At 63.9% G+C, this 42,094-nt stretch carries 50 protein-coding genes and 1 tRNA gene; 29 read left to right on the top strand and 22 right to left on the bottom strand.

Annotated elements, in window-relative coordinates; translation table 11 throughout:
• Both J0L98_RS11375 and J0L98_RS11370 read right to left on the bottom strand, forming a co-directional pair.
• The coding region (locus J0L98_RS11375; RefSeq protein ID WP_296411909.1) for a DEAD/DEAH box helicase at positions 1 to 432 on the bottom strand (432 nt) is incomplete at its 3' end.
• Positions 433 to 913: 481 nt separating this feature from the next.
• Entirely contained in the window at positions 914 to 1,342 is a 429-nt protein-coding gene (locus J0L98_RS11370) for a TOBE domain-containing protein (protein ID WP_296411908.1), read from the bottom strand.
• A 148-nt stretch (positions 1,343 to 1,490) separates the two neighbouring features.
• On the opposite strand from J0L98_RS11370, the gene J0L98_RS11365 reads away from it, so the two are divergent.
• Genes J0L98_RS11365 through modC form a run of 4 tightly spaced genes read left to right on the top strand, consistent with a single transcriptional unit; the run spans position 1,491 to position 4,870 of the window.
• Positions 1,491 to 2,318, top strand: coding sequence for a TOBE domain-containing protein (locus J0L98_RS11365; protein ID WP_296411907.1), 828 nt, complete (start codon positions 1,491 to 1,493; stop codon positions 2,316 to 2,318).
• A gap of 30 nt (positions 2,319 to 2,348) precedes the next feature.
• Positions 2,349 to 3,104: a molybdate ABC transporter substrate-binding protein gene (modA, locus tag J0L98_RS11360; protein ID WP_296411906.1), complete on the top strand. Its 756-nt coding sequence runs from the start codon at positions 2,349 to 2,351 to the stop codon at positions 3,102 to 3,104.
• A gap of 3 nt (positions 3,105 to 3,107) precedes the next feature.
• The gene (gene modB / locus J0L98_RS11355) at positions 3,108 to 3,797 is read left to right on the top strand and encodes a molybdate ABC transporter permease subunit (protein ID WP_296411905.1); all 690 of its coding nucleotides are present in this window, start codon (positions 3,108 to 3,110) and stop codon (positions 3,795 to 3,797) included.
• On the top strand, positions 3,794 to 4,870 hold the full coding sequence (gene modC / locus J0L98_RS11350; RefSeq protein WP_296411904.1) for a molybdenum ABC transporter ATP-binding protein: 1,077 nt from the start codon (positions 3,794 to 3,796) through the stop codon (positions 4,868 to 4,870). The genes modB and modC overlap by 4 nt, the downstream gene beginning before the upstream one ends.
• Positions 4,871 to 4,920: 50 nt before the next feature.
• On the opposite strand, the gene J0L98_RS11345 is transcribed toward modC, so the two are convergent.
• The gene (locus J0L98_RS11345) at positions 4,921 to 5,799 is read right to left on the bottom strand and encodes a transporter (RefSeq protein ID WP_296411903.1); all 879 of its coding nucleotides are present in this window, start codon (positions 5,797 to 5,799) and stop codon (positions 4,921 to 4,923) included.
• 113 nt (positions 5,800 to 5,912) lie between these two features.
• Complete coding sequence (locus J0L98_RS11340) at positions 5,913 to 8,072, bottom strand: PQQ-dependent dehydrogenase, methanol/ethanol family (RefSeq protein ID WP_296411902.1); 2,160 nt, start codon at positions 8,070 to 8,072, stop codon at positions 5,913 to 5,915.
• Positions 8,073 to 8,341: 269 nt separating this feature from the next.
• Between J0L98_RS11340 and J0L98_RS11335 the strand changes: the two genes are divergently transcribed.
• A complete protein-coding gene (locus J0L98_RS11335; protein ID WP_296411901.1) occupies positions 8,342 to 10,291 on the top strand; it encodes a sigma-54-dependent Fis family transcriptional regulator in 1,950 nt (649 codons plus the stop codon).
• Positions 10,292 to 10,369: 78 nt separating this feature from the next.
• Here J0L98_RS11335 and J0L98_RS11330 read toward each other — a convergent pair whose 3' ends face one another.
• The 3 genes from J0L98_RS11330 to J0L98_RS11320 all read right to left on the bottom strand — a co-directional run bounded on the left by J0L98_RS11330 (position 10,370) and on the right by J0L98_RS11320 (position 14,645).
• Positions 10,370 to 12,382, bottom strand: coding sequence for a TonB-dependent copper receptor (locus J0L98_RS11330; protein ID WP_296411900.1), 2,013 nt, complete (start codon positions 12,380 to 12,382; stop codon positions 10,370 to 10,372).
• Between the two features lie 126 nt (positions 12,383 to 12,508).
• Positions 12,509 to 14,116 carry a methyl-accepting chemotaxis protein gene (locus J0L98_RS11325; protein ID WP_296411899.1) on the bottom strand — a complete coding sequence of 536 codons (1,608 nt, stop codon included), beginning with the start codon at positions 14,114 to 14,116 and terminating at the stop codon, positions 12,509 to 12,511.
• Between the two features lie 214 nt (positions 14,117 to 14,330).
• The gene (locus J0L98_RS11320; RefSeq protein WP_296411898.1) at positions 14,331 to 14,645 is read right to left on the bottom strand and encodes a DUF5710 domain-containing protein; all 315 of its coding nucleotides are present in this window, start codon (positions 14,643 to 14,645) and stop codon (positions 14,331 to 14,333) included.
• A gap of 159 nt (positions 14,646 to 14,804) precedes the next feature.
• Here J0L98_RS11320 and J0L98_RS11315 point away from each other — a divergent pair, with 159 nt between their 5' ends.
• The 22 genes from J0L98_RS11315 to J0L98_RS21600 all read left to right on the top strand — a co-directional run bounded on the left by J0L98_RS11315 (position 14,805) and on the right by J0L98_RS21600 (position 28,911).
• The gene (locus J0L98_RS11315) at positions 14,805 to 15,206 is read left to right on the top strand and encodes a DUF3015 family protein (RefSeq protein ID WP_296411897.1); all 402 of its coding nucleotides are present in this window, start codon (positions 14,805 to 14,807) and stop codon (positions 15,204 to 15,206) included.
• 37 nt (positions 15,207 to 15,243) lie between these two features.
• A complete protein-coding gene (locus tag J0L98_RS11310; protein WP_296411896.1) occupies positions 15,244 to 17,124 on the top strand; it encodes a DUF4105 domain-containing protein in 1,881 nt (626 codons plus the stop codon).
• A gap of 307 nt (positions 17,125 to 17,431) precedes the next feature.
• Positions 17,432 to 18,769 carry a site-specific integrase gene (locus J0L98_RS11305; RefSeq protein ID WP_296411895.1) on the top strand — a complete coding sequence of 446 codons (1,338 nt, stop codon included), beginning with the start codon at positions 17,432 to 17,434 and terminating at the stop codon, positions 18,767 to 18,769.
• Between the two features lie 59 nt (positions 18,770 to 18,828).
• The gene (locus J0L98_RS11300) at positions 18,829 to 19,152 is read left to right on the top strand and encodes a DUF4258 domain-containing protein (RefSeq protein ID WP_296411894.1); all 324 of its coding nucleotides are present in this window, start codon (positions 18,829 to 18,831) and stop codon (positions 19,150 to 19,152) included.
• On the top strand, positions 19,152 to 19,586 hold the full coding sequence (locus J0L98_RS11295; protein ID WP_296411893.1) for a hypothetical protein: 435 nt from the start codon (positions 19,152 to 19,154) through the stop codon (positions 19,584 to 19,586). The genes J0L98_RS11300 and J0L98_RS11295 overlap by 1 nt, the downstream gene beginning before the upstream one ends.
• 97 nt (positions 19,587 to 19,683) lie before the next feature.
• Complete coding sequence (locus J0L98_RS11290; RefSeq protein WP_296411892.1) at positions 19,684 to 19,971, top strand: helix-turn-helix domain-containing protein; 288 nt, start codon at positions 19,684 to 19,686, stop codon at positions 19,969 to 19,971.
• 100 nt (positions 19,972 to 20,071) lie between these two features.
• Entirely contained in the window at positions 20,072 to 20,872 is an 801-nt protein-coding gene (locus tag J0L98_RS11285; RefSeq protein ID WP_296411891.1) for a hypothetical protein, read from the top strand.
• 86 nt (positions 20,873 to 20,958) lie between these two features.
• The gene (locus J0L98_RS11280) at positions 20,959 to 21,144 is read left to right on the top strand and encodes a DNA-binding protein (RefSeq protein WP_296411890.1); all 186 of its coding nucleotides are present in this window, start codon (positions 20,959 to 20,961) and stop codon (positions 21,142 to 21,144) included.
• A gap of 11 nt (positions 21,145 to 21,155) precedes the next feature.
• Complete coding sequence (locus tag J0L98_RS11275) at positions 21,156 to 21,506, top strand: helix-turn-helix domain-containing protein (RefSeq protein WP_296411889.1); 351 nt, start codon at positions 21,156 to 21,158, stop codon at positions 21,504 to 21,506.
• A gap of 153 nt (positions 21,507 to 21,659) precedes the next feature.
• Entirely contained in the window at positions 21,660 to 22,487 is an 828-nt protein-coding gene (locus J0L98_RS11270) for a helix-turn-helix domain-containing protein (RefSeq protein ID WP_296411888.1), read from the top strand.
• Positions 22,487 to 23,866: a replicative DNA helicase gene (dnaB, locus tag J0L98_RS11265; RefSeq protein WP_296411887.1), complete on the top strand. Its 1,380-nt coding sequence runs from the start codon at positions 22,487 to 22,489 to the stop codon at positions 23,864 to 23,866. The genes J0L98_RS11270 and dnaB overlap by 1 nt, the downstream gene beginning before the upstream one ends.
• 53 nt (positions 23,867 to 23,919) lie before the next feature.
• The gene (locus J0L98_RS11260; protein ID WP_296411886.1) at positions 23,920 to 24,348 is read left to right on the top strand and encodes a DUF5681 domain-containing protein; all 429 of its coding nucleotides are present in this window, start codon (positions 23,920 to 23,922) and stop codon (positions 24,346 to 24,348) included.
• Positions 24,345 to 24,548, top strand: coding sequence for a hypothetical protein (locus J0L98_RS11255; RefSeq protein WP_296411885.1), 204 nt, complete (start codon positions 24,345 to 24,347; stop codon positions 24,546 to 24,548). Before J0L98_RS11260 ends, J0L98_RS11255 begins: the two co-directional genes overlap by 4 nt.
• A gap of 390 nt (positions 24,549 to 24,938) precedes the next feature.
• Entirely contained in the window at positions 24,939 to 25,961 is a 1,023-nt protein-coding gene (locus J0L98_RS11250) for a helix-turn-helix domain-containing protein (protein WP_296411884.1), read from the top strand.
• Complete coding sequence (locus J0L98_RS11245; protein ID WP_296411883.1) at positions 25,958 to 26,380, top strand: hypothetical protein; 423 nt, start codon at positions 25,958 to 25,960, stop codon at positions 26,378 to 26,380. The genes J0L98_RS11250 and J0L98_RS11245 overlap by 4 nt, the downstream gene beginning before the upstream one ends.
• Positions 26,381 to 26,683, top strand: coding sequence for a hypothetical protein (locus tag J0L98_RS11240; protein WP_296411882.1), 303 nt, complete (start codon positions 26,381 to 26,383; stop codon positions 26,681 to 26,683).
• Positions 26,680 to 26,904, top strand: coding sequence for a hypothetical protein (locus J0L98_RS11235; protein ID WP_296411881.1), 225 nt, complete (start codon positions 26,680 to 26,682; stop codon positions 26,902 to 26,904). The genes J0L98_RS11240 and J0L98_RS11235 overlap by 4 nt, the downstream gene beginning before the upstream one ends.
• Positions 26,905 to 26,958: 54 nt before the next feature.
• On the top strand, positions 26,959 to 27,345 hold the full coding sequence (locus J0L98_RS11230) for a Bbp16 family capsid cement protein (protein ID WP_365954644.1): 387 nt from the start codon (positions 26,959 to 26,961) through the stop codon (positions 27,343 to 27,345).
• A 22-nt stretch (positions 27,346 to 27,367) separates the two neighbouring features.
• A complete protein-coding gene (locus J0L98_RS11225) occupies positions 27,368 to 27,631 on the top strand; it encodes a hypothetical protein (protein WP_296411879.1) in 264 nt (87 codons plus the stop codon).
• A 124-nt stretch (positions 27,632 to 27,755) separates the two neighbouring features.
• Complete coding sequence (locus tag J0L98_RS11220; protein WP_296411878.1) at positions 27,756 to 28,478, top strand: hypothetical protein; 723 nt, start codon at positions 27,756 to 27,758, stop codon at positions 28,476 to 28,478.
• A 38-nt stretch (positions 28,479 to 28,516) separates the two neighbouring features.
• Complete coding sequence (locus J0L98_RS11215; RefSeq protein WP_296411877.1) at positions 28,517 to 28,843, top strand: hypothetical protein; 327 nt, start codon at positions 28,517 to 28,519, stop codon at positions 28,841 to 28,843.
• Positions 28,840 to 28,911 (top strand): DUF4113 domain-containing protein, encoded by a 72-nt coding sequence (locus J0L98_RS21600; protein ID WP_365954655.1) that lies wholly within the window; start codon positions 28,840 to 28,842, stop codon positions 28,909 to 28,911. The genes J0L98_RS11215 and J0L98_RS21600 overlap by 4 nt, the downstream gene beginning before the upstream one ends.
• A 5-nt stretch (positions 28,912 to 28,916) precedes the next feature.
• Here the strand turns inward: J0L98_RS21600 and J0L98_RS11210 are convergent, their stop codons facing one another.
• The 6 genes from J0L98_RS11210 to rpsU all read right to left on the bottom strand — a co-directional run bounded on the left by J0L98_RS11210 (position 28,917) and on the right by rpsU (position 34,289).
• Positions 28,917 to 29,141 carry a hypothetical protein gene (locus tag J0L98_RS11210; RefSeq protein WP_296411876.1) on the bottom strand — a complete coding sequence of 75 codons (225 nt, stop codon included), beginning with the start codon at positions 29,139 to 29,141 and terminating at the stop codon, positions 28,917 to 28,919.
• Positions 29,142 to 29,406: 265 nt separating this feature from the next.
• Positions 29,407 to 29,483: transfer RNA gene (locus J0L98_RS11205), tRNA-Ile, on the bottom strand.
• A 50-nt stretch (positions 29,484 to 29,533) separates the two neighbouring features.
• Positions 29,534 to 31,492, bottom strand: a complete 1,959-nt coding sequence (gene rpoD, locus J0L98_RS11200) for an RNA polymerase sigma factor RpoD (RefSeq protein ID WP_296411875.1) — start codon at positions 31,490 to 31,492, stop codon at positions 29,534 to 29,536.
• Between the two features lie 125 nt (positions 31,493 to 31,617).
• A complete protein-coding gene (gene dnaG / locus J0L98_RS11195; RefSeq protein WP_296411874.1) occupies positions 31,618 to 33,456 on the bottom strand; it encodes a DNA primase in 1,839 nt (612 codons plus the stop codon).
• A gap of 40 nt (positions 33,457 to 33,496) precedes the next feature.
• Positions 33,497 to 33,943, bottom strand: coding sequence for a GatB/YqeY domain-containing protein (locus J0L98_RS11190; RefSeq protein WP_296411873.1), 447 nt, complete (start codon positions 33,941 to 33,943; stop codon positions 33,497 to 33,499).
• Positions 33,944 to 34,076: 133 nt separating this feature from the next.
• Entirely contained in the window at positions 34,077 to 34,289 is a 213-nt protein-coding gene (gene rpsU / locus J0L98_RS11185; protein WP_079432811.1) for a 30S ribosomal protein S21, read from the bottom strand.
• Positions 34,290 to 34,419: 130 nt separating this feature from the next.
• On the opposite strand from rpsU, the gene tsaD reads away from it, so the two are divergent.
• Positions 34,420 to 35,457, top strand: a complete 1,038-nt coding sequence (gene tsaD, locus J0L98_RS11180; RefSeq protein ID WP_296411872.1) for a tRNA (adenosine(37)-N6)-threonylcarbamoyltransferase complex transferase subunit TsaD — start codon at positions 34,420 to 34,422, stop codon at positions 35,455 to 35,457.
• 9 nt (positions 35,458 to 35,466) lie between these two features.
• Here tsaD and plsY read toward each other — a convergent pair whose 3' ends face one another.
• Entirely contained in the window at positions 35,467 to 36,078 is a 612-nt protein-coding gene (gene plsY, locus J0L98_RS11175) for a glycerol-3-phosphate 1-O-acyltransferase PlsY (RefSeq protein WP_296411871.1), read from the bottom strand.
• Between the two features lie 52 nt (positions 36,079 to 36,130).
• Between plsY and J0L98_RS11170 the strand changes: the two genes are divergently transcribed.
• The gene (locus J0L98_RS11170) at positions 36,131 to 36,526 is read left to right on the top strand and encodes a dihydroneopterin aldolase (protein WP_296405939.1); all 396 of its coding nucleotides are present in this window, start codon (positions 36,131 to 36,133) and stop codon (positions 36,524 to 36,526) included.
• A 26-nt stretch (positions 36,527 to 36,552) separates the two neighbouring features.
• Here J0L98_RS11170 and J0L98_RS11165 read toward each other — a convergent pair whose 3' ends face one another.
• From J0L98_RS11165 to J0L98_RS11130, 8 genes are all read right to left on the bottom strand, one after another.
• Complete coding sequence (locus tag J0L98_RS11165; RefSeq protein ID WP_296411870.1) at positions 36,553 to 36,933, bottom strand: H-NS histone family protein; 381 nt, start codon at positions 36,931 to 36,933, stop codon at positions 36,553 to 36,555.
• A 141-nt stretch (positions 36,934 to 37,074) separates the two neighbouring features.
• Positions 37,075 to 37,566, bottom strand: coding sequence for a Cys-tRNA(Pro) deacylase (ybaK, locus tag J0L98_RS11160; RefSeq protein ID WP_296411869.1), 492 nt, complete (start codon positions 37,564 to 37,566; stop codon positions 37,075 to 37,077).
• A 48-nt stretch (positions 37,567 to 37,614) separates the two neighbouring features.
• The gene (locus tag J0L98_RS11155; protein ID WP_296411868.1) at positions 37,615 to 38,139 is read right to left on the bottom strand and encodes a methylated-DNA--[protein]-cysteine S-methyltransferase; all 525 of its coding nucleotides are present in this window, start codon (positions 38,137 to 38,139) and stop codon (positions 37,615 to 37,617) included.
• A gap of 74 nt (positions 38,140 to 38,213) precedes the next feature.
• Positions 38,214 to 38,789, bottom strand: a complete 576-nt coding sequence (locus J0L98_RS11150; RefSeq protein ID WP_296411867.1) for a chalcone isomerase family protein — start codon at positions 38,787 to 38,789, stop codon at positions 38,214 to 38,216.
• Between the two features lie 116 nt (positions 38,790 to 38,905).
• A complete protein-coding gene (locus tag J0L98_RS11145; RefSeq protein WP_296411866.1) occupies positions 38,906 to 40,183 on the bottom strand; it encodes a glutamate-5-semialdehyde dehydrogenase in 1,278 nt (425 codons plus the stop codon).
• Positions 40,184 to 40,213: 30 nt separating this feature from the next.
• Positions 40,214 to 41,245: a DNA polymerase III subunit delta gene (holA, locus tag J0L98_RS11140; RefSeq protein WP_296411865.1), complete on the bottom strand. Its 1,032-nt coding sequence runs from the start codon at positions 41,243 to 41,245 to the stop codon at positions 40,214 to 40,216.
• Positions 41,242 to 41,772, bottom strand: coding sequence for an LPS assembly lipoprotein LptE (gene lptE / locus J0L98_RS11135; RefSeq protein WP_296411864.1), 531 nt, complete (start codon positions 41,770 to 41,772; stop codon positions 41,242 to 41,244). The genes holA and lptE overlap by 4 nt, the downstream gene beginning before the upstream one ends.
• Complete coding sequence (locus J0L98_RS11130; RefSeq protein ID WP_296411863.1) at positions 41,769 to 41,972, bottom strand: hypothetical protein; 204 nt, start codon at positions 41,970 to 41,972, stop codon at positions 41,769 to 41,771. Before J0L98_RS11130 ends, lptE begins: the two co-directional genes overlap by 4 nt.
• Positions 41,973 to 42,094: the final 122 nt, after the last annotated feature.

Here is a 42,094-nt window from a genome sequence, read left to right as displayed (position 1 = left end):
AGACGCACAAAACACCATGCCGTTGTAATTGGTGTCCAGCATCCAGCACGGCAAGTTCTCGGCCTCGATGGAGTCCGTTTCCATCGTGTCGGGCCGGAAAATATCCAGACCCCTGACCTCGACCTGGGCCGCGAGTTCGCGGGTCGGGGTCAGGATCAGGCAGCGGGGGCGACCCGGCTTGATGTTGTGGGCGTGTTCCTCGGAGAGGATGTGCAGGATCGGCAGCGTGAAGCCGGCGGTCTTGCCGGTGCCGGTCTGGGCGGCTGCCATCAGGTCGCCACCGGCGAGTACCTGGGGAATGGCCTGGGCCTGGATGGGCGTTGGCACGGTGTAGCCGGTGTCGGCAATGGCGCGCTGGATGGGCTCGCAGAGGGCGAGATCGGCAAACGTGATCGCAACCGGCGCCTGGGCGCCGGATTGGGCTTGAGTCATGGGTATGTGTGCTCCTGCGACGGCCTGAACGCTCACGGGGAGCGGCACCAATCGGGGCGGGCGCAACGAGATTTCGGGATCGCTGGGATCGGTCGAAACTGATGAAAGAGGGTGCCGGTACGCTGATTGGCAGGCGCACGGTGCCCGGATTGTACGGGGTTGGCGGCGAATGTGTTGACTAATTTGCCTGCAGTGGGGAATGCGCACCCGGCCTGGGGGGGCTAGCGGGGCATGTACGGGCTCAGGGAGAAGAAGCCCCGTGCCCGGCTGCATTTCGAGGGCATGGGTGAGCCTAGCGGAACGCTCTGCCCACCTTTGTGGAAAGTCCGTGAATCCGCCGACTGGCGCGCCGTATGCGCTGAGTCGGTGAAATTCGCTATATAGGTGTGCATATAGATCGACGAGGCTGGCTTCGTGATGCCTCCCCGTTGTGTGCCAGCCCGGTGAGGCGGGCATGACGGATGGCCGTCGTTGCCAGTGCTCAGGCAGCGACGCCGATGATCACCGATGGGGCCTTGAACACCGCAGCAGCGGGGACGCCGACCGTCAGGCCGAGGGCCGTGGCGCCGTCGCGGGTGATGGTGGCGTACACCGTCAGGCCATTGGGGAGACCGATCGCCACCTCGGTGCTGACCGGGCCTTCGGTGAGGGACGTCACCGTGCCTTCGAGGCGGTTGCGGGCCGACAGCTTGACCCCCGCTCCATCGGTCAGAACCAGTACCGACGAGGCTTTCACCAGAGCCTTGACGGCCTTGCCGGCGACCAGCCCGAGTTCCGCAACGCTGTCGTTGGTGACCGTGGCCACGATCTGGAGGCCGCCCGGAAGGGCGATGTTTACTTCGGAATTGATCGCACCGGGTTTGACGGATTGGACGCTGCCGTCGAAGGCGTTTCGGGCACTGATTTTCATTTTGACTCTCCTGGTTCGATTGGGGGCTGCATGAACTCTACGTAGGGGTGGTCGCTATCCGCAACCATAGCGCAGCGCAGCATTTGTGGCCCGCTATTTGCTGAAGTACAGTACGTACCGTTGTGTATGGCTCTATATAGGACAATTGATGACTACCCGACGTCCCGTTCAGCACAAGCTTGTCGGAAAGCTGACAGTCGATACCGAGTTCGGCACTTTCCTGGGCGACACCCGGATTCGCCTGCTTGAGGCCATCGACCGATATGGCTCCATCTCCCAGGCGGCGAAGGCCGTTCCCCTGTCCTACAAGGCGGCGTGGGATGCCGTGGATGCGATGAACAACCTGGCGGAGGCGCCTTTGGTCGAACGCTCGGTGGGTGGCAAGCACGGGGGGGGCACCAGCCTTACCGATTACGGCCGCCGGGTGATCGCCATGTATCGGGCGGTGGAGCAGGAATACCAGCAGGCCATCGACCGCCTGTCGTCACGCCTCGGTGACGGGGGCGAGACCAATGTGCGCCAGTTCCAGACCCTGCTGCGCCGTATGGCCATGCGTACCAGTGCGCGCAATCAGTTCGTCGGCACCGTGTCCGGCCTGCGCGAGGGCGAGGTCAGTTTCGAGGTTCGCGTGCGCCTGGATGATGCGAACGAGGTGGTGGCGGTGATCACCCGGGCCAGCGCCGAGAATCTGGAACTGGGTATTGGCCGCGAGGTGCATGCCTTCGTCAAGGCGCCTTCGGTGCTGATCATCACCGACCGCGACACCCGCACCACCGCCCGCAATCACCTGTGGGGCGAGGTCACCGCCATCCACGAGGGGCCGGTGAGCTCCGAAGTCACGATCACCCTGCCCAGCGGCCGCAATATCACCTCGGTGGTGACCCACGACAGTATCGGCAACCTGGATCTCCATGTGGGCAGTATGGCCTGCGCCGTGTTCCAGGCCACCTCCGTGATCCTCGCCGTCTTTGACTGATCCTTGTTCCCACTCTTCTGGAGCCAGACCATGAAGCCTGTCTTTCGTCGTGTTGCCCTGTTTGCCCTGCTTGCCAGCGCAGCCCTGAGTGCCCGCGCCGAGGAGATCTCGGTGGCGGTGGCCGCCAATTTCACCGCGCCCATGCAAAAGATCGCCGCCGAGTTTGAGAAGCGCACCGGCCACAAGGCTCAGCTGGTGTTTGGCTCGACCGGCAAGTTCTACGCACAGATCAAGTCGGGAGCCCCCTTTCAGTTGCTGCTCGCCGCCGACGATGAAACCCCGACCCGGCTGGTAAAGGAAGGTGACGGGGTGGCGGGCACCCAGTTCACCTACGCCATCGGCAAGCTGGTCCTGTGGTCGCCAAAGCCGGGCTTCGTGGACGACAAGGGTGAAGTGCTCAAGGGCGGCAAGTTCGAGCACCTTTCCATCGCCAATCCCAAGCTGGCACCCTACGGCCTGGCCGCCACCGAAACCCTGAAGGCGCTGGGGCTCGCCGACAGCCTGCAGCCGAGGATCGTCATGGGCGAGAGCATCTCCCAGGCCCAGCAGTTCGTGACCTCCGGCAGTGCCGAGCTGGGCTTCATCGCCTTTTCCCAGATCCATAAGGATGGCAAGCTGATCGAGGGCTCCCACTGGCTGGTACCGGCGAAGTACTACAGCCCGCTCCGCCAGGACGCCGTGGTGCTGGCCAAGGGCAAGGGCAATGCGGCGGTGGACGCGCTGGCCGGTTTTCTCAAGTCGAAGATCGCGGCCGACATCATCAAATCCTACGGCTACGATCTCTGAACCATGCACCTGAGCGCGGATGACTGGTCGGCGATCCGCCTGACCCTGGAGCTGGCCAGCATCGTCACGGTGCTGCTGTTGATCATCGGCACGCCTATTGCGTGGTGGCTGGCGCGCAGCCAGTCCAGGCTACGTGGTGTGGTGGGGGCCATCGTATCCCTGCCCATCGTGCTGCCGCCTACCGTGTTGGGCTTTTACCTCTTGGTCATGATGGGGCCGGAAGGGGTGGTGGGGCGGCTTACCGAAGCCATCGGGCTGGGCCGCCTGCCCTTCACCTTCCCGGGCCTGGTGGTGGCCTCCATCCTGTATTCGCTGCCCTTCGTGGTGCAACCGGTTCAGAACGCTTTCATGGCCATGGGTGACAGGCCCCTGGAAGTGGCTGCAACCCTGCGTGCCTCGCCGCTGCGGGCCTTCTTTACCGTGGCGCTGCCCCTCGCGCGGCCAGGCTTCGTTACCGCTGCCATCCTGGGCTTTGCCCATACCGTAGGCGAGTTTGGTGTGGTGCTGATGATCGGCGGAAACATCCCGGATAAGACCCGGGTAATCTCCATGCAGATCTACAACCATGTGGAAGCCATGGAGTATGGTCAGGCCCATGGTCTGGCGGCGCTGCTGCTGGGTTTTTCCTTCCTGGTACTGCTGGCGCTGTATACCGTGGGCGGGGCTCGAAGCACTCTGGGAGCCGGCCGATGAGCGGTCTGTGTGTCGCCTGCCGTTTGCCCCTGGCGGATTTCGTGCTGGATACCGATCTGACCTTGCCCGGGCGCGGCGTGACCGCGCTGTTCGGTCCGTCCGGCTCCGGCAAGACCACCCTGCTGCGCTGTGTTGCCGGGCTGGCCCGGGCCGCGGGGCGGGTGCAGATCAATGGCGAATGCTGGCAGGACGATGCCCGCCGGATATTTCTACCGACCCACCAGCGTGCCCTTGGCTATGTCTTCCAGGAGGCCAGTCTGTTTGCCCACCTGTCGGTGCGGGCCAACCTGGAGTTCGGCCTGAAGCGCATCCCCGCGGCGGAGCGCAAGGTGGGCTGGGATGCGGCGCTGGCGCTGCTCGGCATCGGCCATTTGCTGGAACGGGGCACGGAGAGCCTGTCCGGTGGCGAGCGTCAGCGGGTGGCGATCGCCCGCGCCCTGCTCACCAGCCCGCGTCTGTTGTTGATGGACGAGCCCCTGGCGGCCCTCGACGCGAAGCGCAAGCAGGAGATCCTGCCTTACCTGGAGCGCCTGCACGACGAACTGGCGATTCCTGTTCTCTATGTGAGCCACTCGCCGGATGAGGTGGCCCGCCTGGCTGATCACCTTGTGTTGCTGGAGCAGGGCCGGGTGCTGGCCTGCGGCCCAACCCGCGATCTGCTGACCCGGCTTGATCTCCCCCTGGCCCTCGATGAGGATGCCGCAGTGCGCATCGATGCCACGGTGCTGTCCCACGACGACGCCTACCACCTGACCTGCCTGGGCTTCGCGGGCGGTCATATCCAGGTGACCCGCAAGCCGCTTGCCGTCGGGGCCAAGGCGCATATCAAGATCCAGGCCCGGGACGTCAGCATCGCCCTTGCCGGCGACAACCGCTCCAGTATCGTCAACCGTCTGCCGGCGCGAATCCTGGGCTTTGGTGACGCAGCCCATCCGGCCCAGTGCCTCGTGCGCCTGGAGGTGGGAGGCGCCCCCTTGCTGGCGCGCATCACGCGCCTCTCCCGGGACCAGCTCGGACTGGTCGAGGGGATGTCGGTGGTGGCCCAGATCAAGTCGGTGGCGCTTCTGGGCTAGGGCCGGGTGCCTGCTCCCCCGGGCGGGCGGGGGAGCAGGGGCTGATGGTTTTAGTAAACGTAGAGCAGGCGGGCTTGCAGGCCGCTGACCTTGGGGCCTTCCTCGACCTTCAGGTCACGCACATACTGCAGTTGTACCTGCCACTGCTTGTCCACGAAGGAGGCCCAGGTCAGCATGGCTGTGCCGTTGTTTTTGGCGCCGGCAATCTCCGCACCGTTGAGGGTCTCCTTGGCGCCCCAGGCATGGCGATAGGTGGCGGCCAGGTAGGTGGCGTCACTCAGGTGGTAGCGCAGGTGGCCGTGGGCTTGCAGCAGCGGGTCTTTTTGCGACTTGGTGTCCCGTTGGTCCTGGTAGAACTCGGTTTCGCCGATCAGATCGATGGTCCAGTTGTTGCTCAGCTTGCGGATGTAGCCGACCTGAAGGTCGGTGGCCCAGCGGTTGTTGCTGAGGGCGAAGCCCTGGTTCTTGTCGCCGCCGGTGGGTGCGGTGAAGAACACCGACCAGCCCAGATGCTCGCCGCGAGCCAGATCGGCGATGGTCCACAGGGTGCCACCGAAGATCAGGTCGCCGATGCCGCTGGTCTTGCTGTCCGACAGGCCGATCTTCTGGCTGCCGAAGGGCAGGATGATCTGGGGGTCGATGATGTAGTCGCCCAATTTCATGAAATGCACGTAACGCAGGATGCCGGCGTTGATCGACAGGTCGAGGTTGTCCACCACCTTGTTGCCGTTGGCGTAAACCTTGTCGGCGCGGGGAAACTGGGCGTAGGCGAGGAGCAGATTGGTCCCCGCGGGGAGGCCGGTGTAGTCGCCCGGGTCGGGGCGCACGTCGGCATGGGCAGCGGCGGCGGCCATCAGTCCGGTGAGGGTCAGGGCTGCACGGCGCAGGCATGCGCGGGGGCGCCCGAAGGAGGATTGAGGCATCGTCATGGTCTTGTCTCCGTATGGTGCTTATTGAATAAACGCGTGGTGCTGAATAAAAAGGCCGCAGCGCTCCTTGGAGGGGGGAGGGGACGGATGGCTGCGGCAAGAGGGAGGCGGGCTTACTTTTTCGGCCGGACGGCGTCTGCGGTACCCTGGATGAAGGCCTTGATCTTCTCCACGTCATCAAGACTGAGCTTGCCGGTGAAGTCGGGCATGCCTTTCTTGAGGTAAGGGCCCTTGAAGACAAAGTCCGACAGGTTCTCGATATCCCGGGACGGGACATAGCCGAGGTTGGGAATGTTGCCGCCCTTGTCCACCCCGGGGACGCCGTGGCAGAAGACGCAATGGCTCACATAGAGCTTGGTGCCTTCCGGGATGTGGGCAGGGTTGTACTTCACGCCCGAAATCAGCTCGCCGAGGGCGTAGGGCCGTGCTTCAGGCAGGGGGGCGGTGCCGTCCAGGGCAAAGGTGTAAACCCGGCCGTGATCCTGCTTGTCGGTGGCGCGTTGCATCAGGCCGAACACGCCACCCCAGCCCACCGCAATGGAGACATATTGGCGTCCGTCCACCTGGTAGGTGACCGGCGGGGCGATGATGCCGGTGCCGATGGGGGCCTCCCAGCGTTTTTCGCCCGTGTCGGCCCGATAGGCGGCGAAGCGCCCGTCGGCAGTGCCGGCAAAGACCAGGTTGCCCGCCGTGGTGAGGGTGCCCCCGTTCCAGGGGGAGGCATATTCCTGGCGCCATACTTCCCTCTGCTTGACAGGATCCCAGGCGATCAGGCGACCGAAGGCCTTGCTCTTGGGGGGCTGGCTGTTGATCAGCATGCCGGTGTTCCATCCTGTGCCGGACTGGGGCTGGCCGGGGAGGCTGGCGTTGTGGCTCCAGGTGGCGTCCTCGGCCAGATTGAGGGGGACGTTCTGAACCGGAAAGTAGGCCAGGCCGGTCTTCGGATTGAAGGACATGGCATGCCAGTTATGGCCGCCAAAGGGCCCGGGTATGCTGTCAAAAGCCTCCCGCGAGCGGGCGCCCGGGGTTTCGATGGGGCGCCCCTTCTTGTCATAGCCCGTCGCCCAGTTCACTTCGGTGAAGGGTTTGGCGGAGATGAACTTGCCATTTACCCGGTCGATCACGAAGAAGAAGCCGTTTTTCGGGGCATGCAGGAGCACCTTGCGCTTCTTCCCCTCGATCTGGAGGTCGGTGAGGATGATGTCCTGCACCGAGGTGTAGTCCCAGTTGTCGCCGGGCGTCTCCTGGTAGTGCCAGACATATTTTCCGGTGTCCGGGTTGAGGGCCACCACGGAGGCCAGATAGAGGTTGTCGCCTCCGCCCGGGCTGCGCTTGCGGTGGTTCCAGGGGGAGCCGTTGCCGGTGCCCACATACATCAGGTTGAGTTCGGGGTCGTAGGCCATGGCGTTCCACACGGTCCCGCCGCCACCGTTGATCCACCATTTGCCGGCCGGGTCCCAGGTCTTGGCGGCCTTGGCCATTGAGGCGTCTTCAAAGGGTTTGGCGGGATCGCCGGGGACCGTGTACCAGCGCCATTTCTGATCGCCGCTTTCGGCATCGTAGGCGGTGATGTAGCCGCGCACGCCGTATTCGGCGCCGCCGTTGCCGATGATCACCTTGCCCTTGATGACCCGCGGTGCCCCGGTGACGGTGTAAGAATGGCTGCGGTCCTCGATGGTGTCCTTCTCCCAGACGGGCTTGCCCGTGGCTGCGTCAAGGGCCACCAGGCGGCCGTCGAAGGTGCCCACGAAGACCTTGCCCTTATACAGGGCGACGCCACGGTTCACGACGTCACAGCAGCCCTTGAAGGCCATTTCCCGGGGCACCTTGGGGTCGTAAGACCACAGCCGCTTGCCGGTACGGACGTCCACGGCATGCACCACGCTCCATGAGGCGGTCACGTACATGATGCCGTCCACCACCAGGGGGGTGGCTTCGACGCCGCGGGTGGATTCCAGGTTGTAGGACCACACCAGCCCTAGTCGCCCGACGGTGTCAGCGGTGATCTCGGAGAGGGGGCTGTGGCGGGTCTCGGCATGGTCGAGGCCATAGGCGGGCCAGTTCTCGCCGCGGGCTGCATTGGCCCGGATGGCGTGGGTGTCCACCTTCCCGGTGACTTCCGCGACATGTTCCCGGGATCCTTTGGCGCCGGGGTCGGCCAGGGCGATGCCGGCCATGAGCATGCCGGACAGCAATGCGGTTGCCAGCAGTCTGCCTCGCGCCTGTTCCAGGGCGAACGTCCCGGTACAGCCCCTTTCAGGTTTTCTTGTCATCTTGTCTCCTCATTGACTTGAGTCGTTGAACGTATTTAATGTGGTACGCCCTTCTGTCGGGAAATTCGTCTTCCGATCAGGGTAATAAGTCCATAGCAGTCGGTGTGCCTGCCAGCAGGTATTCGGCGCTTATAAAAAACACATAAAAATCATGGGTTTGTTTTCTTGTTTCAGAATCTTTGGCGATTGGCCGGGACGAGGCTGTATTGAAACGAGCCAGCCCTTGAAGAAAACTGGCTTGTTATTGGCCGAATGGAGGAGGCTGCAAGATGGGTGAATCTGTAATGGCATTCGGAAAGCGGGTTCAATTGGCGCGGAGGCACTTCTTCGAGGAGGGGAAGCGGCCCGTCGGGCTGGTGCCGGAAGGTGTGATCCGTTCCTGGGAGCGATCCCGGGAGTTGGGGCTGGCCACGGCGGACCGGCGGGTCTTCAATCCCATCGCGCGGCACGAGAAGTCCCTGGTCGAGGAGCGGAGTCGCTCCCTGATCACCTGTGCCCTGCCGGAAATGGAGCGGCTCCACCAGTCGCTCGGGCAGGGGGGCTGGGCGCTCGCGTGCATTGACACGCAGGGCATCGTGGTGAGCGCGGTGTGCGGAAGCAGCGCCGAGTTTCGCGTGCTGAACAGCATTTTTCAGGTGGGGCGCAACCTCAGTGAAGCGGCGGTGGGAACCAATGGCCCCGGCAGCGCCCTGGCTGAGGCGCGGCCGGTGGTGGTTCGGGCGGCGGAGCATTTTCTGGACGAGGTTCAGCCCTTTTCCTGTGCCGCAGTGCCCCTCTTCGATCCGTCCGGACGTCTGGCCGGGGTGCTGGACGCGACACGGATGAACGATGGCGAACCGCTGGCGTTGCTCGAAGTGCTTGGCACGGCGGCCCGCGCGATTGAGCAAGGCCTGCTGGCGGAAATGAGCGGCGCCTTGACCCTCGGTTTTCATTACCGGCGTGATTTGCTCGGAACCCCCTTCGAAGGATTGGTGGTGTTTGATGAGGAAGGGGGGCTGCTGGGCGCGAACCAGACGGCCCGTCAACTCCTTGGGTTGGGGTGTGGCGACGAAAAAGGAGGCGGCTTCGAGCAGCTTTTCGATTGCCCCCCTGACATGTTCCGGCGGGCCTTGGCGGGCCGGCTGGAGAGCGCGGTTGTGCACAGCGACGGTGGCCTGCGCTTTGAGGCGCGCTTCCAGGCGGCACGGGCAGGTTCGGTGCTGGCCAGGCTGAGGGAGGGCGTGCAGCGGATCCACGCCCTCGCGAGTCCGGCGGTGCCTGCCGGTGGCAGCGTGACGGCCGATCCGGGCGACGGGGTGCTGGATCCGGTTGCCGGGCATGTGCTGCATGTGGCCCGACGAGCCTTCGAGCGGGACATTCCGGTGCTCATCAACGGTGAAACCGGCACCGGCAAGGAAGTGCTGGCCCGCCGCCTGCATGCGGACAGCAGCCGCGCGGGAGGCCCGTTTGTGGCCATCAACTGTTCATCCCTGCCGGCCGGATTGATCGAGTCGGAGTTCTTCGGCTATGAAGACGGCGCCTTTACCGGTGCCCGGCGTGGTGGTGCCCAGGGCAAGTTCGAGATGGCGCGCGGGGGGACGCTGTTTCTTGACGAGATCGGGGACATGCCGCTGGATCTGCAGGGGCGCTTGCTGCGCGTCCTGCAGGAGCGTTGTTTCACGCGTCTGGCGGGTGCCAGGTTGATTCCCTTCGATGCCCGCATCGTGGCCGCGACCCATCGACGTCTGGATACCCTGGTGGCGGAGGGGCGTTTTCGTGAAGACTTGTACTACCGGATCAAGGGTGTGGGTGTGTGCCTGCCGGCCCTGCGGGAGCGCGGGGATCGGGCGGCCCTGATTGAAGCACTGCTGGCGCAGGAGCGCGGTGGGCAGGGGGGGGCGGTACTGTCAGCGGAGGCGCTCCGGGTTCTGATGTCTTATCGCTGGCCGGGGAACATCCGTCAGCTTGGCCATGTGCTGCGCCTGGCGCTGACCCTGGCCGAGGGCGAGGTCGAGATCGGTCTGCAGCATCTGCCCGAAGAATTGCTCATGGAGGTGGCCGGGCCAGCCTGCCGTTCGGCCACGGCAAGGGGCGGCGATGTCTGTCTGCGGGATATCGAACTTGAGGCCGTGCGGGCCGCGATGGCCCGCAACGGTGGCAATGTCTCGGCCACTGCCCGTAGTCTGGGTGTGGCGCGGGCGACGCTGTATCGCAAGCTGCGTTTGCTCGGGCTGGCTTGAGCGTCGTGCTTCCGGCGCGAGGCGGCCTCGGAGGGTGTTACGAAATCGAACCGCTCGTCACGATTTCTCTACACCCTTTCAGTTCAGTGCAATGTTGGCTTTCAGCCACAGGGTCCGGCCGGGCTCGTTCACACGGGTGGTCTGGGTGAATCCCCCGACCATGGCTCCGCTGCGGCTGATGAACTCGGCGTAGGTCCGGTCGAACAGGTTGTCCACCCCGGCAGTGACCAGGAAGCCCTTGGCGGGCCGGTAACCTGCGTTCAGGGAGACGATGGCAAAGCCGGCGGAGGCTCCGATGTCCTGCCCGACGATGTTGCCGTAGCCCGTGTCGTAGCGCTTCTGGCCCTGCACCATGCGTAGCAGGGCGCCGGCGCTCCAGGTCTTGTCGTCATAGCCGGCGCCGAGGCGAGCTTCCAGGGGTGGGATCTGGGACAGGGGCTTGCCACTGCTGTCGTTCTCGCCATGCACCCAGGCCAGGGTACCCCAGGTTTTCCAGAAATTCCCCAGGGCATAGCTGAGGTCGCCTTCGAGTCCGTAGGTGGTGGCGTCGATATTGAGCGCGTCGGTGGCAAAGGCGTTGATCTGGCGGATCTGGATGAAGTCCTTGTGCTTGGCGTAGAACAGGGAGGCCGAGGCGCGCAGGGGGCCGGCAGCGTAGATCGCGCCGGTGTCGAGCTGGGTGGTCTTTTCAGGCTTCAGGAAGAAGGTGCTGGCGCTGCCGGTCATCATGGTTGACGTGGCGGCGGGTGCCTTGGTGCGCTCCCAGTAGTCGGCGGCCCGTTCGCTGTGGCCGAGGCCGGCGTAGAGGGTCGTGGTGGGGGTGAAGGCGTTCTCCCAGCGCAGGAAGCCGGCCTTGAGGGTGTCCTTGTCGCTGCGTCCCGAGGTGCTCTTGCCGCTGCGCTGGTCTTCGGCCTCGCTCCAGTCCAGGCGGGCACCTCCGATCAGGCGATGGGCGGCGTTGAGTTCGTGGGTCAGTTCGCCAAATATGCCCCAGGTCCGGAAGCGCATGTCGGGGGCGCGCGCCAGGGTGTCGTAGCCCGTCACGGCGGCACCGCTGGCCTTGCGCAGGGTGTGGTCATTGGTCTGGAAGTCGATGCCGGTTTCCAGGGTGCTGCGGGGGCTCAGGTCAAGTGTCGCGGCGAAGCGCCCGCCTTTGGTCTCCCGGTCGGGGTTGCTGACCATCTTCATGCCGGAGGCGGTACGCAGGCTGTAGTTGTCCATCACGTGGTCAACATAGTTGCGGTAGATCTGCCCTTCGAGCTTGGCAAGCAGTGGGCTGATGCGGGATTTCTCGAACTTCAGACCCACGTTGGTCCTGTCGAAGGCAGTGCCATCCATGCTGCGGTCGGCATAGGCCGCATGGCCGTTGCTCTTGGCAAAGCTGAGTTCGAGACGGGTGTTCTCGTCCGGGGTCAGGCCGACGGCGCCATTCACGCTCCAGCGGTCGTAGCGGGAGTGCACTGTCCGCCCGGAGCCGTCCTTGTAGTCCTGGCTGTGGGAGTGGGTGCCGGTGATCTCGCCGTAGTAGCGTTCATTGCCGACGCCCGCTTCCATGACCTGATCGTTACGCCCGAAGCTGCCGGCCAGCAGGCTGCCCTCGGCATAGGCCGAGAAGCCCTTGCGGACCTTGGGTGTGCGTTCGAAGAGCACCACCCCGGCGCTGTTGCCCGGGCCGTACTTGACCGTCTGCGGGCCTTTCAAGACGGTGATGCGATCAAAGGCTTCGGGAAAGACGTAGGCGGTGGGTGGGTCCATGCGCATGCCGCAGCCGCCCAGGATCATCTCGCCGTCCAGCAGGATGCCCAGGCGCGAGGCGGCCATGCCGCGGAACACCGGGTCGCCGTCGGTGCCGCCTTTGCGGATCACCGAGAAGCCGGGAATGTTCTTCAGGTAGTCGGCGCCATCGTGGGCGGGAACCGGCTGGCGCGGGGCGCGCGGGTCGGTGATGACGGTGAGCGGCGCTTCCATGGCCGGAGCCGTGACCACGACCTCGCGCAGGGTGTCTATTGCGTGGGCCGGGAAGGCACAGGTGATCGCAAGGGGCAGGGCAAGGGGCAGAAGGCGCTGCCGGCGCGGCGCGGGATGACGCATTGAAGTGGGCTCCGTCGTTTTTTCGAGAGCGCCACATTAGACTTTGCTGAAATAGATGCGTTTGATCTGCGGCAAGATGGCGCACCAAAATGGTGCGACATAGTGTCGCAGATCGCTGCAGCCAACTCAGACCCGGAAGCGGGAAACGCTGCCTTTCAGGCTGTCGGCCACGGTGAGCAGGCGGTGGGCGGTGCTGGCCACCGAGCTGATGGCGGCGGAGTTTTCCTCCGACATCTGGGCGATGGCTTCCACGTTGCGGGCGAGATCGGTGGAGGCACCGCGCTGCTCCCGCAGGGCGTCGGAGATGCTGTCGATGGTGCTCTGCATGGTGGCGGCAGACTGGCGGATGTCGCTCATCGATTCGCTGGCCTTGCTGGCCGCAACAACGACTTCGCCCACCAGCGCCCGGCTGGACTGCATGCTGCTCACCGCGCCGGCTGCGCCATGCTGGATCGCGCTGATCACGGAGCTGATTTCCTGCACCGAGCTGGTGGTGCGCTCGGCAAGCTTGCGCACCTCGTCGGCCACCACGGCAAAGCCGCGGCCCTGTTCGCCGGCCCGGGCGGCTTCGATGGCGGCATTGAGGGCCAGCAGATTGGTCTGGTCGGCCACTTCGCGGATGACCACGGTGATCTTGTCGATCTGCTGGACTTGATCGGAGAGAACCTGCATCTGTCCGGCGGTGGTCTCCACCTGCTCGGCAACCCGGCTGATCCGTTCCGTCGCGGCGTCCACGCCCTTGCCGCTGGACACCGCCTGGTTGCCGGCCTCGGTGGCACGGGCGCTGGCATCGTCGGCACTGGAGCCGACGTGGTCAATGCTGACGGTGAGTTCCTCAACTGCGGCGGCGGCGGCTGAGGTGGAACTGGACTGCTGCTCGCTGCTGACGGAAACCTGCTGGGCCGCGCTCGACAACTGGCCCGCGGACACCGCCACGTTGTTGGAGTTGTTCACGATTTCGCCGATGGTTCTGGCGAGTTCGGTACGCATGGTTTCGAGGGAGGCGAGGAGGGTGCCGATCTCGTCCTTGGTACTGCTCCGGGCTGGCTGGGTTGCCAGGTCGCCGGATGCGATACGGGCCGCGATCTGGTTGGCTTCCGTAAGGCGCTGGCTGATTGCGCGGGTGGTGGCGAAGCTCAAGCCCAGCATGATCAGTGCGGCAGTGACGAGGATGCCGACACCAATCCAGGTGGCCCTGTCCTTGACCCGGGCGGCGCTTTCTGCGCTGGTCTTGCCCAGTTCCTCGTTGAATTTCATGTGGGCTTCGACGTGTTCGATGAACTTGTTGGATTGGGGGGCCACCTTTGCGAGCGCCGCCCGGGTGTCCTCGAAGCGATTGGCCCGGGATATCACCAGGGCTTCGCTGATCTGCTGGTAGAGGTGTGTGGCGGCCTTGCGCTCTTCGTCGAGCAGGCGCTGGTCCTCGGCGTTGCTGACGAAACCTTCGTAGCGCTTCAGCTCTCGGTCGATCAGGGTCTGGCTGTCGATGATGGTCTTTTCGATCTCGGCCTTGTCTTCGGGGTTGGCCAGCGCATGCCGATAGACCCGCACCCTCAGGCGGCCAAACTCCGTGATGACCTTATTCAGGATTTCGATGCTGGGCACTACGTTGATGTTGCCGAAGTTCGTTTCTTCATACACGTCGTTCATCTGAACGTGGTTGATGGCTGTCAGTACGAGCAGACTCATGAGCGCCGTTCCGACCAGGAGATACAGGCGTTGCGAGATGGTCATTTTTCTTCTTCCTGAAAGGGCTTCCCGATGAAGATGCGTGCGATGTCCGCACGCATCCTGGCTGTTGTCCGGGCAGCCGGGGGCGGGGGCCGCGTTATTCAGGACATGGCGGCAGAAACGGCACTTGTTCACCCGACTTGAGTGAAAAATTCACAGTAGTCTGACGAAAATGACAGATGCGCTTACCCGGATTCGATAGACATAGGCGGCATTCTCAGGCTGGGCCTTGCCAGCCCCGGGCTTCCACCTCCCGCCGGCAGGCGGCGCAGCCGATCCAGGGCAGGCAGTCGCAGGGGAACTCAAAGAAGCGCGACCCTGTTCTGACGGTCGAGGCCGTGCTGGCAGGCTTGGGGGCCGTGACCCCGGCGCGCGCCGGTGCGGGGCTTTCGTGTTCCGGCAGCCAGCGCTTGAAGACGGCCGGATCGGTCATGTTCTGCACATACCAGACGCGCTTTGTGGCATCCCAGCGGGCGCCCAGGCGCTTGGCCTCGTCCTTCTCGGCAAAGGGGACTTGCAGGTTCGTTCTCATGGGTCTCTTGCTGCGCTGTGCGCCCTGGGTTGGGCAAGCGATTGTATCTCCCCAGCATTGCCGCTTCAGGGCGTGCGCCAATACCGGCCCGTCAATTGACCCATTTCGCGTTGGCGGCGATACTTTGTGCCGGCCCATCAACTCCCTGCTCGAACGACCATGAAGACCTTGTCCAAGCTCGCCCTCCTTTCCGTCCTTGCTCTCAGTGCCGCCGCATGCACGGTCATTGATCCGAGTTCCAGCAGCCACAGCAGCAGTAGTGGCGGTGATTCCAAGAGCGCTTCCCTGATGAGTCGCGAACAGCGCATCGCCCGTTTCACCGAGAACAACCTGGACCACCTGAAGCGGGACATCAGTGTCGGGCAGGGCGAGTATCTTTCCTCGCTGGCCAGCCTGATGCAGATCGAGACGGCCCAGCGCCCGGCCTTCTTTGCCTTCGTGCAGGGTAATTTCACCCGGCTCTTTCCGAGCGCCCGGACCCGCGCCGCCGACATGCTGACAGCGCTTGATCGCGAAATGCGTGCTGACCCGCGCTTTGCCGAGCGTGTTGCGCTGAACTGAGCCTGCCCGGGTGCCGGCGGCGGTGCGTGCCGGCGCGTTGCTCGCCATCGGTCTGCTGCTCTGGATGTCGGGAGCGCGGGCCGATCTTGACTATCTTGCCGACCTGCAGCGCCGGGCGGCGGAGTCTCGTCTAGCCGATCACCGGGAGTGGCGCGTCCTCCTGCATTACCGCCGCAACGGTTCGGGCGGCGAGGTGATGAGCGATGCGGACGATCCGCGCTTCTTCCTGGCGCCGGGCGGCAAAGCCGATCCGGCTGGTGAGCTGGCCGCGACCCTGGCGGCCTTCTTTTCCGATGATCACGTGGGGGCCGATCCGCAGCCGGCCCAGTGCGCCTTCGTGGCGCGCTACGAGTGGCTGCGCCAGGCGCTCGATTTTGACCCCGGGCGTTTGCCGGCCCGGCCATGTGCCGCCTACTTGCGCTGGAAGGCGGAGCTGGAGGCGGAAGCGGCCACGCTGGTCTTTACGTCCGCCTACCTGAACAATCCCGCGTCGCTTTTCGGCCATACCTTGCTGCGCCTCGATCGGCGCGGCGAATCCGGCAGTACCCCTCTGCTGGCCTATGCCGTCGGCTATGCGGCCGATGATCGTGGCAGCAAGGGCCTGATGTACGGAATAAAGGGCGTGTCGGGAGGCTTCGGTGGCTATTTCGAGCTGCAGTCCTACGACCGCCTGGTGCGCAATTACAGCGACATCGAGAATCGTGACATCTGGGAGTACCGGTTGAACTTCAACGCGGATCAGATGGCGCGGCTTGTTGCCCATCTGTGGGAGTTGCGCGGGGTTCGCTTCGACTACTTCTTCTTTACCGAGAATTGCGCCTGGCAGCTGCTGACCTTGCTGGAAGTGGCCGATCCATCGCGGGATTTGTCCAGCCGCTTTGTCCTGTGGGTGGCGCCGGCCGATGTGCTGCGCCTGCTCAGCAGCGAGCCCGGGCTGGTCGGCGCCGTCACGCCACGTCCTGCGCGTGGCAGTGCAATCCGGCGGCGCTATTCAGCGCTCAGTGCCCCGGAAAGGGCGCAGGCTCGCGCCTTGCGTGATGATGTCGGGCAGGTGAATGCGCAGGCCTTCCAGGCGCTCCCTTCCGAAAGGCAGGCCGCGATCCTCGATCTGGCGCTGGATCTGCGTCAGCGCGGGGGGATGGCCGGGCAGGGTGAGGCCGATGCGCCGACTGATGAGGGTGTGCACAGGCTGCTCTTTGCCCGCAGTGCACTCGGTCAGCCTGCATCCCGCTTCGAGATCGCGCCCTTCGCCGGCCGTCCGGAGCTTGGGCATGCCTCCCATCGTGCAGGCCTTGCCCTGGGGCAGCGGGGCGGCCAGGGTTTCATCGAGTTCAACGCACGGGCGAGCTTTCACGATCTGCTCGAGGCGGATGCGGGTTATGCGCCCGAGGCTGGAATCGAACTGCTCAGTGCATCCGTTCGGCACCGGCCGGAAACCGGAAGCACGCGCCTGAATGCGCTGACCCTGATCTCCATCGAATCGCTCCCTCCTTTCAATCCCCTGCTGCCGCGCCCTGCCTGGCGGGCCCATGCGGGATGGGTGCCTTCCCCCCGGCCGGGCTGCAACGAATGCCTGGCGTTCAGGGCCGACGCGTGGGCGGGCTTCAGCACCGAAACCCGCTGGCCGTGGCGCAGCCTGTGGTTCGCGCTTCCGGGTCTGGTGGCCGAACACGTGGCCGGTCGGCCGGGGCGTAGCGGCCCGGGTGTCAGCGCCGGTCTGATTGCCGAGCCGGGTGCGGGCTGGAAGATCTCCGCGCGCGTCACCCGGACAGCCTATCGGTGGGGCGAGCGCTCGGAAGAGACGCGCTGGGCATTGGCCCAGCAATTCACACTGAAGCGCGATCTGGCGCTGCGTGCCGAGTGGCAGGGCTTGGGCGGAGTCCGTGAATTCTCGGTGGGCTTGCTGGTTTATTTTTGAAGATGGCGGGGTTGCCTCCGGAGAGGGGCTGCGACACGCCGATCTGCAAAGCACTCAGGCCAGCCCTTGTGAGGCTGGCCTGAGTGCCTGGTGCTTTTGGTGGGCCCAGCAGGACTTGAACCCGCGACCAAGCGATTATGAGTCGGCAAAAACTGGGCTTCGATAGGCATAGACAAAAATCCACAAAACCCCTTGGAAGTGGCGTAGATGGCCGGTTTTCCCGGTGTTGGAGCCTCGGTTGCATCATAGACAGGAATGGACGAAAATCGATTTTATTCCTTCCCCAGTCCTTCCCAGGGTTGCCGCCATGCCCCGCCAAAGACTTACGCTTCCCCGCATCGCAGCCTTCAAACCCAAGTCAGAGGGCTTCCTCTGGGATGAGGACGCGCCGCAACTCGCGGTCCGTGTCCGTGCCTCTGGCTCGAAGAACTTCATCTTCCAAAGTGGTCTCGGCTACCGAGATATCCGCATCACCATCGGCAGCGTGGATGCCTGGACTATCGAAGCCGCCCGCGAGGAGGCTCGCCGCTACCAGCGGATGATCGACGAAGGGAAAGACCCGCGCGAAGTGTTGCGCAAGGAGGTGGAGGCACGCGAGGCCGAGGAGGCTGCCCGTCAGGCTGCGGCTGACGTAGAGAAGGAGGAGCTACGCCGCCAGGCCGTGACCGTGGGCGAAGCCTGGTCAGCCTACGTGGCTGCCCGCTCCCACAAGTGGGGGGACTCCCACAAGCGCGACCACGAGAAGGCCATCCAGCCCGGCGGCGAGCGGATCACCCGGGGGCGCAAGAAAGGGCAGGGGGAGTTTTCCCTGCCGGGCATGGTGCATTCCCTGCTGCGTGAGCCTCTGAAGGATCTGACCTCGGAGCGCTTGGCCAACTGGATGCAGGAGAACAACGCGCGCGGAGCGACCGAAGCTGCGAAAAACTTCCGCCTGCTCCGGGCCTTCCTGAACTGGTGCGCAGAGCGCCCCCAGTATTCCGGGATCGTCCGTCCCGATGCCTGCCGCACCTCCGAGGTGAAAGACCACGTGAGGGCGGTCAAGGCCAAGGGCGACAGCCTGCAGCGGGAGCAGCTTCCACGGTGGTTCGAGCACGTGCGGGCCCTGCGCAATCCAGTGCATGCCGCCTACCTGCAGACGGCCCTATTGACCGGCGCGCGCCGCGAGGAGCTGACCGGCATGCGCTGGGATGACGTGGATTTCCAGTGGAGGACCGTCACCATCAAGGACAAGGTGGAAGGGGAGCGGACCATTCCTCTGACGCCCTATGTTGCCGCGTTGCTGGCCGGCCTGCCGCGCCGGAACGAATGGGTGTTCTCCAGCCCCTCGGCCGAGTCGGGACGCCTGCAGGAGCCCCTGAAGCCGCACAAGAACGCCATGGAGGCCGCCGGCCTGCCGCCCTTCACCCTGCACGACCTGCGCCGCTCCTTCGGCACCCTGGCCGAATGGGTGGAATGCCCGGTGGGTGTAGTGGCCCAGATTCAGGGGCACAAGCCGTCCGCCCTGGCCGAGAAGCACTACCGCCGCCGGCCAATCGACCTGCTGCGTATGTGGCACGTAAAGATTGAGGCTTGGATCCTGGAGCAGGCCGGTATCGAGCAGCCAGCCGAGGAGCAGGCACACGGGCTGCGAGTGGTGAAAACGTGAGCAAGGGCCTATCGGTACCGCTTGATTTTCTCTCCAGCAACCTATAAAAAGTATAGGTAATGACGAATCCTGTACCCTTTCGGCTGAACGACACCAACGCCCTTCGCCTTCTGCGGGAGATTGCCGCCGACTCGGCCCGAGTCGTGCTCCTTACCCACGCCAAGCAGCGAATGCGGCAGCGGCAAATCACGTTGGCCCAGGTGCTTGATGTGCTGCGCAAGGGGCGGGTGGCAGAGCCGGCAACAGTCGACATTCATGGCAACTGGAAGCTGACGGTTCGCGGCTCCAGCTGTGGGCAGGAAATATTGGTGGCGGGTGCCATTGACATGAACGACGAGCCCGGCAAGCGGGTGTTTGTGATAACGGTTTTTGGGAGTGACTGATGTACCACTACACGGAAGGTGGGCTGACGAATGTCTGGCTCTCCAACGGCTTCAGGGAGGAAGACACGCCCTATGGCAAGGGTGTGTCCATCGAGGATGTCGAAGGCCTGCATCGCGTGATCGGCATGAAGCTGGTCAAGGAGCGGGCGCAACTGACGGGGGCCGAGTTTCGGTTCCTGCGCAAGGAACTGGGGCTGTCCCAGGCAAAGCTCGCCCACTGGTGGGGCTACGAGGCGCAGAGCGTCGCCGGCTGGGAGAAGCGGGGGAGGGTGCCGCGCATTGCTGACCGCTTCATTCGTGCGTTCTATCTTGAGAAGGTTTCCGGCAATCCGTCCGTACTGGAGATTGTCGAACGTCTGGCCGACGCCGACCGGGAGGATGCGCCCAAGCTGACCTTTGAGGAGACGGCGGAGGGCTGGCGGCTTGCCGCTTGATCGAAGAGGGGATTTCGTCATGCCGACGAACAGCATGTGCCGGAGATGGTGGCCGCCTGACCATGCTACTCGTCCAGGCCTGGAAAGGAGAACAAACATGAGCACCGCATTCGAGAGCATCAAACGCGGACTGTTGGAAGCCATTGAACACGCCGAGGGTCGTGCCCCGGCGACTCGCGTCCATCGCCCATGCCCGGTCGACGTGAAAGCACTGCGCACCAAGGTAGGCATGAGCCAGGAGCAGTTTGCCGCACGCTTCGGCTTTTCCACTGCAACCCTTCGCCACTGGGAGAGGGGCGACCGTGCCCCGCATGGCCCAGCGCTGGTGCTGCTGAACGTCATTCAGCACAACCATGCCGCCGTCATCGAGGCCCTGACGGCCTGACCGAGCACCATCGCCGCGCCTAGGTCGGCCAACCGAAAAGCGGGACACCTTCACCCGCCTGGCGCGGCGCCCCATTGAAGGGCGCTTGAAGGAGCGCAGATTGGCAATCAGGATTCCTCCGTCAAAGACGCCGACAGCCGGCACCTTGCTCACGAGCGCTCGTAATGTCGCCGACGAGTGGTATCAGCCGACACCAGCTAAGCAGGGGCCGCAGTGGCGTCTGTGGGCAAATTTGCCAGCTGTGGAGTTGTGGCAAGCGATCACTTTGTCTTGCGGCATTGAGCCGAAGTACTACCTGGGTGACGCAGATCCTGAATTTGAGCTTCGGATGCGGATCGCCATCGGCAACGGGTTAGGAAAAGGAGACCGGCCGCATTGTGCGCTGGTAACGTTGAGGGACGTTGCTCGTCTGGCACATCGTTGCGGCTGGACGTTGCCCCCTGAGTTTCCGCAGCCAGTGGTGGAGCAACCCAGCATTGCAGGCGTCAAGCTTTCACCGGAAGAGGTAGAGCACGGCGATGTTGGGATGGTGGCAACGCCGGCCGCCGAGAGACCCGCTCGCGCCGATGATGGGGCGCAGGCCCTCTCGAAGGCAGAGGAGATCCTCGCCAACGAGCCGTATCAATCGGCGCCCGTGGACGCAGTCCCGACGGCCCGAAGCAATCCACTTACTTCCGTGATCACCAAAGCACGCTCCTCTGCATTGAATGCAGAGGATCCGTCCAGTGTCTGGGCGGAGTTGGTAAAAATGGCCGAATCTCCGAATCGTCCAGGCCCCTTGATCGGGTATGCGGAGGGCGAAGGCATCAAGTATCAAACCGAGAAAGGCGTCCAATTCCTCACTCGCAAGAATTTCGGGGATCGCGAGATGCGCGCGCGTAAGCGCGCCAGTGCTCGCTAACACTCGCTAAGCCGCGCACCTATCGGAAACACTCATATCGGAGCATAGATTGCGAATCGTCCCATTCAGCACATGGAGCGATTCACATGCAAACCAAGCACTTCCCCACCTCGACCTTTGCTAAAAGCATCGGTTACCAGTCCGCCAGCATCCGCACGGCGGTCTGGCGCAATGGTCATTTCAACGGCATCAAGCCGATCAAGCTCCCAAACGGGCGCCTGCTCTGGCCTGCGGATTCCGTTGAACGTCTGACCTCCGGCTCCTCCAGCTAACAGGGGGTGCCATGACCGACAATAAAAAGGGCCGCTCCAACGAGAGCAGCCCCAAAGACGATTTCACCCGTAATCATAGGCCTCCCGCTGTCACTGGGCAATGCGCTGAAGTGCTTGAGCTTCGGCGCAAAGAGGGCAGCGTTCTGTCTTTCCGCCTGACCGCAGAGCTTGCGATTCCCGAGGCTGCCGCCCGCGTGCATGAGCTGCGCGCCTTGGGCTTCCACGTTCAAACTACACTCCTCTCGCAAGTCGAGTTTCGTGGTCGGATCCGCCGCAACGTGGCGCGCTATAGCCTCGGTATCCCTGCCTGGCCCGCGCCAGGCTTCCTGGCGGAGAGGGGCTCGAATGAAGCCGCCCATTAAGCAGAAGACCGCGAAGAGAGGGCGGTCGGGGGACCAGGCTGCTCAACGCTATGAGGCCTTGAAGGCGGGGTTCCAGCGAGTAGGCCTGACCCCGGCCGAGTACGCACGGGCATGCCGTCGCGCAGCCAGGAAGGCGGGCCTGTAGCTATGGCCATGGCGATCTTTTCAATAGTTCCGGTTGAGGTCTGGGCAGACAAGCGCCTGACGCTCAAGCAGATGCGCGTCCTTGGCGTGCTCTTCTCGTTCCGAAACAAGAATACGGACATCGTATGGCCTTCGCGTGCGCAGATCGCTGAACGCTGCGGCATGAGCGTGTGCCACGTTTCGACGGCAACTACCGACCTCGAGCGCTTGGGCTGGCTGCGCAAAGACGGCAAAGGCGGCTACTCGAAATCGACCCGTTACGCCATCACGGTGCCCGACTTGATTGACGTGGAAACGGTACCCAAAACCGGAACGGTTCCGGATAACGGAACGGTTCCGAAATCAGGTACGGGAGGGGTACCGGAATCGGGTACACGCTTGCGGGTACCGGAATCGGGAACGGGCAAAGAACAGACCATAGAACAGACCAGTGAACAGACCAAGGTAGGGGACAAGCCCCCTGTCTGCAGCAAAGCTGCCGACCCTTGCCCGCATCAGTCGATCATTGATCTGTATCACCAGGCTCTGCCGAGTGGTCGCCGTGTCCGGTCCTGGACTGACACCAGAAAGGCAAAACTCCGCGCCAGGTGGAAGGAGGAAGCGGAGCGCCAGAGCCTCGATTGGTGGGTCAAGTTCTTTGACTACATCGCCAAGTCCGACTTTCTGACGGGCAAGACCTCAACGCCGGGGCGCCGTCCGTTTGAGATCGACCTGGAGTGGATCGTCACACCTTCGAACTTCGTGAAAATCCTCGAAGGCAAGTACGAGAACGGGCAGGCGGCGATCACACCCGAGGCACCGACTCAGCAGGAAGCAATGTTCCGGGGATGCATCTGATGAACGCTCCCGACCTTCGCAACCTGCCGCCCCACTCCCTCGAAGCGGAACAGGGCCTGCTTGGCGCCGTCCTGGTTGATGGGGCGCGAGTGCTCGACCGCATCGAGGGCACAGTGACCGCTGCGGACTTCTACCGGGCCGACCATCAGACGATCTTCGCCACCGCCAAGGCACTGCATGACGCGGGCAAGGCGGTGGATCTGCTCACCGTCCTCGATGCCCTGGAAGCCAGGGGCGAGGCAGACCGCGCCGGCGGCTTGGGCTACTTGGGGGAGCTGGGCAACGGCGGATTCCTTGCGGCGAACGCCCGCAGCTACGCCGGCACGATCCGGGAGCGGGCCACCCTGCGGGGCCTGCAGCAGACGGCCGCCGACATTCTGGCCGCCTGCTCCATGCCCGCCGGCCGCTCGCCTGCGGACATCGCTGCGCAAGCCGAGGCCAGCATGCAGGCCCTGGTCGATCATTCCGATACCGAACCTGCACGCCTGCAGGATGTGCTCTGCGATGTGCTCGGTGACGTGCAGGAACGGATGGAGCGGGGAGGGCGCATTGCAGGCCTTTCTACGGGCTTTGGTGGCTTCGACGGAATGACCGGAGGCCTTGAGCCCGGGCAGCTTGTGATCGTTGCTGCAAGGCCCTCTGTGGGCAAGACGGTTGTTGGCTGCAACATCGCTGCCCATGTCGCGACTGGCGGCTCACCGGTGTTGTTCGTCACCTTGGAAATGACCCGCCGCGAGATCGCCGCTCGCATCCTGGCCGCACGCTCCGGTGTGACGGTCCAGGCGATGCGTGCCGGCACCAGCGAGCGGAACGACTGGGACCGGATGAATACCGCGGTCGCCTCCTCTGCCTCCTGGAAGCTCTTCATCGACGACACCCCGGCGGTGAGTGTCGCCTATGTCCGTGCGAAGGCTCGCAGCATCCAGCGCACGCACGGGCTGGGTCTGGTGGTGATCGACTACCTGGGCTTGATGCGGGGCACGGGCGACAACAGGGCGCAGGAGGTCGGCAGCATCTCCCGTGGGCTGAAGGCCCTGGCCAAGCAACTGCAGGTACCAGTGGTCGCCCTGGCCCAGCTCAACCGTGCCAGCGAGGGGCGACTGGACAGGAAGCCCACCCTGGCCGACCTGCGCGACTCCGGCGAGATCGAGCAGGACGCGGACATTGTCGCGATGCTCCACCGCGAATCCATGCACCGCGAGGCGCCGGAATGGGAAGGGCTCGCCCAGCTCTTGATCCGCAAGAACCGCAACGGCCCCACCGGTGAATGCCTGCTGGCCCTGGATGGTCCGCGCATGCGCTTCACCGATTACCACGGCCCTTGTCCGGTTGCCGCTCGGCCGGAAAAGCCCGCCCAGCGGAAAGGGTTTGAGGCGTGATGGACGGCGCCAAATCGATACGAAGCCACTGAAAAATCAGAAGGGAATCACTCATGACCAACAAGCGAATCCCGCCCGCAGCCTGGAAGCCAGGCGAGTCAGGCAACCCCCGCGGAAAGCCGAAGGGCGCTATCAACAAGACCACGCGCTTGGCCTTGGAGCTGTTCGAGGGCGGCATCAAGAACATTGCCGAGGTCGTCATCAAGCAGGCCAAGGACGGCGACCTCACCGCGGCGCGCCTCGTGCTCGACAAGCTGGTGCCGAACGCCCGGGAGCGCGCCGTAGAGCTGCCTGGACTGCCCAGCACAGAGAGCCCGGCAGGAGTGGCGGACGCACAGGCCGCCATCCTTCAGGCCGTTGCCGCTGGCGATCTGACCCCGGGCGAAGCCGCGACCCTATCCGGGATCGTCGAGAACCGCCGCAAGGCCATCGAAACCCAGGAACTTGAATTGCGCATCCAGGCGCTGGAGGATCGTCCATGAAGGCAACGAAGAATCGGATTGCGTCGCTCGAGAAGCGCAGGCCGCGGCCTGTACTCACGGTGGCGGGGTGGGATGCCCGAATTGACGCCCTTCTCCGCAAGTCCGGCACGACGCTCGCCGAGCAGCTAAACATCCATGGCGGTTGGCACCGCTTCAAGGCAGCAGTCAGGGCCGCATGTGCGGCCAGAAAGGAGTCCTGAAATGTCCGTCCAGTCCTTGCATAAGCGTGTGCGCCGGCTGTCTGTGGAAGCCTCGCCAGCCATGTCAATCGCTGAGCGCCTCCGTAGCTCTCGGCAGGATGAGGCTCGTGAGGCCCCTGCTGATCGCCTCGCCCGCCTGGAGGCAATGAAGCCTTCAAAGCTCCGGGATCGGCTTATCCGGGCGTATCGCCGCCAGATCGAGGGGGCGAAGTGATGGCGCCGATAGAGCTGGCTGGAAGGCTCCCCGAAGCCATCCGCCGCGCATTGATCGAGGCCTCCCAGTTAGGGGCGCCCGACTCACTGGAGCGCCGCTGCGCGATCAGGGGCTGAGTTACACGCAGATCGCCAGGGCCTGCGAGATGCCGAGATCGACGGTTGCCTACATCTGCCGTGGAGATCGGCGATGTCAGACGCCTGCCAGATATTCGACGGTGGAGCGATAAGAGAACCCGGCCGAGCGCCGGGTTTGTCGTTCTGGAGGGGGTGCGCGTGCCGCTTCTCGCGCTCTGTACTGTGCAGGTGTTGCAAACGGAGTGCCTGCACATGACCAAGCTAACCCTATCCGAGGTGGCCAAGCGCCTCGGAATCCATCGAACCACGGCCGCCCGCATGGTTGGCCGCAATGAGATCCCGGCTATTCGCCTTCCATCCGGTGCTGTCCGCGTTGATGAGGCCGAGTTTCAGACCTGGCTGTCGTCCCACCGCACCCTTCAACTGGAGTCCGCGCCCATGAATCCCCCCCTCAAGCTCAGCGCTCACCTAGAGCAACTTGAGCATGAAATCGCCCTTGCCGAGCGGGCGATTGCCGATGCAGTGAAGAAGGACCACGCCGCCGGTGTCGAGCTGGCCCGCGCTCCGAGCAATCCTGATGCGCTGAAGGCAGCTCGAGAGGCTGCCCAGCAGGTTGCCGCGCTGAATGCTGACCTCGACATGTTGCGCAAGGCGCGCGTTGCAGCGGCCGAGGCCGACAACGCGGAGGCGCAAGAGGCCGCCCGCGCCAAGGCCATCGAACACATGACTACGCTCGAAACCCTCTTGGCTGAGCGCCGGGAGGCCGCCGAGCGTATTGATTCTGTTCTGGCCGATTTCAAGGCGGCCATGGGCGCTTGGCGGGATCTGGGGCGTTCCATCGCGGAAGAAGCCGGAGGCTTTTTCAAGCTCACCCTCGATGGTCGCCGGCTGCATGAGTGCCATGGAGGTGCCGCCGCAATGGTGGATGCCGCCCTCAACCCGCTCGCCGCTGAAATCGACGACGCGCTCCATGGGATCAACAGCCACCTCTGCATGAACTTCAACTACATCCGGCATGCGGCCGGCCAGCCCGAACTGGTGGCCGTGGCTGCAGACAGCTCTGGCGATGTTCTTCGCGCCCGCGTGCGGGAGATCGCCCGTCAGCGGGGTCTGCTGCAATGACCAACCTGAGCACGCTCTACGACGCTCCGTCGTCCGTAGCGGCCGGGGTCAGCGAGGCGCAAGCGGCTCCTCAGGCCTCGGCGCTCTCCGCGCTCTACGATGCTCCCACTGACCCCGCGCCGCAATCTCGAGCGCCTGAGACGCCCAACCCCCGCAGCGAGCCTGCACCGCAGCCCCAGGCCGAGAGAACGCAGGAGGGGCGAGCCCAGCAAGCGTTCTACGGCCAGCCGGAAGAGGTGCCGGCCGTCGAGGTGCCCGAGAACATCAAGGCCATGCGGGAAGCCGATGGCGCCCGCCAGATGTACTCACCCCAGGGGACCTACTCGGCCGTACTGCCCGATGACATGTGGGCGGGTGATGAAGCCGCGCAGGCCATCCCCGAGCCGGTGCAGCGCGCCGCCATCTCGGAGCTGCGCTAGATGGCAGCCGACGTGGCGATGTCGCACGACGACGTGCGCGCCCTGCAGGGGATCGCCCGGCGGATCACCGCGGAGCCGACCGAGGCCGAGCGTATCGCCTGGCGCGAGCAGGCCGTCACCCGCCTGAATCAGACCTATGGCACCGGCGCCGCCCAGGCCTTCCGGGACGCCCGGGCCTTCATCGCGCAAGACTCGCGCCGCGCCAAGATCCTCGACGCCAAGGGCTTGGGCGACCACCCCGACACTGTGCTCATGGTGGCCCGCCTGGCTCGGCAGGCACGCATTCAAGGGAAGCTGAAATGACCGAAGAACAATGGGTCCCGCCCCTTACCCAGGGTGGGGCGCAGTCAAGGGCGCGCCTTGCTTTGCATCTTGAGAGCCAAGGAATGGCGCTTGAGGACGCACTCCGCGAGGGTGACACGCTGATCGCGTGCCGCCGGGCCTTCGGCCAAGAAGCCTCATTCGATGAAACCCCGGACGCGGCCGTCAGGCCCGATCCGTTACAGCAACTGGTGACGAAATGACAATCCGCGACGTGAATCTGATCTACAGCCGGGCCCAAGCGGTCCTCCTGGCTGGTGACACGGCATCCACCAACATCTTTGACGCGGGCAGCATCCCGACATCCGACATCCGACATCGGTCTCGGGGCGGAGGACGTGTTTCTCAGCGTCATCTGTAACACGACCGCCTCGGGCGGCTCGGCGACGGTGCGGGCCGTCCTGCAGGACTCGGCGGACGGGGTGAATTTCACCGATGTCATTGCCGGCGCTGTGTTCCCGGTAGCCAGCGTTATTGTCGGCGCGGTGCTCCTGCAGATCCCGTTTCCTACCCGGCTGCGGCGTTTCACCCAAGTGGTTTATCGAGTGGGCGTAGCACCATTGACTGCCGGCAGGTTCGATGCGTTCGTCAGCGTCGAAGTCCAGCGCAACATCGCCCGCGCAAGCGGCTTTTCCGTTCTCTGAGAGGGGACGAGACATGAGGCGCATGCTTGAGAAGCTCAACGAATTGGAACAGGTTCTCCGTCCGTTGTTTCGAATGATCGCTATCGCGCTTCTGGTAGCTATCTGGCTGGAGGCACGAGATGTAGCGGACCAGGCTGACGATGCTAGGCGGAGCGCGGCAGAGGCGGCGGATCTGGCCGCAGCCGGAGGCAGCGTGGCGGACGCTGACGCCCCGGAGTTGGGCGGAGGCGTTGCTGCAGATCAGGCGCTGGGCGTGCGCGAAGCTGGACGGCGCGGCGGCGAATGATCCGAGGTGGTGATGCGTAGCACATCGGCCTGGTGACGTAGTTCTTTGACATTCCGGCGGGGCGCGAGGAAGATCTTTCCAGGGGGCTGTGACGCTGGCGTGCGTTTGTTGCGTGGATTGCGAGATGCTCAATGACAAACCAACGAATATTCAGATGAGCATAAAGACAACCGTATTGACCGCCGCGCTGTTGATTGCGGCGGGAGGAAACGCATTCCTCTACTACAAGCTGCACAAGGTTGAGAATGAGCCTAGACCTGTCGTGACCGTCGTCGAACGCGAGCAACCAATTGTTATGCGGACTGAAGGTGGACTTCTCGAAGTCAGCTCGATCAAGGCAAATGAGACTTTTTCGAGAGGAGTGATCCACACGCTCGCCGGGCTGGAAACGGTCAAGACCCACAGCGAAATCACCGTGCCGGTCGTCTTTCGATATCAGATCCAACTTGCCAAGGAGTGGAAGTTCCTGCGGCGCGGCAATACTGTCGCTGTCGTGGCGCCTGCGGTAAAGCCGTCGTTGCCTGTTGGCATCGATACGGCCAAGTTGAAGGCGGAGGCGAAAGGGCCGCTGGCTGCGTTTCACGAAAAGGAAGAGCTAGAAACGCTTCATCGCACGATTTCACCCGCACTTGCGGAGCATGCGATCGCTCCTAGGTACATTGCGCTTCAGCGTGATGCTGCGCGGCAGACGGTTGCAGAGTTTGTGCGTAAGTGGGTCTTGAAACAGCCCGACTGGAAGAGTGGGGAAAAGGTCATGGTTAGGGTCTTCTTTGAGGACGAACCGATCAGCGCCCTCGCTTCAGAGGGGTTTTCACCGGTTGCGCTAAAGGAGGTCGTCGACAATTAGTTGAGCGGCCTGAGGCTATTTTAGAAACTACACCGCAGTTGGGCGCCCGCTGGTTTCAGCTTCAGGAACTGGCGCGAGCCCGTGGCATCCTGGCCTTCTCCAACAACTATGCGCTGTATGCGGACATGAGCAGCCGGGTGGCGCGTGTCCTGGCGGACTTCACACCAGCCATAGAGATCTACAGCATCGACGAGAGCTTCCTGAGCCTGGAGGGGCTGACCGCTCCGCCTCTCGAGATCGGCCGGCAGATTCGGGAGCGAGTGGCGCGAGCTGCTGCGCTCATCGCTGCTATGGATCAGATCAACGAGCGGTGGGGGGGAGCGTTCGGCCGCTGGCCACCGGCTTCGGTGGTGACTGGCGGATGAGGCGGGAGAAGCTGTCCCCTGCGTGGACGACGACTTGGGACGAGCTGCCGCCAGCCTGGGCAAAGTGAGCCGCCTATCGCCAGCGGTAACCCTTGCCCTGCATACACTGGTTGACCAGGGTTTGCTGTTGCTCAGCAGGGATCTTGTTCAGGCCAATCTGATACTTGCACTCGGATAGAGATGTTTGGGTTGCGTCGGCGGAAACACCGTCTTTCTTCCAGGAGCCACGCGGCGCGGCACAGCCTTGAATCGAGATCAGGAGGAGAAGGGCGGTGATAAGGCGAGCTGCGATGGGCATCTGTGTGTTCGAGTGGCAACTGGGGTGAAGTGTTGGGCAATGCTACTTCCTCATGATCCATCACAAGCACCCGGGAGATCAGTGAATGGCGGCACACCTTCCGTGGCAGATAGTCATTGCCTGCGCCAAGAACGCATGCCTCGCCGGGGGCGGCCTATGCGGCGGGATCTTGCACGGATTTTCTGGAATCCTTCCCCTGTCCTTCCCTGGCTCCCGAAAAGCACAAGGCCAACCCCGGAAGGTTGGCCTAAGTGCTTGATGTTGCTGGTGGGCCCAGCAGGACTTGAACCCGCGACCAAGCGATTATGAGTCGCCTGCTCTAACCAACTGAGCTATGGGCCCGAAAGGGGAACGCAGCGGGCCGCCCCGCCATGGTGGGACGGCCCGTGAGGTCAGGCCTCGTTGTCGAGGAAGCTGCGCAGCCGCTCGGAACGGCTGGGGTGGCGCAGCTTGCGCAGCGCCTTGGCTTCGATCTGGCGGATGCGCTCGCGGGTGACGTCGAACTGCTTGCCGACTTCTTCCAGCGTGTGGTCGGTGTTCATTTCGATACCGAAGCGCATGCGCAGAACCTTGGCTTCCCGCGGCGTGAGGGAGTCGAGGACTTCCTTGGTGGCGTCGCGCAGGCTGGAATACAGGGCTGCCTCGGCCGGGGCCAGGGTGGCGTTGTCCTCGATGAAATCACCCAGGTGCGAATCGTCGTCATCGCCGATCGGGGTCTCCATGGAGATGGGTTCCTTGGAGATCTTGAGGATCTTGCGGATCTTCTCCTCGGGCATTTCCATCTTCTCGGCCAAGGTGGCAGGATCGGGCTCGTTGCCGGTCTCCTGCAGGATCTGGCGGGAGATCCGGTTCATCTTGTTGATCGTCTCGATCATGTGCACCGGGATGCGGATGGTGCGGGCCTGATCGGCGATGGAACGGGTGATGGCCTGACGGATCCACCAGGTGGCGTAGGTGGAGAATTTGTAGCCACGGCGATATTCAAACTTGTCCACGGCCTTCATCAGGCCGATGTTGCCTTCCTGGATCAGGTCGAGGAACTGCAGGCCGCGGTTGGTGTATTTCTTGGCAATGGAGATCACCAGGCGCAGGTTGGCCTCGGTCATCTCGCGCTTGGCGCGGCGGGCCTTGGCTTCGCCGGTGGACATCTGTTTGTTGATGTCCTTGAGTTCCTTCAGGGGGATGCCGATGCGGGCCTGGAGGTCAATGAGCTTCTGCTGCTCTTCGAGAATGGCCGGCTGCATGCGGATCATCACCGGTGCATTGCCCGGGCCGGCGGAGATTTCGGCCTTCAGCCAGTCCAGGTTGGTTTCGTTGCCCGGGAAACTCTTGATGAAGTGCTGCCGCGGCATGCCGGCCTTGTCGACGCACAGGCTCAGGATCTTGCGTTCGTGGCTGCGGGCCTGATCCACCATGTGGCGCACGGCGTCGCACAGGCGTTCTGTGGTGCGTGCAGTGAAGCGGATGTTCATGAGCTCGTTGGAGACCTGCTCCTGGAGCTTCATGTAGGTCTTGTCCTGGTAGCCCTTCTTCTGGAGGGCGACGGCCATCTTGTCGTAGAGGCCACGCAGGGTGGTGAAGCGTTCCAGCGCGTCGGCCTTGAGCTTGATCAGGGAGGCCGACTGGGCGCCGGCGCCGCCATCGTCTTCCTCTTCGTCGGCTTCGTCGGCTTCGTCTACTTCAAGGTCGTCGCTTTCGGCAAGCTCTTCAATGGCTTCAATCGCATTCGGGTCGATCAGGCCGTCGATGAGTTCGTCGATGCGCATCTCGTCGCGACCGATCCGGTCGGCGGCGTCGAGGATCTCCGCAATGGTCGTCGGGCAGGCGGAGATCGCCTGGATCATGTGCTTCAGGCCCTCCTCGATGCGTTTGGCGATTTCGATTTCGCCTTCGCGGGTGAGGAGTTCGACCGTACCCATTTCGCGCATGTACATGCGCACCGGATCGGTGGTGCGGCCGAATTCCGAGTCGACGGCAGAGAGCGTCTGTTCGGCTTCGGCTTCGGCCTGTTCGTCATCCACCACGGTGGGGGCGACTTCGGACATGAGGAGGTCTTCAGCGGCCGGCGCCACGTCGAAGACCTGGATACCCATGTCGTTGAAGGTGGTGATGATGGACTCGATCTGCTCGGCGTCCACGAGGTCGTCGGGCAGGTGGTCGTTGATCTCGGCGTAGGTGAGGTAGCCGCGCTCCTTGCCGAGGGCGATCAGGGTCTTGAGCCGGGTGCGGCGAACTTCCGCCTCTTCCGCCGAGGGTGCCTCGGCGATCATCGGGGCGAGTTTGTCCTTGACCTTCGCTGCTCGCGGCTTGGCAGGCGCTTTGCGCGGTTGTTTGGGCTTTTCCGTGGTCATGACTGTCCTCGATTGGTCGTCCGAGTTGTTGGTGTGTGACTTGTTCCGGCGTGTTCGCCGGGTCGCTTCGTATTGCTACGCACACCAAGTCTCGGTAGGCGAATTTCGCGAAACCGAAAATTATATTACGAATCCGATGCTTTGGCTCGGGTTTTGAGCTTCTCTTTTAGCGACAACAGTTCTGCAAGTCTTCGGCGTGCTGTGGGTTCAAGCCCGCTTTCACGGGCTCGGGTATTCAGGGCTGTGATTTCCTTCTCCACCAGCACAGACTCAAGTTTGTAGAGCGTGTCGTTGAACTGGGGTTCCAGCATTGCTTCGTCAAGGGGGGCATCGGCCAGTTGGCCGGAAATTCTCGCAAGCACCGGCGCGTGGGGAGTGTCACGGTAATGCTCGAGCAGGGCTCCGACCCCGTGGGTGGGCAGTTCGCCAACACTCATGGCGTCGGTCATGGCAATCAGCGCCAGGCCCTCCGGTGTGTCGTGGGGGAGCAGGTCGATGGGCAGGCGGGCCGTCCATACGGGGTGCTGGATCACGAGCTTGAGCAGGGTCTCGACCGGGTTTGACGGCGCCTGGCGAGGCGCGAGACGGGGGAGATCCCGGCCGAAATTGCGACGTCCGCGAAAGCGCCCATCGGATCCGGCGAAGTCGCCTTCCGAGGCTGGCGGATCGAAGCGCCGGGGCGCGCTGGCGGGTTTCAGGCCGAAGGCCTGCTCGACTTCCGCCTGGGTGAAGCCGGCGGCTTCCGCCAGCATCTTGATGACCTGCAGGCGCAGCAGCGGAGCGCCGATTCGCGTCACCAGCGGCTTGGCTTCGTGGATCAGCTTGGCGCAGCCTTCGGCCGTGCCCAGGTCGATGTCCTTGCGGAGTTCGGCCAGCAGGAAGTCGGCCAGGGGCTGGGCGCGGGTCATGGCGGTGCGGAAGGCGTCGGGGCCTTCGGCACGGATGAAACTGTCCGGGTCGTGCTCTTCGGGCAAGAAGAGGAAGCTGAGTGCCTTGTTGTCGGCCAGATGTTCGAGGCTCACTTCCAGGGCACGGCCGGCGGCGCGGCGGCCGGCGGCGTCACCGTCAAAGCAGAACACAATCCGGTCGGTGAGACGCAGGAGCTTCTGGATGTGGTGGGGGGTGGCGGCCGTGCCGAGAGTCGCGACCGCATTGCCTACCCCGAACTGGGCCAGGCCAACCACATCCATGTAGCCTTCGACGACGAGCACGCATTCCTGCTCACGCACCGCCTGGCGTGCCTGGACCAGGCCGTAGAGTTCGCGGCCCTTCTCGAAGATCGGTGTCTCGGGTGAGTTCAGGTATTTGGGCTCGCCCTTGCCCAGCACCCGGCCGCCAAAACCGATGACGTTGCCGCGCTGGTCCTGGATGGGGAACATGATGCGGTCACGAAAGCGGTCGTAGCGGCGGTTCTGTTCGTTTTCGAGCACCAGGCCGCATTCGAGCAGCTGGGCGGCGCTGTAATCGGAAAAGGCGGCCTGCAGGGCCTGCCAACCTTCCGGGGCGTAGCCGAGGCCATAGCGGGCGGCGATCTCGCCGGTCAGGCCGCGCCCCTTGAGATAGTCGATGGCCACCGGGCTGCGCTTGAGCTGTTCCTTGTAGAAGCGGGCCGCCTGGGCCATGACTTCGGTCAGGGATTGCTCCTTGGCCCGGTCATGACTGGGGGTGAAGTCGTCTTCCGGGACTTCCATGCCCACCGTACCGGCGAGCTCCTTCACGGCATCGATGAAGCCGAGGCCGTTGTATTCCATCAGGAAGCTGATCGCGCTGCCGTGCACCCCGCAGCCGAAGCAGTGATAGAACTGCTTGGTGGGGCTCACCGAGAACGATGCGGACTTCTCGCCGTGAAATGGGCAGCAGGCAAAATAGTTTGCCCCGCTCTTCTTGAGCGGCAGGTAGCGTTCGATGACCTCGACGATATCGACGCGGGCGAGAAGATCCTGAATGAAGGATTGCGGAATCATGATGTCCGGGCGGCGCGCCGGGGCGCCATCCCCATGAATCCTAGTTGCCGAGCCGTGATTTGACCAGTCTGGAAACCTCGGCCATGTCGGCCTTGCCGGCGAGCTGGGGCTTGATTGCCGCCATCAGCTTGCCCATGTCGGCCGGGGTGCTGGCGCCCGTGGCGGTGGCAGCCGCGTCGATGATGGTGGTGATCTGTTCGGTGCTCAGGCCGGCGGGCTTGTAAGCGGTCAGTACATCGATCTCAAAGCGCTCGGCACTGGCCAGGTCGAAGCGCTGGGCGGCCTCGTACTGGGCGACGGAGTCCCGGCGTTGCTTGAGCATCTTGTCTACCACGGCGACGACCGCGGCGTCGTCCAGTTCGATCCGGTCATCCACCTCGCGCTGTTTGATGGCTGCCAGCAGCAGGCGCAGGGCGGACAGGCGTGCGCTGTCCTTGGCGCGCATGGCAGCCTTCATGTCGTCGGAGATTTGAACCTTGAGTGACATGGACGGAGTTCCTTGGCGATGGGGTTGGCGTCGTCGGGCTTGCAGGGCGCGACGGAAAAGCACAAACGCCACGCGCTCGCGCAGAAATAGCGCGTATCGCGTGGCGGTCGGGAAGCGTGTACTGGGGTGTCGCTTAGTACATCTTCGGGGGCAGGGTCTGGCTGCGCAGGCGCTTGTGATGGCGCTTCACTGCGGCGGCGAGCTTGCGCTTGCGCTCGGCAGTGGGCTTCTCGTAGAACTCGCGGGAGCGAAGCTCAGGCAGCAGGCCCACTTTTTCAATGGTGCGCTTGAAGCGGCGGATGGCAACTTCAAACGGCTCGTTTTCTTTGACGCGAATACCCGGCATTGCGTGCTTCCTCGAAAATTCTTTGGACGGAAAAACGATGAGTATAACCAAGTCGCCCGGGTCTACCAAGTCCACTTTTCGCTTTGTTGGCAGCATCAAGGTAAAATGCTGATTTTTCTGCGGAAGTGCCATGCGCGTTCTGGGTATTGAATCCTCCTGTGATGAGACGGGGGTCGCCATCTACGATACGGAGCGGGGCCTGCTCGGGCATCGCCTGCATTCCCAGATCGACCTCCATGCAGCCTACGGGGGGGTAGTGCCCGAGTTGGCCTCCCGTGACCACATCCGCCGTCTGCCCTTGCTGCTGGCAGAGGTGCTGGAGGCCACCGGGCTGGCCGTGACCGATATCGAGGGCATCGCCTATACGGCGGGCCCTGGTTTGGCGGGCGCCCTTCTTGTCGGCTCGAGCGTGGCCGAGGCGCTTGGCGTGGCCCTGGGGGTGCCCGCCCTGCCGGTGCATCATCTGGAAGGGCATCTGCTGTCGCCGCTGCTGTCGGCGACCCCGCCGACATTCCCTTTCGTGGCCCTGCTGGTCTCGGGTGGGCATACCCAGTTGATGCATGTTGCCGGGGTTGGCGATTACGCCCTGCTCGGCGAGACCGTGGATGACGCGGCCGGCGAGGCCTTCGACAAGACCGCCAAGTTGATCGGCCTGCCCTATCCCGGCGGCCCGGCCCTCGCCCGGCTCGCGCTGAGCGGCACGCCCGGGCGCTTCAAATTGCCGCGGCCGATGCTGCATAGCAAGGACTTTGACTTCAGTTTCAGCGGGCTCAAGACGGCCGTGCTGACGACGGCCGGCGCGGAAGGCTTCAGCGAGGCGGACAAGGCCGATCTGGCCGCCGAGTTCCAGGCGGCTGCGGTGGAGGTGCTGGTGGCCAAATCCATGGCAGCGCTCCGGCACACCGGCCGTCGGCAGTTGGTGGTGGCCGGTGGGGTGGGGGCCAATCTGGCACTCCGTGCAGCCCTTGATGAGGCGGCCGCTCGGCGCAGGGCAAAGGTCTTCTACCCCGAGATGGAACTCTGCACCGACAATGGCGCCATGATTGCGTTTGCCGGTGCCCTGCGTTTCATGGCGGGCGAGCGGGGCGGAGAGGGGGGCGGCAAGTTTGCGGTGCGGCCGCGCTGGAGCCTGATGGACATCGCAGCGCCTCGACCGCCTGCCGTCTGAAAGGCCCGCTCAGGCTCCCGTTTTCTTGCCGCCGATCCGGCTCTCCTGGCCGGCAAGCAGGCGCTTGATGTTGTCCTTGTGGCGCCAGATCAGCAGCAGCGACATGATGCTGGATGACAGCACCCAGTACGGAGCGAGCCCGAGCAGGAAGGCCATGCCGGGGGCGGCCAGGGCCGCGCACAGGGCAGCAAGGGATGAGTAGCGGGTTGCGAACGCGATGCCGAGCCAGACGCCCATCGTCGCGAGCCCGAGCCACCCACTGGCGCCGAAGAGAACGCCTGCTGCGGTCGCAACGCCCTTGCCGCCACGAAAGCCGAGGAACACTGGAAATAAATGGCCAAGAAAGGCTGCCAGGGCAGCGGCGGGAACGGCAATCTGGCCGAGGCCTGCCGTGGGGGCAATCTGCTCTGCGAGGAAGACGGCCAGCCAGCCTTTGAGGCCGTCGCCAACGAGGGTGAGGATGGCGGCAAGTTTGTTGCCGCTGCGCAGTACATTGGTGGCGCCGGGGTTGCCTGAGCCGTAAGTGCGTGGATCTGCCATGCCGAAGAGCCGGCTGACGACGACGGCAAAGGGAATGGAGCCGATCAGATAGGCGGCGGCGAGCAGGAGCGCGAGTTGCATGCTTTTACGGTGGCGCGAGCTAGAATGGGCACGATTTTAGCCGGGACGGACGATGGATTTCATTTTTATCGAAGCACTGCGGGTCAAGTCCCGAGTGGGCATATATCCGCGGGAGCGGGTCACCGAGCAGACGCTGGAGTTGAATCTGACCTTTGGTGTGCCCGATGCGGCTGCCGAACATGACGATATAGCGGATACGATTGACTATGCGAAGGTCATTGAGCGCATTCGGGAAGAGCTGGGTAAGCGTCAGTTCAATTTGATTGAAACGCTCGGCGAATTCATCGTCAGATTGCTCTTTGAAGAATTTCGCGCGCCCTGGGTGAAGCTCGCCATTGCCAAGATCGGTGTGATGAAGGACGTCCGGCGGGTGGGTGTATTCATTGAGCGGGGGCGAGATGGTGCCGAGCCACCCGAACATGCACCCACTGCAGGTCTGCCTCGCTGAATCGGCAGGCCTGCAGCGGCGCGTTCTCAGGCTGCGGTGGCAGCGTCGGCACGCAGTGCGTCCAGGGGCTTGCCGGCAGCCAGCCAGTCAATGACCCATTGGGGTTTGCGGCCGTGGCCGGTCCAGCCGATGGCGGTGTTTTCCGGGTGACGGAACTTGATCACCGAAGCCGGTTTGGCCGCCTTTTTTGCGGCGGGCTTGACTGCAATCTTGCGCGGAGCGGAAGCGGGCTTTTCGGCAGTTTCCTGTCCAATCACTTCATTGAGGCTCATGCCGTGCTCGGCAGCGAGCTTCTGCATCCGCTTCAGCAAATCCTTCTTGGCCGTGTCCGAGCGACGGCGGATTTCAGTTTCGACCTTGGATTGAAGTTTCCGCAATTCGGAGAGGGATAGGGTGGAGAGTTCCATGGCGCTGTTTCCTTGGGTGTGTAGTGGCGGCAGAGATTGTGTTGGTCATGCCGTGAAATCGGCCGGATTGGTTCGGCCTTAATTTCGCCATTTATTCTGCCACTATAGACCGAAGATTTGGAAAGTGTTTTTTGTTCCAATTCATTCCAGGGCTACCGTCACCAGGCCTGGCTTAAGGTTCTGGAGGATGTCATGAGGGTGAACCCCGACAAGAAATCCTCGTTTTCCGCCATTGATGTAAATGAGTGGCAGATCGAGGATGCTCTTTTCCATGAATACGGGGAGAGCCTTGCGTGTCCCGAAGGGCGATGTTCCGCCGACCTGATATCCGGTGTGGCGCTGGGCTGTGGCGGGATCGCAGGGGCTGATGTGCTTGCGTCCGATCTGCCTGGCGAGTTCCTTGGTTGATACCTTTCTGTCGCCGTGCATCAATATGATCAAGGCTTGGCGGGATTCGTCCTCCATCACCAGGGTTTTCACCACGGCGTGCTCCGGGACATTCAATTCCCGGGCCGAGACCTTGGTGCCGCCGTGCTCTTCATAGGCGTATAGATGCGTGGAAAAGGCCGTGTGATGCTGACGGAGGAAACGGGTGGCCTGGGTTTCAGGTGCAGTCTGGTCTGGGCGTGACATGGCAGTAGTGGCAGGAGGGGGAATAGGCCGCAATCGGGTGCATTGCTCTCAGTGGTCGTGAACTTGAAAGAGTCCTGGCAGAGGCGCTTGATTGCCCGAGGGGTGGGCGTCTTCATGCTGCAATAGCCAGTGCTTTGCGCTGAGCAGGTGGCCGCCCCTTTCGTGGGCGAAACCGCCGGGGCCGTGCCGGGCAACGACTCGATGGCAGGGAATGACCAATGGAAACGGATTGTCGCCACAGGCCTGGCCGACTGCACGGGGAGCGCTTTCCACATTTCTTGCAAGCTCCCCGTAGGTGAGGGTGCGTCCACGGGGAATAAGGCCGATGGCGGCCCAGATGCGACGGCGAAATCGGGTGCCCCGCAAGGCAAGCGGCAAATCGAAGGGGGCATCGGGATCGGTCAGGTAGCGCTGGATCTGCCGCCTGGCTATTTCCGCAAGGGCATGGTCCGGCCCGCTGAGCGGATGCTCGGCGGGGAGAAATACGATGTCGTGGATAAACTCGTCCGAAACGCGGATGCCCAGTTTCCCAAATGGAGCGGGCATGACGAGGGAAAGTCCGGTGGTCGGCATTGCCGGAGAAGCAGTGGCAGGGCGCAAATACATGGGGCAATTCTGCGCCTGCCGCCAGCCTTGCCGCAAGTGCGTCAGCGCTTGCCCAGCAGCGCGTTCTTCAAGTCTTCATCAACGGGTTTGTCGCCAATCCAGATACGCAGGAGGGCGCGAAAGAAGTCCTCGCCGGGAATGTCCTTGCCGCGCGTTTCATTCCCGATGGAAAGCCGCGTGCCACTGGCGGGCAGCCAGTCGATGCGGACCTGGGTGCCGTTGGGGGCGGCGCGTATCCCGAGCAAGGTTGTGCGGAACTCATCCAGGCGGCCTTGCAGGTTGGCCAGATCCGCCTCACCATGATTTTTTCGGACCCCATCAATCAGGGCATTGGCGAAGTCTTCGGCACTGAGGTCGCGCAGGGTGGTGATCTGGATGCGCTTTGCACCGGTTCCGGTGATGGCGCTGACAGCGCTCTCGCTGCGTTTGGGCAGGTACAGACCGATGGTGTAAACCTTGAGCATGAAGCGGGTGCGCAAGCCTGCCCCGTTCAGGACGAGTTCGTTGCCGGCCACGCTGGCGCGATCGTCAATATGGGTGCCCGCGAGTTCGGTGGCGAGTGCGGGCTGCGTGGTGAGAAGGGCGGCGAGCAGGCTGCCGCGCAGGAATCGGTTCATGGCTGTCTCCTTGTGTGTGGATGTGCAAACGCCCGTTCCGTCGCCTTTGCATGCGATTTCGAACGGGCGTTTGAATCTTAGCCGGGAACGTGCCCGGCGGGGAGACTTTGAAGGACTCAGGCGCGCACGTGCCCTTCGCCGAAGACGATCCACTTCTGGCTGGTCAGGCCTTCCAGACCCACCGGGCCGCGGGCGTGGATCTTGTCGGTGGAAATGCCGATCTCGGCGCCCAGACCGTACTCGAAGCCGTCGGCAAAGCGGGTGGAGGCGTTGATCATCACCGAGGCGGAATCCACCTCGCGCAGGAAGCGCATGGCCCGGGTGTAGTTTTCGGTGACGATGGATTCGGTGTGCTGGGACGAGCAGGTGTTGATGTGCTCAATGGCTTCGTCGAGCCCGGACACCACCTTGATGGCGATGATGGGGGCGAGGAACTCCTCGGTCCAGTCGGATTCGACGGCGACCTTCAGCCGGTTCTCGGCCACGCCGGCCTCGCGCAGGATGGCCAGGGTGGCCGGGCAGGCCCGCAGCTCGACGCCCTTGTCGGCCAGCATGGTGCCGAGGGCAGGTAGCTGGGCCTTGGCGACGGCCGCGTCCACCAGCAGGGATTCGGTGGTGTTGCAGGTGCCGTAGCGCTGGGTCTTGGAGTTTTCGACAATGGCCAGGGCCTTGGCCGGATCGGCGAACTCGTCCACGTAAACGTGGCAGTTGCCGTCCAGGTGCTTGATGACCGGTACCCGGGCCTCGCTGGAAATGCGCTCGATGAGGCCCTTGCCGCCGCGGGGGACGATCACGTCCACGAACTGGGGCATGGTGATGAGCTCGCCCACGGCGGCGCGGTCGGTGGTCTCGATGACCTGGATGGCATGCTCGGGCAGCTGTGCCGCTGCCAGGCCGGCGCGCACGCAGGCGGCGATGGCCTGGTTGGAATGCAGGGCCTCCTTGCCGCCGCGCAGGATGGCCGCGTTGCCTGACTTCAGGCACAGGGCTGCGGCGTCGGCGGTAACGTTGGGCCGGGCTTCGTAGATGATGCCGATGACGCCCAGGGGTACGCGCATCTTGCCCACCGAGATGCCGGAGGGGCGGCGTTTCATGTCGGTGACCTCACCCACCGGATCGGGCAGGGCGGCGACCTGTTCGAGGCCCTGGGCCATGGCCTCGATGCCCTTTTCGGACAGGGTCAGGCGATCAATCATGGACGGCTCGAGGCCGTTGGCGCAGGCGTCCTCCAGGTCGCGCTGGTTGGCAGCGAGGAGTTCGGCCTTGCGGGCGCGGATCTCGGTGGCCATGGCGAGCAGGGCGGTGTTCTTGGCGCCGGTGGTCGCAGCGGCTACCGCGCGGGAGGCGGTGCGGGCCTGGAGGCCGACGCCTTGCATGTAGGTCTTGATGTCCATCGTGTGTGCTCTCGAATCGGTGGGCGGCGTTCAGCGCCGCGCCGGGGCCTGCGCCGCGCCGCGGCAGAGGCGCAGGCACAGTTGCAGGAACTCGTCCCACACGTCACCCGTTGTCAGACCCTTGATCATCCGGTCAATTCTTGCGGCGTGCAAGATCGCGGTGCGCAGGCTGGCGCTGGTAAGACGCTGGAGGGCGCGCTGGACGGCCTGTTTGCGGCGTTCCTCGAAGACCCGTTCGGCCTTGAACAGGCCCTGTAGGGGCTGGCCGTCGTCAACACCCGTGCGCAGGCGCGCGAGGGTGCGGATCTCGTTGGCCACGGCCCACAGAACCAGCGGTGGTGCCTCGCCTTCGCCTTTGAGGCCCTCCAGCAGGCGAGCGCAGCGCGCAGCATCGCCATCCAGCATGGCGTTGCGCAGCTTGTCCACGTCGTAGCGGGCCACGTTGAGCACGGCGTCGCGCACGGCCTCCAGGGACAATTCGCCGGGCGGGTGGAGCAGGCCGAGCTTGAGGATTTCCTGGTGGGCCGCCAGCAGGTTGCCTTCGATGTGATCGGCGATGAAGGCGAGGGCGTCCGGCGACGCCTTCTGCTGCTGGGCGGCGAGGCGGCGGGCCAGCCAGTCGGGCAGGCGTTCGCGCTCGGGGGCGTTGAGTTCGACGACCACGCCTGCTTCGCTCAAGGCGACGAACCATGCGGCCTTGCGCGTGGCCCAGTCCATCTCGGGCAGGGTGATCAGGGTGACAACGCCCTCGTCCAGGTGACGGGCGTAGCGCTGCAGGGCTTCACCGCCGTCGCGGCCGGGTTTGCCGTTGGGGATGCGCAGATCCACCAATTTGCTGGCCCCGAACAGGGACAGGTTGCCGGCGGCCGACTGCAGATCGGTCCAGCGAAAGCCCTGGCCGGCGACGAGCACCTCGCGTTCGGCATAGCCCTGCTTGCGTGCTGCCGCGCGGATGGCGTCGCCCGCTTCGAGAACCAGCAGCGGCTCGTTGCCATGAAGGACGTAGAGCGGGCCGAGGGGCTTGTCGAGCTGGCTGGTGAGCTGCTCGGGACGCAGGTTCACGGCTTGGGCGGGGCGTCCGGCATACGCGCAGATGACAGGCGGCGCATGAGCTGCTGCACCAGATCGCCCTGCATGTCCCGGTAGAGCAGGATCTCTTCCTGTTCCTTGGCCAGTACCTGGGAGTCATCGAAGGCCAGATCGCGGCGCAGCAGGATCTCGTTCGGCGCGATGACCTCCTGGCCATTCTTGTCCACCAGCCTGAAGCTGAAGCGCTGGCGGAGTTGGTACTCGCGCACCCGGCCCTGGGTATTGAGGGCCAGGATGGACTTTTCCTTGGCGTCGGCGAGAACCTCCAGGCGGACCGCGGCGTCCTCCTGCCGGGCCACGACCCGGGTGGTGCTGCCGGCCTGGATCTGCCGCCGGATGGCGGCGGCCAGCTCCGAGTACTCGTACATGCCCAGGTAGATGGTGTCGAAGGGCAGGGGGCGCGGCCCGCGGAGCTGGAAGCCACAGCCGGCGGCAAGTAGCGGCAGGGCGCCAAGGGCGGCGAGGGCGCGGCGGCGCCCGGGCTGGTGCTGGTGGCTCATTGACGGGCCTCCTCCTTGAGGCGCTGACGCTCTTTCTCGTAGGCGTCGTAGCCGGGCGGGGGGGCGTCACGGCTGATGTCGCGGCCCGGTTCGTGCTGGCGCCGGGCGTTTTCCTGCCGGATGCCCTCGTAGAAGTTGCGGTCCGGCGACGCGCAGCCGGACAGGAGGGCGACGGTAGCGAGAAGGGCAAGGCGAAGCATGAGCGGGTTCCTTTGTGGGATCAGCCGACGATATTGACCAAGCGGCCGGGCACTACGACGACTTTCTTCGCAGCACGGCCTTCGAGGAACTTGATGGTCGCCTCGAGATCGGAAGAGCACAC

The organism is Zoogloea sp., from assembly GCF_017302315.1.
Lineage (GTDB): Bacteria > Pseudomonadota > Gammaproteobacteria > Burkholderiales > Rhodocyclaceae > Zoogloea.
This window is presented reverse-complemented; position numbering and strand designations above follow the sequence as displayed.

Bases quoted from the DNA above. Each gene is read 5' to 3' on its own strand.
- J0L98_RS11320 (WP_296411898.1), bottom strand. From the start codon at position 14,645: ATGAGAACGAACCTGCAAGTCCCCTTTGCCGAGAAGGACGAGGCCAAG.
- modB (WP_296411905.1), top strand. From the start codon at position 3,108: ATGCACCTGAGCGCGGATGACTGGTCGGCGATCCGCCTGACCCTGGAG.
- J0L98_RS11240 (WP_296411882.1), top strand. From the start codon at position 26,381: ATGGCAGCCGACGTGGCGATGTCGCACGACGACGTGCGCGCCCTGCAG.
- J0L98_RS11315 (WP_296411897.1), top strand. From the start codon at position 14,805: ATGAAGACCTTGTCCAAGCTCGCCCTCCTTTCCGTCCTTGCTCTCAGT.
- J0L98_RS11365 (WP_296411907.1), top strand. From the start codon at position 1,491: ATGACTACCCGACGTCCCGTTCAGCACAAGCTTGTCGGAAAGCTGACA.
- dnaB (WP_296411887.1), top strand. From the start codon at position 22,487: ATGAACGCTCCCGACCTTCGCAACCTGCCGCCCCACTCCCTCGAAGCG.
- J0L98_RS11345 (WP_296411903.1), bottom strand. From the start codon at position 5,799: ATGACGATGCCTCAATCCTCCTTCGGGCGCCCCCGCGCATGCCTGCGC.
- J0L98_RS11295 (WP_296411893.1), top strand. From the start codon at position 19,152: ATGTACCACTACACGGAAGGTGGGCTGACGAATGTCTGGCTCTCCAAC.
- J0L98_RS11170 (WP_296405939.1), top strand. From the start codon at position 36,131: ATGGATTTCATTTTTATCGAAGCACTGCGGGTCAAGTCCCGAGTGGGC.
- J0L98_RS11155 (WP_296411868.1), bottom strand. From the start codon at position 38,139: ATGCCGACCACCGGACTTTCCCTCGTCATGCCCGCTCCATTTGGGAAA.
- plsY (WP_296411871.1), bottom strand. From the start codon at position 36,078: ATGCAACTCGCGCTCCTGCTCGCCGCCGCCTATCTGATCGGCTCCATT.
- J0L98_RS11340 (WP_296411902.1), bottom strand. From the start codon at position 8,072: ATGACAAGAAAACCTGAAAGGGGCTGTACCGGGACGTTCGCCCTGGAA.
- J0L98_RS11220 (WP_296411878.1), top strand. From the start codon at position 27,756: ATGCTCAATGACAAACCAACGAATATTCAGATGAGCATAAAGACAACC.
- J0L98_RS11280 (WP_296411890.1), top strand. From the start codon at position 20,959: ATGCAAACCAAGCACTTCCCCACCTCGACCTTTGCTAAAAGCATCGGT.
- J0L98_RS11335 (WP_296411901.1), top strand. From the start codon at position 8,342: ATGGGTGAATCTGTAATGGCATTCGGAAAGCGGGTTCAATTGGCGCGG.
- modC (WP_296411904.1), top strand. From the start codon at position 3,794: ATGAGCGGTCTGTGTGTCGCCTGCCGTTTGCCCCTGGCGGATTTCGTG.
- J0L98_RS11150 (WP_296411867.1), bottom strand. From the start codon at position 38,789: ATGAACCGATTCCTGCGCGGCAGCCTGCTCGCCGCCCTTCTCACCACG.
- J0L98_RS11210 (WP_296411876.1), bottom strand. From the start codon at position 29,141: ATGCCCATCGCAGCTCGCCTTATCACCGCCCTTCTCCTCCTGATCTCG.
- J0L98_RS11225 (WP_296411879.1), top strand. From the start codon at position 27,368: ATGCTTGAGAAGCTCAACGAATTGGAACAGGTTCTCCGTCCGTTGTTT.
- tsaD (WP_296411872.1), top strand. From the start codon at position 34,420: ATGCGCGTTCTGGGTATTGAATCCTCCTGTGATGAGACGGGGGTCGCC.
- ybaK (WP_296411869.1), bottom strand. From the start codon at position 37,566: ATGTCACGCCCAGACCAGACTGCACCTGAAACCCAGGCCACCCGTTTC.
- J0L98_RS11235 (WP_296411881.1), top strand. From the start codon at position 26,680: ATGACCGAAGAACAATGGGTCCCGCCCCTTACCCAGGGTGGGGCGCAG.
- J0L98_RS11300 (WP_296411894.1), top strand. From the start codon at position 18,829: ATGACGAATCCTGTACCCTTTCGGCTGAACGACACCAACGCCCTTCGC.
- J0L98_RS11325 (WP_296411899.1), bottom strand. From the start codon at position 14,116: ATGACCATCTCGCAACGCCTGTATCTCCTGGTCGGAACGGCGCTCATG.
- J0L98_RS11305 (WP_296411895.1), top strand. From the start codon at position 17,432: ATGCCCCGCCAAAGACTTACGCTTCCCCGCATCGCAGCCTTCAAACCC.
- J0L98_RS11330 (WP_296411900.1), bottom strand. From the start codon at position 12,382: ATGCGTCATCCCGCGCCGCGCCGGCAGCGCCTTCTGCCCCTTGCCCTG.
- J0L98_RS11260 (WP_296411886.1), top strand. From the start codon at position 23,920: ATGACCAACAAGCGAATCCCGCCCGCAGCCTGGAAGCCAGGCGAGTCA.
- J0L98_RS11130 (WP_296411863.1), bottom strand. From the start codon at position 41,972: ATGCTTCGCCTTGCCCTTCTCGCTACCGTCGCCCTCCTGTCCGGCTGC.
- rpsU (WP_079432811.1), bottom strand. From the start codon at position 34,289: ATGCCGGGTATTCGCGTCAAAGAAAACGAGCCGTTTGAAGTTGCCATC.
- dnaG (WP_296411874.1), bottom strand. From the start codon at position 33,456: ATGATTCCGCAATCCTTCATTCAGGATCTTCTCGCCCGCGTCGATATC.
- J0L98_RS11145 (WP_296411866.1), bottom strand. From the start codon at position 40,183: ATGGACATCAAGACCTACATGCAAGGCGTCGGCCTCCAGGCCCGCACC.
- modA (WP_296411906.1), top strand. From the start codon at position 2,349: ATGAAGCCTGTCTTTCGTCGTGTTGCCCTGTTTGCCCTGCTTGCCAGC.
- J0L98_RS11270 (WP_296411888.1), top strand. From the start codon at position 21,660: ATGGCGATCTTTTCAATAGTTCCGGTTGAGGTCTGGGCAGACAAGCGC.
- J0L98_RS11255 (WP_296411885.1), top strand. From the start codon at position 24,345: ATGAAGGCAACGAAGAATCGGATTGCGTCGCTCGAGAAGCGCAGGCCG.
- J0L98_RS11290 (WP_296411892.1), top strand. From the start codon at position 19,684: ATGAGCACCGCATTCGAGAGCATCAAACGCGGACTGTTGGAAGCCATT.
- J0L98_RS11245 (WP_296411883.1), top strand. From the start codon at position 25,958: ATGACCAACCTGAGCACGCTCTACGACGCTCCGTCGTCCGTAGCGGCC.
- lptE (WP_296411864.1), bottom strand. From the start codon at position 41,772: ATGAGCCACCAGCACCAGCCCGGGCGCCGCCGCGCCCTCGCCGCCCTT.
- J0L98_RS11275 (WP_296411889.1), top strand. From the start codon at position 21,156: ATGACCGACAATAAAAAGGGCCGCTCCAACGAGAGCAGCCCCAAAGAC.
- J0L98_RS11190 (WP_296411873.1), bottom strand. From the start codon at position 33,943: ATGTCACTCAAGGTTCAAATCTCCGACGACATGAAGGCTGCCATGCGC.
- J0L98_RS11370 (WP_296411908.1), bottom strand. From the start codon at position 1,342: ATGAAAATCAGTGCCCGAAACGCCTTCGACGGCAGCGTCCAATCCGTC.
- J0L98_RS11165 (WP_296411870.1), bottom strand. From the start codon at position 36,933: ATGGAACTCTCCACCCTATCCCTCTCCGAATTGCGGAAACTTCAATCC.
- rpoD (WP_296411875.1), bottom strand. From the start codon at position 31,492: ATGACCACGGAAAAGCCCAAACAACCGCGCAAAGCGCCTGCCAAGCCG.